Here is a 57671-nt window from a genome sequence, read left to right on the forward strand (position 1 = left end):
CAGGACGGGCCGGAGCCCCGCATCGGTGGCCGGATCATGCACCTCCACGTACAGCTGGGGGTCGGTGCCCTCCACGGTGTGCGAATGCATTTCGCCGGTGTGCCTGCCGCTCATAGTGTCAGTCCTCGTCAAGTACGGCGCGCAGGCGGACCCGGCGCTTCGGTGCGTCATTCCCGCACCACTTTACCTGCCTGCGGACCGGGCCGTTCAACAGCGGATTTACCGGTTCCGCCCTCGCCAACTGGGTAGCAGTAAGTGTCGTTTTGACGGCTCATAACGACATCAACTGCTACCTACTTGGGCTGGCGTTCGCGCGCGGCGACCCGGGCACCGAGCCAACAGGCTGCGGCGAGGCACGCGACCAGGGCGAACGTGCTCAGCAGCTGTACACGGCTGCTTTCGGCGCTGAAGCCGACGGCAAAGATCAAGGCGAGCAACACCAGTCCAAACCCCGTCAGGCCGGGGAAGCCCTTCATCCGCAGCGGCAGCCTGGTCCCGTCCCGGTCCGCCCGGCGCCGGAGAATCAGCTGCGAGACCAGGGCCGTGCCCCACACCACGAGGCACGTGGACCCGACAAGCTGGAAGAGGGCCGGCAGGATCCGGTCCGGGAACAGGAGTTCAAGGACGGTGGCGAAGAAGCCGAACGCCACCGAGACGCCCACGGCAATCATGGGCACGCTGGCGCCGCTCAGGCGCGACAGGAAGCGGGGCGCCTCGCCGCGTTCGGCGAGCGAATAAACCATGCGGGAAGCGCCGTAGAGGTTCGCGTTCAGTGCAGAAAGAAGTGCGACGACGGCCACAAGGGTGATTGCCGTACCGGCACCCGGGATCCGGGCTGCGTCGAGCACGCCCGCGAAGGGCGAGGCGAGGCCGTCGGAGTTGATCGGCAGGACGGCTGCGATCACAAAGACAGACCCGATGTAGAAGACCAGGATGCGCCACAGTACGGTGCGGACCGCCCTGCCCACACTGTGCTCGGGGTCCTCGGTTTCCGCAGCGGCTACTGCCACGATCTCGGTCCCGCCAAAGGCGAAGATCACCACGAACAGCGCCGTGGCGATGCCGCCCAGCCCGGCAGGAGCAAAATCGGACGTGATGTTAGCCAGTCCCGGTGAAGCGACGTCCGGGAGGAAGCCCAGCAGCAGCGCGGCCCCGACAGCAAGGAACAGGACAATGGCGAGGACTTTGAGGATGGCGAACCAGAATTCGAATTCGCCGAAGTTCCGGACCCCGGTCAGGTTGATGGCGGTAAACACCACCATAAAAATCAGCGCCAATGCCCACACCGGGATGACAGGCCAGACGGTAAACAGCAGCCCCGCCGCACCCAGGGCCTCGGCGGCGATGACCACCACCAGCTGGAGCCACCACAGCCAGCCGACGGTGGCGCCGGCCGTTTTGCCCAGGGCCCGCTCGGCGTACACGGAGAAGGCCCCGCTGGTGGGGTTCGCCGCCGCCATCTCGCCCAGCGCCCACATCACCAGAATGATGAGTGTGCCGGCCACCAGGTAGGACACCAGAACGGCAGGTCCGGCCGCGTGCACGCCGGCACCTGAGCCCAGGAACAGGCCGGCGCCAATGGCACTGCCGAGCCCCATCATGGTGAGCTGCCTGGGTTTCATGGTGTGGCCGAGGTGGGCTTCCGGACGCACTGTTGCGGACTTCGATGTCATGCCTGTGAACCTTCTTGGGTAGGGGGTGCCCCTCGCGAGGGACCACTTGAATTTACCGCCTCCGCGGCGACTCATTTGCCGGATGCCCTGCGAAACATTTTGAATCGCAGGAAAGTGGCCTTAGAATCAGTTCTAGTCAAAATGACTTTAACTAGGGTTCGCCGAAGAGCCGTTCGGCTAAGAGGCCCGGGTTCCATGAAACAGCAGGAGGCAGGTGAGGCGCCGTGTACACAAGTTCAGCCAACGTTTCCGAACGCGCCGTCGCAGCACCCACGCTCGCCATCTCCACCGTCATCTTTGCCCTGCGTCCGAGTGAATCCTCGGGCCGTCCCACTCTCTGGATTCCACTGGTCCGCAGGATCCGGGAGCCGTTCAAGGACCTCTGGGCTCTTCCGGGCGGACCGCTGACGCACAGTGAGTCCCTGCAGGACGCCGCCTCCCGGAACCTGAGGGAGACCACCGGGCTGGCCCCCAGCTACGTGGAGCAGCTCTATGCCTTTGGCGGCCTGCACCGTTCGCCCACCCAGCGCGTGGTGTCGATCGTCTACTGGGCCCTGGTCCAGCCCACCGAAGCAGCCCTGGCCGACGAATCGGAAAACGTGAAGTGGTTCCGGGCGGACAAGGTGGGCAGCCTGGCTTTCGACCACAACGCCATCGTGGACTACGCGCTGTGGCGGCTGCGGAACAAGCTGGCCTACGGCTCGGTGGCTTACCACTTCCTGGGGGAGTACTTCACGCTCGCCCAGGTCCGGGAAGTCTACGAAGCCGTCCTGGACACCCGGCTGGACCCGGCCAACTTCCGCCGCCAGCTCAAATCCACGCCGGAGATCGAAGAGACCGGCGAATACCTCCAAGGCGGCAAACACCGCCCGCCGCGTCTTTACCGCTTCACCGGCCGCCCCGGCCTTGACCCAGATAACAGGAGCACACCATGAGCAGCGTCAACACAGCCATCCAGCTGATCACGCGCGAGCAGGCCGGGAACGCGGTCAACGCGGCGACCCGACGCGCGGCCGCAGGAACAGCCGGCACGTGCAGCCCGGCTCTGGCGAAGGGCCCGTGGGAGTACGACCTTGCCGAGGCGCTCGCCGGTGCCCCCGCCTACGGCCCCGGCGCCTCCAACGCGGACCGCGCCCCGGCCGCAACGCCCCGCCAGGGCCAGTTGCCGGAAGAGTACAAGCTCGCCAGCGATGCTGAGCTGGACGTGCGCATCCGCGCCGCCAAGGAAAAGCTGGGCGACCGGGCAGTGGTCCTGGGCCACTTCTACCAGCGCGACGAGGTGATCCAGTACGCCGACTTCGTGGGCGACTCCTTCCAGCTCGCCAACGCCGCCCTCACCAGGCCGGACGCCGAGGCCATCATCTTCTGCGGCGTGCACTTCATGGCCGAGACCGCCGACATCCTCTCCACGCCGGACCAGGCAGTCATCCTGCCCAACCTCGCCGCCGGCTGCTCCATGGCGGACATGGCGGACACCGATTCCGTCGAGGAATGCTGGGAACAGCTTGAGGAGATCTTCGGTACGGAGAAGGACGACGCCGGGCGGGTCCCCGTCATCCCGGTCACCTACATGAACTCCTCCGCCGCCCTGAAGGCTTTCTGCGGCCGCAACGGCGGCATCGTGTGCACCTCCTCCAACGCAAAGCTGGTCCTGGAGTGGGCCTTCGAGCGGGGCCAGCGGGTCCTGTTCTTCCCTGACCAGCACCTCGGCCGCAACACGGCCAAGGCCATGGGCGTGCCGCTGGAGCAGATGCCCATGTGGAACCCGCGCAAGGAACTCGGCGGCAACGACGAACGGGCGCTGCTCGACTCCCGCGTCATCCTGTGGCACGGCTTCTGCTCCGTGCACAAGCGCTTCAACGTCGGCCAGATCGACAAGGCCCGTGCCGAGTTCCCCGGCGTCAACGTCATCGTGCACCCCGAGTGCCCCATGGAGGTGGTGGACGCCGCCGATTCGGCCGGTTCCACCGACTTCATCAAGAAGGCAATCGCCGCGGCCAGCGAGCCCACCACCTTCGCGATCGGCACCGAGATCAACATGGTCAACCGGCTCGCCGCCGAGTACCCGCAGCACACCATCTTCTGCCTGGACCCCGTGATCTGCCCGTGCTCCACGATGTACCGGATCCACCCCGGCTACCTCGCCTGGGTCCTTGAGGAACTCGTCGAGGGACGCATCGTCAACCGCATCACCGTGGACGACGCCGTCCAGGACAACGCCAAGATTGCGCTCGAGCGTATGCTCGCCGCCCGCCCGCTGTAGTACCGGAAACCGAAACGAGCCCGCCATGACAGCAGAAAGCCCAGCCACCGGGCCCCGTCCCCAGCGGCTGATCGTCGTCGGAAGCGGCATTGCCGGACTGTACGCCGCGCTGCTTACCGCCGATGCCGGTGCGGAGGTGGTGCTGCTGACGAAGGGCGCGCTCGCGGACAGCAACACCTACTACGCCCAGGGCGGCATCTCCGCCGTCCTGGACGAGCCGGCGCCCGGGGACACCGTGGCCGCGCACATCGCAGATACGCTCAAGGCCGGGTCCGGCCACTGCAATGAAGCGGCCGTCCGCGTGCTCTGCACCGAGGCCCGTTTCGACATCGGCGGGCTGCAGCGTTTCGGCGTGCGTTTTGATCTGGACGACGACGGCGATCCCGCCCTGGGCCTGGAAGCTGCCCATTCCGCGCCGCGGATCCTGCACGCGGGCGGCGACGCCACGGGCGCCCGTGTGGCCCAGGCCCTGATCAGAGCTGTCCTCGATGCCGAGGCCGCGGGCCGGATCCAGGTGATCGGCTCCGCCCAGGTGACCTCCCTGTTGCAGGGTGAAGGCCGCGTCTCCGGGGTTAACTTCCTCCTCGACGGGCGGGAACTGGGCGTCCACGGCGACGCCGTCCTCCTCGCCACCGGGGGAGCCGGGCAGCTGTTCGCCCAGACCACCAACCCCGCCGTCGCTACCGCGGACGGCCTGGCCATCGCCTGGCGTGCCGGAGCCGCCGTGGCAGACCTCGAGTTCTTCCAGTTCCACCCCACCTGCATGGTCCGGCCTGGCGGCGCCGGGGAAAACGAAGGCAACGGAGCCGGAGCCAACACAGACCCCCTGCTGATCTCCGAAGCCGTCCGCGGCGAAGGCGCCATCCTGGTGGATGCCCACGGCGAACGGTTCATGCCCGCCTACCACCCTGACGCCGAACTCGCCCCCCGGGACGTGGTCTCCCGCAGCATCGCCTTGCACCTGGCCGCGCTCGGCGACCCCAACGGCCACGTGTTCCTCGACGCTCGGGTGATCGAGGCCAGCCGGGGCAAAGGCTTCCTGGCCCGGCGGTTCCCCACCCTCAGCGCCCGCACCCGCGAGGCCGGCGTCGACTGGACCCGCGAACCCGTGCCCGTGGCCCCTGCGGCACATTACTGGATGGGCGGGGTTGTCACCGACCTCTACGGCCGGACCTCTGTGCACGGGTTGCTCGCCGCAGGGGAAGTTGCCTGCACCGGGGTCCAGGGTGCTAACCGTCTGGCCAGCAACTCACTCCTCGAAGGACTTGTTTTTGGGCGCCGGGCGGTTGAAGCTTTTCTGTCGTCTGGTCCGTCGCACGACACCGATGCTCCGCTCGCTCCCCACGATCTCCCTAACCTCGCAAGCTCGGCCAGGGAACCCGGATCGCGTGGGCCCACGGCCGCTGGCGGACTCCCCTTGACGCTCGCTTCCGGAACACCCTCAGGCGACGACAGGCAGCTGCACTTGGGGGCAACCACCGATGAGGCGCGCTCCTTGAGAACGTCTGCTGACGCGTCCGCGTCCGGTCCTTGGCGGTTTGAAACTGTTCCTGCACCCGGGCCGGTTGAGAGGGCGTCTGTCGATCCTGGGGGTTTCTCCCGGGAGGATCTTCGGCGGCTGATGACTGCCAATGCCGGGGTGATTCGGGACGGGGTTTTGTTGCGGGAGGCTTCGGTTGTGCTGGGGGAGTGGGCCGCTGGTTACAACCCCATCGATGTCCCCGACTCGCTGGATGTGCGGGAGCATGAGGATGCGAATCTTTTGTTGGCTGCCCAGCTGCTGGTGCATGCCGCGCGGGAGCGGCGGAAGTCCCTTGGCGCGCATTACCGCAGCGACAGCAGGGCGGCTGCTGCCGCCGTCGGACGTTTTGACCAGCGTTACACCATGAGCCGGAAAGCGAGCCTCGTCCAATGACCAGCCTGACCCTCCCCGCAGCACCCGTCCGGGACATCCTGGAACGGGCCTTTGCCGAGGACGCTCCCAGCGGCGACATCACTTCCCAGCTGCTGATCCCGGCCGAGGCCCGCGCCACCGCAGTGCTCAACGCCCGGGTGCCGGGGGTGTTCAGCGGGGGGACCGTGTTCCGGGATGCCATGACGCTGGTTGACCCGGACACTGAGGTGGAGTTGCTGCTCGCCGATGGTGAAGCGTTCGACGCCGGCACGCACCTTGCGCGTGTCACCGGCAGCGCCCGCTCCGTGCTGCTCGCCGAACGCGTGGCGCTGAATCTGGTCCAGCGCATGAGTGCCATCGCCACCAAAACGGCCGAATTCGTGGACCTCGTCGAAGGCACGAAGGCCAGGATCACGGACACCCGCAAGACCACCCCTGGCCTGCGGGTACTGGAGCGCTACGCCGTACGCTGCGGCGGGGGGGCGAACCACCGCTACAGCCTGTCCGACGCCGTGCTGGCCAAGGACAACCACCTCGCCGTCATGACCGGGGGAGACCCAACCAAACTCACCAGCCTGCTGGCTGCGGCGAAAGCCCAGCTGGGCCACACCACGCACTTCGAGGTGGAGGTGGACAGTGCCGAGCAGATTGAACCCGTGCTCGCCGCCGGCGTGGACACCATCATGCTGGACAACTTCACCATCGACGAGCTTCGCGCCGGCGTGAAGCAGGTCGATGGGCGGGCCATCGTGGAAGCCAGCGGCAACGTGAACCTGGGGACCGTCGCGGACATCGCCGCCGCCGGGGTGGACGTCATCTCCATCGGCGGCCTCACCCACAGCGTCGCCGCGCTGGACCTCGGCCTGGACGTCGAGCTGACCGTCTGATGGGCGCGCCATGATCTTCCTCGACGCCGCCGCCACCACACCCGTCCGCCGGGAGGTCCTGGAGGCCATGTGGCCCTACCTGAGCGGCGAGTTCGGCAACCCCTCGAGCCACCACACGTTGGGCGAGGCCGCCGCGTCCGCGCTCGCGGACGCGCGGGCAACTGTTGCGAAGGTGCTCGGCTGCCGGCCCGGTGAGGTGACCTTCACCTCCGGCGGCACGGAGGCGGACAACCTTGCCGTCAAGGGCCTCGCCCTGGCGCGGCAGGCTGCGGACCCGTCGTTCAACCGGGTGGTGATCAGCGCCGTCGAACATCCCGCCGTGGAGGAGTCCGCGCGGTATCTGGAGCGGTTCCATGGCTTTTCCGTGGATGTGGTGCCGGTGGACGGGACCGGGCTGGTGGCGCCCCGGGCGCTCGCTGCCGTGCTCCGGCCGGAGACGGCGCTGGTGAGCATCATGTACGCCAACAATGAGGTGGGCACCATCCAGCCGGTTGCGGAACTGGCGGAACTGGCGCGCGCCCAGGGCATCCCGTTCCACACCGACGCCGTCCAGGCCGCCGGTTGGCTGCCCCTGGATGTCAAGGCGCTGGGAGTGGATGCCCTGAGCATTTCCGGCCACAAACTGGGGGCGCCCAAGGGCTGCGGTGTGCTGTTCGTCCGCGGCCGGACCCGCATCGAGCCGCTGCTGCACGGCGGCGGCCAGGAGCGCGGCCGGCGGTCCGGAACCGAGAACGTGGCCGGTGCAGTGGGCCTCGCCGCCGCCCTGACATTGGCGCAGTCCGCTCAGCTGCAGACCGCAGACCACGTGACTGCCCTGCGGGACGGTTTCATCCGGGATGTCCTCCACGCCGTTCCCGGCGCTCTCCTGACCGGGCACTCCACGGAGCGGCTGCCGTCCGTGGCCTCATTCTGTTTTCCGGGGACCAGCGGGGAATCGGTGCTTCTCGAGCTGGAGCGGCAGGGGGTGGTGTGCTCGAGCGGCTCGGCGTGCGCTGCCGGTTCCGATGCGCCCTCGCCGGTCCTGACCGCCCTGGGCTATGAGCCGGAGGTCGCCCAGACGGCGGTTCGGTTCAGCTTCACCTCAGCGGTGACCGCAACGGAACTGACGGCCGCCGCCGAAGCCGTGGGCGCCGCCGTCGGGAGCGTCCGGACCCTTGGCCGCAGCTGACTCTCTCCCAACTAGGTAGCAGCAGATGTCGTTATGGACGCTCATAACGACATGTGCTGCTACCCAGTTGGGAGAGAGTCAGATGTGGCGGGCGCGCCGGAAGATCCAGTGCCGCAGCAAGGTGAAGCGCACGGCCGTGGCGACAAACCCGGACATCGTGGTGGTCCACAGCTCGTCGCTGACAGTGGCCGCCGGATGCACCGCGTGCAGGACCCCCAGGCTGCTCCCGGTGATGACCAACGCGATGGCGATGAGAATCAGCCCGTTCAGGTGATCCTGCGCCCGCTTCCGGTTGGACGTGATCTTGAAGGTCAGCCGGCGGTTCAGTGCGGTGTTCATGACGGACGTTACGATGAGCGCTGCAGCATTGGCGGGTTGGGGATCAATCCACTGCCGGAACAGCGCGTACAGTGCCAGCGAGGATGCGGTGCAGATGACGCCCACCCCGGTGAAACGGATGAGCTGCCGCACCGCCGGAAACCTGAGGATTCCGTGATAGTGCTTGGTGGCTGGCGCGCGGCGGGTGGGCTGCTGCGTCAGCTGGGCGCCGGGCGCAGCAGAGGATTCCATGGGTCCAGCCTGACAGATCAGGCGGCCGTTTCCTCCCAGGACGCAGCCTTGACGGGGTTGGTGAGTTCGCCGATGCCCTCCACCCGGCACACCACAGTGTCGCCGGGGTGGATCCGGGCGCATTCAGCCGGGAAACCCGTGAGCACCAGATCGCCTGCATGCAGGGTCATGAAGGAACTGAGATAGACCAGAATTTCGTCCACCTTCCAGCCAAGGTCGGCGCTGCTGGCGGGTTTCAGTTCGGTGCCGTTATGGACGATGCCAATGGAGAGGTCGGCGTCATCGAGTCCGGTGACAATCCAGGGCCCAACGGGGGTGAAGGTGTCCTGGCTCTTGGCGCTGATCCACAGTTCATCCGACTTTTGCAGGTCCCGCGCGGAGACGTCATTTCCGATGGTGAAGCCCAGGACCGCGCTCCGGGCGGTTTCCGGCGTCAGGCCGCGGACGGTGCGGCCGACGACAACGGTCAGTTCGGCTTCCGGGTCGACGTAGCCCACGGTGGAGCTCAGTTCAATGGCGTCGCCGGGGCCGATGACACTGGTGGCGGCCTTGTGAAACGCCTGCGGCGGGAGGTCCCGGCCGGGCTGGCCGGTGTTGTGCGCCATCCCCAGGACATTGGCGGGCACCGACGGTGCCAGGAAGGTAAACGAGCCCTCCATCACTACAGCGCCGGTCTCCCAGCCGGAGCGTGCCGGGCTGTTGGCGTTTGCAAGGGAAGCAGCGAAGGGGGACTCGATAACAGTCCAGGACCGTCCGGCGTCCGAACTGAAATCAGGGGCGTCGTTGGCCACGAAAAAATGCTCGTCGGCAGCAGCAGGTGACTCTGGGCGGACGCGGGCAAGGCGGCGGGGAGCGGTGGAAGTCATGAAGACATCCTACGTCCTCCGGGCGCCGTTCGACGGCGGTCGGACACGGGTGTCAGCGGCGGTCCGGGCAGCGGAAGCCGGCTCAGTACAGCTCGCCCACCGGGATCTCCACGGCCAGGCGGTTGGAGGGTCCGGGCAGGGGGCATGCCCAGGCGTCGTTGTAGGCGCATGACGGGTTGTAAGCGAAGTTGAAGTCGATCACAAATTCTGCGCCGGGTCCGGACCCTTGGACGCCATGGAAGGCGCCCTTGATGGTGTCCAGAAGGTACCGGCCGGCGCCGTAGGTCCCGCCGGGCTGACCTGCAGTGGCATCCCGGAACGGCACGAAAATACCGCCTCCGTAACCGTGCAGCTTCCACACGCCCAGCTGGCCCAGCTCCGGAAGATCGAACGTGCCGAGCCGGATGAAGTTCACCACACCGTCGGTGGCCGTCTCCACGCTCATTTCCCGGCCTGCCCCCTCCAGGGTGAGCGGCACGTAGAAACGGTAGATGGGATCGTAGTCGGCCGTTTTCAGGCCGGAGAACTGCGCCTTATCCTCCGGCGTGAGGGCTGACGCCGGGTGCGTCGCGAACATGCGGTCGCGTTCATGGCGCCACAGGGAGTGGGCCTCGGCTGGGTCGTCGGCGGCAATTCTCCGCACATTCTCGTACAGGGCGAACGTCCTGAGCCGCCAGTCCGCGATGTCGAGGGCAGAGATATCCGCCAGGCCCACTTCTTCCGTGCCGTAATGCTCATGCCTCATGCTCCCCAGCCTAGCCCCTTGGCTGCGGCGAATGGCCGACGGCGACACGAGGCTCCTGCCCTCTGGTCCGCCGTCGTCTGCCGATAGGCTGGTTGGATGACAAGCAGGGCGACATCCTGGGGACTTCGGACCGCGACGCTTCTGATGGCCGGAGTCCTGGCGGCCGGATGCAGTGCCCCTGGCGGCAGCGGCCCGGCATGGACTGCGGAGCCGGGGGCCTCCTCCGGCTCCGCCCCCGGCGCGACAGGCACGGGCAGCAGTCCGCCGGCGTCGGAGCCTACTCCCACGCCGAGCGGGTCGGCCACTGCGGCTCCCGGCCCGGCCGCCACAGCAGCCGCCTGGAAAACCTTTACCGACCCCGGCCGGACCGTCAGTTTTGACCTCCCCGACCAATGGATCGCCCAGTCCGTCACGCCCGAGGATGGGGCGCTGCCCGGTGCGTTGAAGATCGAGGTGAAAAAGCAGGACGGCACCTTCATGGCTGCCCTGCGGACGGGACTGCCGCCGTCGGAGCCTGCGTGCCCTGACACCGGGAAGAAACCCTACGTCGTCATCAGCAGTGTGCCGGTGGCACTTCCCGGCCTGACGGGCGAAGGCACCATCGCGCCGCACGCGGTGTACCGCGTGATCCAGGGCTACCGGTACTTCGGCTCGTACGGCATCACCAACATTGTTGGCGGGGCGGACGGGCAGGCCTGCGAACTGCGCAACGTGGTCCGCGGCCCCGCGGGCAAGGGAGACTATTCCTTTGGCGACGTCATTGCCCTGAAAGCCTTTGCCCCGGATGAAAAGGTGGCCCCTGCCAAGGCCTTTGACACCCTGGACCAGGCAGCCAAGTACGTCAATGAGGGCCCGGACTTCGCGAATGTGCAGCGGATGCTAATGTCTCTGGAGATCAAAAACTAGTCCCGCCCCCGGCGCCATCAGCGCCGGGTCAGAGCGGCTGTTCTGCCACTACCTCACACCCCGGAGATACATGGAACGCACTGTTGCCGCCCGCATGGTTTTCAAAACCGTGGCTGACACCAAGGCAGCCTTGGCCATCGCCGTAGCCAAAAACCGCGGCTACACCTCGTTCGAAGAATCCCTCACCGTCACGGCTGGCGGGGCCGCGGTACCGTTCCGCGAACTGGCCGACTATCACGGCGGCCGCCTCCACTACATGGAGTTTGCAGAGCCGGCGGAAGTGACGGTGGAGTACTCTGCGACGGTTGCTGGCAGGGCGGAGCCGGAGGAGCCAACCCTGGCCGAGCTCATCCGTTATGTCCGGCCGAGCCGCTACGCGGAGTCCGACCGGCTCCTGCCCACCGCTTACGCCGAGTTCGGCGGCCTGCACGGTGCTGGGCTGCTCCAGGCAGTCAGGAACTGGGTCCACGGCGAGTTGAGGTACGTCAGCGGCTCGTCGCGAGGCACTGACGGGGCAGTCGAAACGCTCCTGCACCGCCGCGGCGTATGCCGGGACTTCGCGCATCTGGCCATCGCGCTGCTCCGTTCGAAGGACATCCCGGCACGGCTCGCGGCCGTATATGCGCCGGGGCTGGCCCCGATGGATTTTCACGCCGTGGCGGAGGCCCATGTCGATGGCGCCTGGCATGTCATCGACCCCACGGGGCTGGCCCCGCGGGAGTCGATGCTGCGGATCACGGCAGGCCGGGACTCATCCGACACGGCATTCCTGTCCACCGTGGGCGGGCGCCTGACCCTGAACGAGCTGCGCGTCACCGCGGTGGTCAACGGCCAGCTGCCCGCCGAGGATCCGGCCAGGATGGTGGCTCTGGGCTAGCCAATCCGGGGTGTCTGGTCCGGGCTGTCTGGTTCCAGGCTGGCCGGTCCGGGCTGTCGGCTTCCGGACCGGCCTGCCAGGGGGCCGGCCGGGGCGCTGAGTCCGGCGTTTACTTGAGTGGTTTGGCACCCACGGAATTACGGAGCTTGTCCGTCAGCCGCTGAAGCTCTTTTTGCTCGGCAGCTGTCAGGGCCGGCACCACCAGGCTGGAGATGTCCCGCACGTGCTCGCGGCCGATCTCCTTCTGCAGTGCCGCCCCTTCCTCGGTCAGCTTCAACAGGACGCCCCGGCCGTCGTCCGGGGCGGGCTGCCGGACCACGAGGCCGCGCTTTTCCAGCCGCTCCACCAGCCTGCTCAGGCTCGACTGGCTCAGCAGGACATGGTCGTTGAGTTCGTTGAGCCGAAGCCAGCCGGACGGGCACCGGGAGAGTGTGAACAGGACGTCGTACTCGTTGATGGCCACGTTTTTGAAGGCCTTGCCCGCCTGGAGTTTGCGCATGACCGCCACCTGGGCCCGGAAAAGCGACTCCCAGGTCTCCGCCGCCAGCCGGCTCGGCGCTTCCTTGCCTTCGGCAGCCATCACGCCTCCGAGGATGTTTTTTCGTTGGCCTGGGATGCCATGAGGGCAGCCACGCGGCCGGCGTGGGTGGGGGGCTCCGGCACGTGGGCCGGCTTCTTGGCAGCGTACTCCTTGCGCAGGACCGGGAGGACTTCCTCACCGAAGAGGTCCAGCTGCTCCAGGACGGTTTTCAGCGGGAGCCCTGCGTGGTCAATCAGGAACAGCTGGCGCTGGTAGTCGCCGAAGTACTCACGGAACGTCAGCGTCTTCTCGATGACCTCCTGCGGGCTTCCCACGGTGAGGGGAGTCTGCGAGGTGAAGTCCTCCATCGACGGGCCGTGGCCGTAAACGGGCGCGTTATCGAAGTAGGGACGGAATTCCTTGACGGCATCCTGGGAGTTCTTGCGCATGAAGAACTGGCCACCGAGCCCCACGATTGCCTGGTCCGCCGTGCCGTGGCCGTAGTGCTCGTAGCGTTCGCGGTAGAGGCCGATCAGCTGCTGGTAGTGCTCCTTGGGCCAGAAGATGTTGTTGGCAAAGAAGCCGTCGCCGTAGTAGGCGGCCACTTCTGCGATCTGCGGCGTGCGGATGGAGCCGTGCCACACGAAGGGGGCGACGCCGTCGAGCGGGCGGGGCGTGGACGTGAAGTTCTGCAGCGGCGTGCGGAACTTGCCGGACCAGTTGACCGTGTCCTCGTCCCAGAGCCGGCGCAGCAGGCTGTAGTTCTCGATGGCCAGTTCCACGCCGTCCTGGATGTTCTTGCCGAACCAAGGGTAGACAGGGGCCGTGTTGCCGCGGCCCAGGACAAGGTCCACGCGGCCATCCGCCAGGTGCTGGAGCATCGCGAAGTCTTCGGCGATCTTGACCGGATCGTTGGTGGTGATCAGTGTTGTGGCCGTTGACAGGGTGATCCGCTCGGTCTGGGCGGCGATGTAGGCAAGCGTCGTGGTGGGGGAGGATGAGAAGAAGGGGCGGTTGTGGTGCTCGCCGATGGCGTAGACATCCATGCCGATTTCTTCGACCTTCCTGGCGATGGCAACGGACGCCTTGATGCGTTCGTTCTCGGTGGGTGTGCGGCCGGTGGTGGGGTCAGCGGTGATGTCGCTGACGCTGAATACGCCGATTTGCATGGTTGGCCTTCCGTTCCTGGACTTCTCTGGGATTGTTATCAATATACCAGATGTTCATGCATTTGCATGTATCGAGGGCTTCAACGTTTCATGGGCCCGGAAATTCCCTTCGCAACCCCACGCGGCCGGACCGCATTGCACTGCGGCAGGCGGACTCTGCGGGAAAGGGCTTGCCGAGTATGCCCCAAACCTTTGACATGTGGGCCGAATCACTCTAGATTGTGGATCAGGAAAGCGCATTCCAAGCTCCTGTCCCTTTCTATAACGCGGAGAATCCCCATGCCATCAACCGTCAGCGATGCCCGAGCGGTGAGTGTCCAGTCCGAACGGCAAAGCCCCGATATGGATCCACGTCCCCGCAAGAACAACTTCCTCGCGAAATGGGCAGCAGAGTTTTGGCGGCCCGTGGCGTTCGTCTTCGCCCTTGTGCTTTTGTGGTGGCTGGTCACCGCGCAGAAGTGGGTGGCTCCCTTCATTCTTCCCAGTCCCCAGGACACCCTCAGGGCCCTGAGCGAGAACGGAACGTATCTGGCCCAGCACACGGGCGTGACAACGCTGGAGACCGTCCTGGGCTTTGTCATTGCCATACTTCTGGGTGAACTCGTCGCGGTCCTGATGGTCTACTCGCGGTCGCTGGAGAAGACCATGTACCCCATCATCCTGTTCGCGCAGGTTATCCCAAAGATCGCCATTGCTCCCTTGTTCGTGGTCTGGCTTGGCTTTGGCCTGGAGCCGAAGATCTGGGTCGCGGTGCTGATGGCCTTTTTCCCCATCGTGGTATCCGGCATGGCCGGCCTGCGGTCAGTCGATCCGGAAATCCTGGAGCTGACCTCGACCATGGGAGCCAATCCCTTCAAAACATTCCTCAAGGTCCGGCTGCCGGCGTCGCTGCCCCAGCTGTTCTCCGGTCTTAAGGTGGCGGCAACCCTGGCGGTCACGGGCGCAGTCGTCGGGGAATTCGTCGGGGCCAATGAGGGCCTTGGCTACGTCATCCTCCAGGCCAACGGCAACATCGACACGGCCATGCTCTTCGCGGCCCTGATCATCATGTCCCTCCTGGGCATTCTGCTCTTCGCGATCATCCAGATTGCCGAATGGTTCCTCGTTCCGTGGCAGGCCTCGCGGCGCACCGGCGGCGCATCCACCAACGGCTAATTCCTTTACCCGCATTCCAACTCAATGGAGAGAACACTATGAAACTTGTCCGTACAGCCGTCCTGGCCGCCATCGCGGCGGGATCACTCGCCCTCACAGGATGCGGTGGAGCAACGCAGCCTGGAACCGCTGCCTCCGGATCCGCAGAGTCAAAACCCGCGACCCTGATGTTGAACTGGTATCCCTATGGCGAGCACGCTGCGTTTTACTACGGAGTGCAAGAGGGCATCTTCAAAAAGCACGGCATCGACCTGACCATCAAGGCGGGCCAGGGTTCCACCAAGACTGTCCAGGCAACCGGCCAGGGCCAGATGGACTTCGGCTGGGCCGATACCCCCGCGGTCCTGGCCAACGTGGACAAAGGGGTCAAGGTGAAAAGCCTCGGCGTCTACCTGCAGACCACTCCCTCTGCCGTGCAGGTCTTCACCGACTCGGGAATCAAGGAGGTAGCCGACCTCAAAGGCAAGACCATCGCCACGTCTGCCGGAGATGCTCCCAGCGTCACCTTTCCGCTCTTCCTGAAGGCAGCAGGCCTTGCGGAAACGGATGTGAAGCAGCAGAACCTCGACGCTGCAGGAAAGGTCGCGGCGGTCCTCTCAAACAAGGTCGATGGCCTGATTGGATTCGCCCACGACCAGGGGCCGACCATTGCAGCCAAGAGTGGCAAGGCCATGACGTACTTGCGCTACTCCGACCAGGGCATCAACTTCTACTCGAACGGCCTGATCTCCTCCGATGACTACCTGGCCAAGAACCCTGCCCTGGCCAAGGAGATGATGGCTGCCGTCTCGGAATCGTTCACGGCGGCCATAGCCAATCCTGAAGCTGCTGCCAAGTCGATGGAAGGCAAAGACCCCCAGGTCCCGGCACAGGCCGTGGTGCTGGAACAGTGGACAGAAACCATCAAACTGCTCAGCACGCCGGCCACCAAGGGCAAGAACCCGGGCATCAATGATCCCGCTGACTGGGCTTCAACCATCAAGACGCTTTCCGGAGCAGGCCTCATCGGAGAAGGCAGCGACGCGTCCAAATACTTCGATTCGCAGTACCAGCCAAAGTGAAAGCTGAGAACGACATGACAGCCCTTTTGCACGAGAAACGGGTGACTACGACCCAACCGGTTGTGACCATCGAAAACCTGAACATCACCTACTCCACCAAACGCAGTAGGATGACCGCCCTGGACGGCATCAACCTCAATGTTGAACAGGGCGAATTCCTTTCAATTGCCGGGCCTTCGGGTTGCGGAAAGTCCACCCTGCTCAAGGTCGTGGCCGGATTGACCGCTGCGACCAGCGGCCAGGCGCAACTGCGGGGCCAGCAGATCAAGGGGCCGCGCCGCGATATCGGCTACGTCTTCCAGCGGGCGGCACTGCTCGAGTGGCGCAACGTCAGGGGAAACATCCTGCTTCAGGCCGAAATGCGTGGCATGGATAAGGCCAAGGCAGCCCGGCGCGCGGACGAGCTGATCGAGATGACCGGCCTTGGGGGATTTGAAAAGTCCTTCCCGCATGAGCTGTCCGGGGGTATGCAGCAGCGGGTTTCCCTGTGCCGGGCTCTCCTGCACGAGCCAGACGTCCTGCTGATGGACGAACCGTTCGGCGCGCTGGACGCCCTGACCCGGGAACGCATGAACATCGAGCTGCACCGCATCTGGCGCGAAACCGGCACTACGGTGATCCTGGTGACCCACTCCGTGGCTGAGGCGGTGTTCCTGGCCAACCGCGTGGTGGTGATGAGTGCCCGGCCCGGCACGATCCTCGAAACCCTTGACGTGCCGCTCGGTTCGCATCGTGACTATGCGGCAACCATGGAGGATCCGGACTTCGTGAGGGTTTCGGCGCGCGTGCGGGAGCTGCTGGGGGCATCACACACCGCCGAGTAAGCGGCGGGCGGGCATCACGAAGGAGCGTCCGAAGCGGGGAGGGGGAGCCGAATGGCTCCCCCTCCCTTTCGCTTCTGCGACTTCTGCGACGTCTGCGATGGAGGAAGCACGTACGGTGTTGCCCCTCCGGCGCGGGGCTACTCGGGGTCGCCCGCGGCGGCGCGGCGGCCGCTGACCTTGGGCGTCATGCCGGTGGTCCAGTCGCTGAACTCTGCGTCGACGTCGTCCGCCGCCGCAAACTCAGGGCGCTCCTGCAGGGCCAGGAGCAGCGTTCTGCGTTCCCGCCGCCCCTCCACGAGGCGGTACAGCACGGGAACCAGCACCAGAGTCAGGGCAGTGGAGGACACCAGCCCGCCGATGACCACCACTGCCAGTGGCTGGGAGATGAAACCGCCGCCCCCGGTCAGACCCAGCGCCATGGGCGTCAGGGCGAAGACAGTGGCGAGGGCGGTCATCAGGATGGGGCGGAGGCGCTGCCGCGCCCCGTGCGTGATGGCGTCCGCCACGGTCATCCCGGGCAGGCCGTTCCGCGGCTGCCGGTATTGGTTGATGAGGTCGATGAGCACGATCGCGTTGGTGACCACGATTCCCACGAGCATCAGCATGCCGATCAGGGATGGCAGGCCCAGGGGAACGCCGGTCGCCAGGAGCAGCGCGACGGCTCCGGTGGCCGCAAACGGAACCGAGACCAGCAGGATCAGCGGCTGGACCAGGGACTTGAAGGTGGCCACCATGATGACGTAGACAATGGCGATGGCCGCGAGGAGCGCCAGGCCCAGCTGCCGGAAGGACTCTGCCTGCTGGGTGGTGGCGCCGCCCAGTTCCGCCGTGACCCCGGCGGGCAGGCTGACCTCCGCGAGGCGCTTCTGCACCTCGGCGTTCACCGCACCGAGGTTGGAGCCCGACGGCGTGACTGACACTTTCGCGGTCTGCTGGCCGTTGCTGGCGGTGATGGAAACCGGTACGTCCACCTTCTCGACGGAAGCGATGCTGCCCAGGGTCACCGGTCCGGCCGCGGCCGGCAAGGCGATGCCGCGCACCGCGTCGATGCTCGTGAACCGGGTGCCTTTGCCGATCTGTACGGGGAAGTCGTTGGTCTCGATCCGGACGGTGCCGGCCGGGATGGGACTGATCGTGGCGGCCAGGACGCCGGCCACCTGCTCCTCGTTGAGTCCTGCGGCGGCAGTTTTGGCCCGGTCCACCTTGACCTGGACCACCGGCTGGCTGGCCGCGAGGTTGGTGGTCACCTCGCTGGTCTCCGGGACACCGGTCATGGCTTCCACCACGGTGTCGCTGGCCGTGCGGAGGTCCTCGGAGGTCGCCGCCTTGATGGTGATGTCCACAGTCGAGGACGTGCCAAAGCCGCCCTGCTGGGAGCCGACGGTAATCTTCCCGGAATCGGCCACCCCGGCCAATTTCGTGCGGACCGTTTCCTGGAGCTTTGCCTGGTTCACCTTCTCGTCCGTCACCACGGTGAACGTGGAGTTGGAGGAGCCGGAGGAGGTGAGGGCGGCGAAGCCGGCCTGCGCGTTGCCTGAGGTGACCTGGACGTTCTTGACGCCCTCAATGCCGCGGAGGACTTCCTCGAGCCTTACCGCCGCGGAACTGGTGTCGGCAAGGCTCGTCCCCGCCGGCAGCACCTGGCGGACCGTCATGCTGTTCTGGCCGGAATCGCCGAGGAGGTTGGTGGCCAGAAGCGGCGTCATGGCACCTGTCCCGCCGAGCACCAGCAGGGCGGCAACGAGGGTCCACACCGGATGTTTCTGCGTCTTGCTCAAGATGGGCAGGTAGGCGCGCTGCAGCCGGCTTTTCTGTTCGGACTCGTGCGCCTTGGCCCGGGCAGCGGCAGCGGCTTCACGGGCGGCGGAGCCTGGTGCGGCAACGGCCGGGCTCTTAAGGAACCAGTAGGCGAGGACCGGAACGATGGTCAACGAGACCAGCAGGGATGCCAGCAGCGCCATGGTGACCGTCAGCGCGAAGGGCCGGAACAGTTCGCCCGCGAGCTCGCCGACGAAGGCGATGGGCAGGAAGACTGCCACGGTGGTCAGCGTCGAGGCGGTGATGGCCCCGGCCACTTCGCGGATCGCGGTGAGGATGGCGGCCACTTTTTCCTCGCCGTAGCTGAGGTGGCGCTTGATGTTCTCGATCACCACAATGGAGTCGTCCACCACGCGACCGATCGCGATGGTGAGCCCGCCCAAAGTCAGGATGTTCAGCGAATAGCCCGTCGCCGAAAGCCCGATGAAAGTCACCAGGAGCGAAAGCGGAATGGACACCGCTGTCACCAGGGTGGAGCGCGCGGACATCAGGAACACCAGGATGACGGCCACCGCGAAGCCCAGCCCCAACAGGCCCTCGGTGGTGAGGTCCTTGATGGACTTCTCGATGAACGGCGCCTGATCGAACACGGCGGTGAACTTGGCGTTGGATCCCAGTTCCGCCTCAAGGGCGGCCAGCGAGTCGTTGACGGCGTGGGAAATGCCCACGGTGTCGCCTTCAGGCTTCTTGGTGACGGAAACTGCCAGCGTTTCCTCGCCGTTGGTCCGGGTAATGGACGTGCGTTCGTTGTCTTTGAGGCTGACGTCCGCGACCGTGCCGATCGTTGCCCCGTTTTTGGCCCCGCCCAGCGGCAGCGACCTAATGGTGTCCAGGGAGTCCACCGGGCTGCCGATCTGCAGGGACAGGGTCTTGCCCTGTTCCTCGATGGTGCCCGCCGGGATCAGTGATCCGTTGTTCCCCAGCGCGTTCCGGATGGACTCGATGGTGGCACCGCTGGCGGCCATCGCTTCGGGCCGCGGGAGGACCTCGATGTGCTGGGTTGCCCCGCCGGTTACGTCGGCGCCGCGGACGCCGTCGATCTTCTGGAGCCGGGGGACCGAGAGCCGCTGGAGGTCCGCGTTGAGTTCGCTGAGCGGCTTGTCCGAGGACACCGCGAGGAACACGATGGGGAAGTCGCTGATGCTGCCGGCGAACGCCTGCGGCTGCACGTCCGCCGGCAGGGAACGCTTGGCGTTGGAGATGGCCCGGTCAATCTGGTTCCGGGCACGGTCAAGGTTGGTGCCATAGGTGAAGACCATGGTGATCTGCGACGTGCCGTTACGCGACGTCGAAGAGGTGGACTCCAGTCCCTCCACCCCGTTCAGGGCTGTCTCCAGCGGGGCGCTGACCTGTTTGTCCACCACTTCCGGCGAGGCTCCGGGCATTGGGGTCAGGACCGTGATCTGCGGGAACTCGATGGAGGGGATGAGTTCCTGCTTCAGCGATGACATGGTGATCACGCCGAACACCGATGCGAAGACGGTGATCAGCGCGATCAGTGCCCGGTTTGCCAGTGAAAGTTGTGCCAGCCGGAACATCGCGTGGTCTCCTGTGGGGTTGACGGACTGCTGGGACCGGACCTGCCCGCCAGGCCGGCGATGCGTCAGTGGTTGGCGGGAACGCTTTCCAGCTGGAGTGCCTTGGCGGTGGCCGCTTCGAGTTCGGCAGCCAGGTCCGGGTTCTCGTCGAGCTTCACGCCGTAGCCGGGCATCATGTCCTTCAGCTTGCCCTGCCAGCCCTTGAAGTTCTTCGGGAAGGCTTTCTGCATCAGTTCGATCATGATGGGTACCGCCGTCGACGCGCCGGGCGACGCGCCCAGGAGCGCACCGATCGAGCCGTCGCGGCCGGCGATCACTTCAGTCCCGAACTGCAGCACGCCGCCCTTCTTCGGATCCTTCTTGATGATCTGTACACGCTGGCCGGCGGTGATCAGTTCCCAATCGCCGTCCTTGGCCTCGGGGTAGTACTCGCGAAGCGCCTCCACCTTGTCGCCGTGGCGCTTGGCCACCTCTTTGATCAGGTAGGCCGTGAGGTCCATGTTGTCCTTGGCCACGGCCAGCATCGGAATGATGTTGCTGGGGCGGATGGACAGCGGCAGGTCCAGGTATGAGCCGTTCTTCAGGAAGTTGGTTGAGAAACCGGCGTACGGGCCGAACAGAAGGGAGCGCTTGCCGTTGACGTAGCGGGTGTCCAGGTGCGGGACGGACATGGGCGGGGCGCCCACGGACGCCTGGCCATAAACCTTGGCGCTGTGCTGGGCCGCGAGGGTCTCATCGGTGCAGCGGAAGAACTGGCCGGACACGGGAAATCCGCCGTAACCCTTGCTCTCCGGGATTCCCGAAGCCTGCAGGAGGTGCAGCGCACCGCCGCCCGCGCCGACGAACACAAACTTGGCGTGGATTTTCCCGTGCTCGCCGGAAGCCGGGTATTTCAGTGAAAGGTCCCAGCCGCCGTCGGACGCTTTGGTGATGCCGCTAACCTCGTGGCCGTAGTTGACCTCGACGCCGTTATTGCCCAGGTAGGTGGTCAGCTCACGGGTCAGGGCCCCGAAGTCGACGTCGGTGCCCTCAGCCGCCCGGGTGGCGGCGATGCGCTGCTTGGGGTCGCGGCCCTTGACGATCAGCGGCGCCCACTTTGCGATCTGTGCGTGGTCCTCGGAGTACTCCATGCTGCGGAACAGGGTGTGGGACTTCAGTGCCTCGTAGCGGGTCTTGAGGAAGCTGGCGTTCTTCTCGCCGATCACAAAACTCATATGCGGGACGGTGTTGATAAAGCCCTTGGGCGAGCCGATCAGCTGCTCCTGGACCAGGTGGGACCAGAACTGGCGAGAGAGCTGGAACTGTTCGTTGATCAGCAGCGCCTTGGCAGGATTCACCGAGCCGTCCTTGGCTGCGGGGGAGTAGTTGAGCTCGCACAGTGCGGCGTGGCCGGTTCCGGCATTGTTCCAGGGGTCGGAGCTTTCCAGGCCCGGCTGGTCCAGGCGTTCGAACAGGGAGATTGTCCAGTTCGGCTCTAGCTGCTTGATGAACGCCCCGAGGGTGGCGCTCATGATGCCGCCGCCAATCAGGACAACGTCGGCATGTTGGGTCTTGGATATGAAGGTCACAATCAGTCTCCGATAGCAGCGGCTCTGGCTGTCACAGAATATCCCTGCCCGGCCCGCATACTGAAATTGGGCGCGGCCGTCAAGGCTTTAGCTGCACCTTCGTGAAAACTTCACTTAGTACCGGGGACGCCGGATAGCTGCTGACGCGGTCTGACAGGGCCAGCGCCGAAATGGGGAAGGCGATGGGAACAGCCGGGACAGTGGCCGCGATCTGGGCGTTGATGGTGTGGTACTGCTCATCGCGTTCCTTGCCGGCGGGCAGGCCCCGGGCCCGGTTGATCTTGGAGAAGACCTGCGGGTCTTGGTAGCCGAACTCACCATTCTTTTCGCCGAACAGGGGGCCAACAAAGTTTTCGGCGTCCGAATAGGCGCCGTTCCAGCCGAGCAGGTGCAGCGCGTGGTCACCCGGTGACTGGACCTTCTGGAGGTAGCCGTCAGACCAGTCCACCGGGACAGGCTTGACGTTGAACCCGACGGCGGTCAGTTGCCTGCTCAGCTCCGCGTAGATTTTCTCGGGCGTGGGCAGGTAGGGACGGGTGGCGTTCAGCGGGTAGTAGAACCGGAGCTCTTCCCCGGCGTAGCCGGCTTCGGCAAGATAGGCCTTCGCCTTGGCCGGGTCGTGGCCCAATTCCGGGGCTTCGTTGTTGAAGCCGCTGATTTTGGGCGGGACGAATTGTGTGGCCTTGGCCGTGTTATCGATGAAGAACTTGCGGATCAGGGTGTCCTTGTCGATCGCCAACTCGACGGCCTGGCGGATCTTCAGGTTCTGAAGGATCGGGATTTCTTGGTTCATACCCAGGTACATCACCGAGAACGGGTCACGCTGGACGATTTGCATGCCCCGCTTGACGAGCTGGTCGAAGTTCCCCACCGTGACGGCGTCGTAACCGTCGATCTTGCCATCCAACAGGGCCTGCAGGCGTGTCTGCGGGTGGTCGTACGTGACGAAATTGATGGTGGCGATCTGGCCACGGTTTCCCCAGTACTCCTTGTGGGTGACGAGGCGGACGCTGGTTTCGTCCCAGGCGGCCAGGCTGTATGGCCCCGTGCCCACGGGGTTGGTGGCAAATGCGGACACAGGGTTGCCGTACCGCGTCTGGTTGAGCACATCGGCGGTGCCTGTGGTCAGCGCTGCGGGGGAGGCGATGGCAAAGGCCGGCAGGGTCAGTGCCTGGAGGAAGGCCGTGAAGGGCTGGGTGAGGTCGATCCGGACCGTGTCAGGGGCCTCTGCGGTGCAGCTCTTGAAGATGGAGAGGGCAGCGTCGTCGGAATGGGCCTTGAACACGCTCTTGAAAGAGATTCCCGGCGCCTGCATGCGGAGTTCCGCGGGGAACGCGAACCAGCGGTTGAAGTTGTGGCAGACGGCATCGGCGTTGAACGGCGTGCCGTCATGGAAGAAGACACCGGTGCGGAGCTTGAAGGTGTAGGTGCGGCCTTCGTTCGATTCGGTCCATTCCGTCGCCAGCAGCGGGGTGGGTTTTCCGGTGGTCTGGTCGACTCCCACCAGGCCCTCAAGGATCTGGCGGGTGATCCGGTAGCTCTCCACATCGCTTGAGAGGGCCGGGTCCAGCCCCAAAGGCTGGGATGCTGTGCCGAAGGTGAACGTTTCGGTGGGCTCGGATGCCGTGGCGGGCGTTGTGGGTGACGTGGACGACGGTGACGGCGAGGGGGTGCTGGTACAGGCTGTCAGGCCTAACGCCATAAGAACGGCGCCGGTCTTGATGACCGTTCGCCGCGATGTACTGCTGGGCACTCGTCTATCACCTCTGGGCTGTTTCTGGCCGGCGCCGCCTACTGCGGGCCAAGGACACAGTCTAATTGACGGGGCCCGGTGTTCCCGGTAACCGCATTGCCCGGCGCAAGGTAGCGGCCCGTTCCTGGTGGGAACGGGCCGCTGTGAGTCCCTGGTGCCGCCGGTGGCCGGCGCCGGTTTAGGTGTATTACTTGGGCATCAGCACCGAGTCGATCAGGTAAACGGTGGCGTTTTTGGTCTTGACGCCACCGCAGATGACGTTGGCGCCGTCGACCTGAAGCGCATCCCCGCTGCCGGTCACGGTGACCGAACCGCCCTGGACTGTGGCGTGGGTGCCGGCGATCTTGTCAGGGGTGATCTGGCCGGGAACTACGTGGTAGGTCAGGATCTTGCTCAGCAGGGCGTCGTCGGTCTTCAGCGTCTCGATGGTTGCCGCGTCGATCTTTGCGAACGCGTCATCCACCGGGGCGAAGACGGTGAACTCGGCGCCGTTAAGCGTGTCCACGAGGTCAACCTTCGGGTTCAGCTTGCCGGAGACGGCGGCCGTGAGCGTGGTCAAAATGGGGTTGTTGGAGGCGGCGACCGCTACCGGGTCAAGGGCCATGCCGGCAACCGAACCCGCGCCGGTGGGGACCTTCTCGGCGTAGCCGGCGCAGCCCTTGCCCACCAGGTTCGCTGCCGGATCCATGGCGGCGGCGCTGGCGGTCATGGACGGTGACGGCGCCATGCTGGACGTCGTCGGTGCGGCCGACGGAGCGGAGGTGCTCGGTGCCGTTGTGGTCGATCCGCCGCAAGCCGTGAGGCTCAGCAGGGCTGCAGCTGCAACGCCTGCGACGGTGAAGGATGTGCGCTTGAATGACTGCATTTCGGTTCTCCTTGTTTGTGCCGATTTCTTGCCTGCCGCAGACATGGCGCCTGCCGCGTGACCTGTTCCGACTATCGGGCACCTGCCCTTGGCTGGTGTCTCATGGGGTATTCGGGCGGAGTTCCGAAATGGATGGGTGGATCGAAAAGACTTTCTTTAATCAGTGGTTATGGGGCCATTCGGTTAAATGCAGAGATCCCGGGCCGTGGGGCCCGGGATCTCTGGGTAAATGTGCGCAAGGGGGGACTTGAACCCCCACGCCCGAAGGCACAGGAACCTAAATCCTGCGTGTCTGCCAATTTCACCACTCGCGCTTGGCAGCTGACGGTGTTTCTGCTCCGGCCAGCGGACTGGACCGGGAGCAAAACGTACGACGGCGGATGCCAGTTTCCATTGTAGCCTCGGCCGGGTGCCGTTCCTGTCAGTCCCCGGCCCCTGCCGCGTCCTTGCAGACGCGTTTCGGCTACCGGTCCAGTTTGAGGTCGCGCCGCAGTTTCGCCACGTGCCCGGTGGCCCGCACGTTGTACTGGGCCAACGCCACCTTGCCGTCAGGATCGACCACGATGGTGGAGCGGATCAGTCCTTCGTAGGTCCGTCCGTAGTTTTTCTTTTCGCCCCACGCGCCGTAGGCGTCGGCCACGGCATGGTCTTCGTCTGAAAGCAGCGGGAAGCTGAGATCTTCGTTGGCGGCAAAGGCGGCGAGTTTTTCGACTGAATCGGGGGAGACGCCCAGGACGCGGTAGCCGGCCGCGGTGAAGGAGGCCAGGTTGTCGCGGAAGTCGCACGCCTGTTTGGTGCAACCGGGGGTGGAGGCCGCCGGGTAGAAATAGACGATGGTGCCGGCGCCCCGGTCCGAAGCCAGGCTCACGTCCTGACCCGACGAATCCTTCAATGTGAAGCCGGGCGCCACGGCACCGGTCAGAAGTCTTTCAGCCAATGTTGATCTCCTTGTTGCAAGCGGGACGTATCACCCTAGTAAGCATCTGCAATCGATGCTAACCAGCCTTAGCTATACTTGCAGGTATGCCTGACATGGATCGCTGGCCCACAGGGCGCTTATTGTCCACCGCGGCGCGCCTCGTGGAACACTCTTGGAACGAGAAGCTCGGCGCCATCGGGCTGACGCATGCAGGCGTGATAGCCATTGAAGTGCTCGCAGCCCAGGGTCCCATGACCCAAGCACAGCTCGCCCAGTTTGTTCGGGTACAGGCCCAGACCATGGGGAAGACGCTTACGCGGCTGGAGGCCCACGGCCACATCGCCCGCGTGCGCAGCACCTCTGACCGGCGCAGCCAGGTGGTATCCCTCACCGACAGTGGCCGGGAAGCGGCAGCCGCCGCCGTAGAGATGGAGCGCTCGGTGCTGGCCGCGGCAACCATCGATCCTGACCTGTTGCGGCATGAGCTTCAGGCTGTCGTCAGGGAACTGGCAAGTCAGTTCTCATCACCGGCCACCCGCGCCCTGGTGGACGGCTCGCCGCTGAGCTAGGGACGCTCGCCTCGAAACGCTCGGAAAAAGATTGTCGTTGAATCGCCCTCGGCACCTGGACAGGCATCCATCACCGAGACAGTCAGCGTGGTATTGACCGCAGCGCAAAGCAGCAATATCTTGCAGAATCTGGCGTTCAGCGGGCCGGTATACCCGGAGTAAGCCATTTCTGAAATATCTTGCGAATCGGACGTTCTCTCCGGCATAGTTGTCGGTAATCGGGCCGTTTCCGCAACATATTTCAGAAAGGCAGGGATGGACGACATCGCCGCCATCGGTTCCAGCATCCGCCGGGCCCGGAAGGAAGCCGGCATCACTCAAGCCACGTTGGCCGACCTGATTGGCACGTCGTCCCGTACGGTTCACGCGATCGAAACGGGAACGGGTAATCCGTCACTTGCTACGGTTGCCGCCGCGGCCAACGCAGTGGGCCTGCATCTCAAGGCCGTCGATGACTGAGGACCTGCGCCGCCTTAAGTTTGTGCGAAGCGCCGACGTTTACAAGACCGGCCTGCTGGCGGGCCACCTGAAAAGGACGGAGCGGGGGAGTGTCGTCTTCTCCTACACGTCCGACTACCTTGGCTCGAGCGGCCGTCCCGTCAGTACCACGTTGCCCCTCGCGGCGGCGCCTGTTGAAGCGCCCAGCGGGGCGCTACCATCCTTCTTTTCGGGACTCCTGCCCGAAGGGCACCGACTCACTATGCTTAAGGATGCCGTGAAGACCAGCCTGGGCGATGAACTCAGCCTCCTCCTGGCCGTCGGCGCAGACGTACCCGGCGATGTCCAGATCGTGCCCGCCGGAGAAATCCCGGAGGAGCCTTTGCCACTGGCGGACACCTCGCGGCCGGAGGACCTTGATTTCGCTGCCCTCGCCGGCGCTGTGGATCCCTATGGCCTGCCGGGGGTCCAGGCCAAAGCCAGCGCCTCCATGCTGACCACTCCCTTTGCCCTGGCAAGCCGCCGCTACCTGCTTAAGCTGGATCCGCCGCTGCATGCCCACCTTGTCGTCAACGAAGCGGCGCACCTCACGGGGGCGAAAGCGCTGAAAATCCCTGTCGCCCGGCATAGAGTCGTCACTGACCGGAACGGCCTGCCAGGGCTGCTGGTGGAACGGTTCGACCGCCCCACGGAAAGTGGACCCTCTCGTTTGGCACTGGAGGATGCTGCCCAGGTCGTGAACCTTCCGCCTGCATCAAAATACTCCGTGAGCTCTGAGGACGTAGTGCTGGCATTGGCCGGGCTGTGCAAAGCCAGGGCCGTCGCCTCAAGAAACCTCTACCTGCAGTTCGTCTTCGCCTGGCTGACCGGCAACGGTGACCTGCACGCCAAGAACGCCTCGGTGCTGGAAGGCCGGCACGGTGGCTGGGTGGTGGCCCCCGTCTATGACATCCCGTGCACACTGGTCTATGGCGACGACACCATGGCGCTGACCCTTTCCGGCAAGGTGAAGAACCTCAACGCCAAGCACTGGCAGGAGTTCGCCGACAGCATCGGGCTCCCCGAACGGGCGGCCACGGCCGCAAATAAAATCGCGTTGGCCGCTGCTCTGGCCGTCAATCTGGAGGCCCTGCCCTTCACCGGGTCGCCCCTGAACGGTGCAGTCCGGGAGTTGCGGCACCGCCGGATGCAGATTGGCGGCTGATAAGGCTCTATTTCTCGCGCACCGCCAGCTGAAGTAAATAGCCCGCAGGTATCCCTCTAGTGTTTTCCGGGCAAAGCGAAACCCCGCCTTCAGGCTTCTGGCCTATGAAGACGGGGTTTCCGTGGTGCACCCCCCGGGACTTGAACCCGGAACCCATTGATTAAGAGTCAATTGCTCTGCCAATTGAGCTAGAGGTGCATCTCTTCGCGGTGATCTTCGTGGCTTTTTCTTTCCCCGTTGATCTCCGCAACGACATGAAACTCTACACGAACTTCCGGTGCATGTGAAATCGAACGGGCAGGGGATGAGGATACTCAGGTCGGCGGGGCCAGAACCAGCACAAAATCAGGGTTTTGGTTGTTGCTGAGCAGCCAAAACCCGCCCTCGGGGGTCCGGATAACGTCCCGAATCCTGCCGTACTCGCCTGTGAAATAGGCCACAGGGGTGCCGGCGTCCTCGCCGCGGAGGGCAACGGTCCAGAGACGCTGGCCGCGCAGGGCTCCGAGGTAAGCCGTGGAGCCGGCAATCTCCAGGCCACTGGGTGAGGAATCCGCCGTCGAAGGCCACACGGCTTTGGCATCCAGGTACTCTTTGCGGTGTGGCGCACCGGTTACCGCAGGCCACCCATAATTGCCGCCCGGCACGATGAGGTTGAGTTCGTCATCCACGTCCGGACCGAATTCGCTGGCCCACAGCCGCGCCTCACTGTCCCAGGCCAGTCCCTGGACGTTGCGGTGCCCGAGGCTATAGACGGCGTTGCCGAAAGGGTTACCAGGGGCGGGTTGGCCGTCAGGGGTGATCCTTAGGATCTTTCCGCCCAGCGCGTTGGGGTCCTGCGGCTGCTCCCTGCGCTGGGAGTCACCCGTGCCGGCATAGAGGAAACCGTCCGGGCCAAACCGGATTCTGCCGCCGTTGTGGGTTGATGCTTTGGGGATGCCGGTGAAAAGCACTTGCGGGGCATTGAAAGTCAAGGACCCGCCGGGTGCTTCTGCCAGCTTGACCCTGGCGATGCGATTGTCCTGAGGCGATGTGTAGTACAGGTAGAGGTAGCTGTCGCTGGCAAAATCGGGGGAGAGGGCGAGGCCAAGCAGGCCGCCTTCCCCTGCGGGGCTGACCCCGGGGATCTGGCCTATCGTGGTGGCGCGGCCGTCCTTTACGACCTTGAGAAGCGCAGATTCACGCTCGGAGATGATGGCCGTGCCGTTCGGCAGAAATACGGCTGCCCACGGGATGTTGAGCTGCAGGTCAAGGCGCTTCAGGATTTTTGGGGCGGCAGCCGGTACAGCGCCGCTGCCGGTCCCGCTGCCCGCCCCGGTGGGGGCGGCGCCCGTCTCCGGGATACTGCCTGTTGGGGCATCGTTTCCGCTCCCCGTGCACCCTGACAGAAACAACGCGAGGCACAGCGCCATGGCCCCGGCAGGGAGTCCGGCGGCCCGGACGGGCCGTGTAGACATCACGGTGTGGTCAGAGGCGGGTCCTCCGGGGAGCCCGGAATCCTGCGGCCTCCGCGTGGGCTGCCGACTCGAACCAGACTTCTGCCGTGGTTTGCTCATAGTCGGGGTGCCCCTCCTCGTAGTAGACCATCGCGCCGGCATCACCCTTGACCACATATTCGGCCGGGCCGCTGCCGTCAGGGCCCGGTGAGGCTGAGCCGGCACCGTAGGGGTGCTCCGCCGCGAGGTGGCCGGTCGGTTCAGGCGCAGCCCCGTGGCCGGCGGGCGACGCCGTTCGTGCCGCCGGCCCGTCATCTGTCCGGACCGATTCCTGGCCTGCTACTGCAGAGTCATCGCCCGGGAGGCCGTCCGACAGGTCGCCGGCGAGGTCGTCCGCCGCGGCTGTTTCGGCTCCAGGGAGCGTGGGGGCATGCGGGTCGGTGTACTCGGTGTGATGGACGTAGCGGGCACTCTCGGTTGCCTCGACCGGCCCCGGCGCTGGCGCCGATTCGGTCAGCGGTGTGGCTGCAGCGCCCGTGGCTGAAATGCCGCTGGCTGCAGCGCCGGCAAGCCCGTGGCCGGTCGAGTGGGCCGAGTGGGCCGCCCCGCCAGCTTCTGACCACTGCGTCTCCCACTCGCCCTCCGCTTGCCGGGCCGTGGATCCCTCGCTGCTGGGGGCATCCCTGCGTGCCGCCGCCTCGTCCGGCGTGGTGGGCTCGGGGCCCGCCTGCGGTTCCCGCGCCGCCAGGGGTTCCTGACGCGCCAAGGGTTCCTGGGCACCGGGTTCCGCAGTAACTGCGGTTTCCGCAGGAAGTCCGGCCTTCCGGAGCTCCAGGGGCTCGGCCACCCGGAAATCCTGGGCGGCGGCTTCCTGTCCTGCTACTGCGTCCTTTTCGGTGACTGCATTCTTTTCGTCGACGGACTCCGGTGCGCCAACACCTTGCTGGTGTCCTGGAGCGGCAGTCCGCTCCAGGTCGTCGTCGGCCGTGGTCGGGGGAGTGGGTTCCGCTGCGCTGCCGAAACCTGCCGCACTGGGGAGCCCGGCAGTGCCGGCCGCTTCCGCTGAGGCTGCCGCGCTTCCGCCGGACAGGCCGCCGTCAGTCCGGCGGGCCGTCGCGCTGCGCTTATTCGTGGAGTTGCTTCGGTTTAGCCGCCACCACACAATGCCGACAATCAGCACGATCACAATGATCCAGAGGACAAAATCCATAGCGGGGCCTTTCAGTCCGGATGGCATGGTTGCCGTTTCATGACGGTACGTCGGCGCGAACGGCACTGTCTAGGTCGCCGGCGGCGGGGCGGACGGTTCGACGCCGGGGTTGGGCTCGCGGGATCACGTGGGGGTGCCCGCGCGGCGGCCGCCGTCCCCGTAAATTTGAGGCACGAGTCCACTTTCTGAACCAAATATTCCCGAAAGGGGCCAAAAGCGGCGCTGCCTGGTCGTCCTTATCAGCATCGGAGTCATAGACTTTGAGCCATGAGCGCCGACGCCCCAGCAACGACCGAGAACAAGCCCGACATCAAGCCCCGCAGCCGGGTTGTTACCGACGGGATCCATGCCGCCCCTGCGCGTGGCATGTTCCGTGCCGTGGGCATGGGCGATGACGACTTCGCGAAGCCCCAGATCGGCGTCGCGAGTTCCTGGAACGAAATCACTCCCTGCAACCTGTCCCTGAACAGGCTGGCCCAGGGCGCCAAGGAAGGCGTCCACGCCGGCGGCGGTTTCCCCATGCAGTTCGGCACCATCTCCGTTTCGGACGGCATCTCGATGGGCCACGAAGGCATGCACTTCTCCCTGGTGTCCCGCGAAGTCATCGCGGACTCCGTGGAAACCGTGATGCAGGCCGAGCGCATCGACGGCTCGGTGCTGCTGGCCGGCTGCGACAAGTCATTGCCGGGCATGCTGATGGCAGCAGCCCGCCTGGACCTGGCCAGCGTGTTCCTCTACGCCGGTTCCATCATGCCGGGCTGGGTCAAGCTGGAGGACGGTTCCGAAAAGGAAGTTACCCTCATTGACGCCTTCGAGGCTGTCGGCGCGTGCGCCGCAGGCAAGATGAGCATGGAAGACCTGACCCGTATTGAAAAGGCCATCTGCCCGGGCGAAGGCGCCTGCGGCGGCATGTACACGGCCAACACCATGGCCTGCATCGGCGAGGCGCTGGGCATGTCACTGCCCGGTTCCGCGGCCCCGCCCTCGGCAGACCGCCGTCGTGATGAGTTCGCCCGCAAGTCCGGCGAGGCTGTGGTGAACCTGCTGCGCCTGGGCATCACGGCGCGCGACATCATGACCAAGAAAGCCTTCGAGAATGCCATCGCCGTGACCATGGCCTTCGGCGGCTCCACCAACGCCGTCCTGCACCTGCTTGCCATTGCCCGTGAGGCCGAGGTTGAGCTGACCCTCGACGACTTCAACCGCATCGGCGACAAGATCCCGCACCTGGGTGACCTCAAGCCCTTCGGACGCTACGTCATGACCGACGTCGACAGGATCGGCGGCGTGCCCGTTATCATGCGTGCACTGCTCGACGCGGGTCTGCTGCACGGTGACTGCCTCACAGTTACGGGCAAGACCGTTGCCGAAAACCTGGCCGCGATCAACCCGCCGGACCTGGACGGCAAGATCCTGCGCGCCCTGGACAACCCGATCCACAAGACCGGTGGCATCACCATCCTGCACGGCTCGATGGCCCCGGAAGGCGCCGTGGTCAAGAGTGCAGGCTTCGACGCCGACGTCTTCGAAGGCACTGCCCGCGTGTTCGAACGTGAGCAGGGCGCCCTGGACGCGCTGGACAACGGCAAGATCAAGGCCGGCGACGTCGTCGTCATCCGCTACGAAGGCCCCAAGGGCGGCCCGGGCATGCGCGAAATGCTCGCCATCACCGGCGCCATCAAGGGCGCCGGTCTGGGCAAGGACGTCCTGCTCCTGACCGACGGCCGCTTCTCGGGCGGCACCACCGGCCTGTGCATCGGCCACGTCGCACCCGAAGCAGCCGACGGCGGCCCCATCGCCTTCGTCAAGGACGGCGACCGGATCCGCGTGGACATCGCCGCCCGCAGCTTCGACCTCCTGGTCGACGAAGCCGAGCTCGAGTCCCGCAAGGTCGGTTGGGAGCCGCTGCCGGCCAGGTACACCAAGGGTGTGCTGGCCAAGTACGCCAAGCTCGTCCACAGCGCCTCTACCGGCGCGTACTGCGGGTGATACTCAATTACCCCAAGCCTCCGGCGGCGAAGCGACTGCCGGAGGATCAAACCCCAAGTAAGTAGCAGCAAGTGTCGTTATGAGCGCTCAAAACGACACTTACTGCTACTTAGTTGGGGACGGGGCCCAACTGGTGGACAATGGAGTCCATATGGTGAGATGAGCACTACCCTCGTTGACAGGCATCTCACCCAGAGGGAAAACTGAACGCATGATCGCATACGTTACTGTCGGCGCCGTTTTGGGTGTATCCGTCGTCCTTACCAAGCGCGTGGCAGCATAGCCCGACTGGTAACGTACCGTCACGCGCAACCCCTCGAAGAGCCGCCAGGCTGAGGGGTTTTTTTATTTTCCGCAGTTCCAAGAGACACCAATGATCCACAAGGAAGAGTCCGATGAGCAAAGGATCGCCGATCAGCCCCTCGCTGATGGCTACCAAGTCCGCTGGAGCCCCCAAGGCTCCGGAACGTGCCGACCGAACGGCTGACCACGCCGCTGTCGTCACTGATCTTGCCGCTGTCTCTCCTGTCCTTGGGCCGAACAACGTTGTACCCCCAACGGTGATGACCGGCTCAGAAGCTATTGTCCGCTCGCTCGAAGAACTCGGCGTCGACGATATTTTTGGTTTGCCTGGTGGCGCGATCCTGCCTACCTATGACCCCTTGATGGCCTCCAGCATGAATCACGTCCTGGTCCGTCACGAACAGGGAGCCGGCCACGCCGCGCAAGGCTACGCCATGGTTACCGGCCGGGTGGGCGTCTGTATCGCCACCTCCGGCCCCGGTGCCACCAACCTCGTTACCGCCATCATGGATGCCCACATGGACTCCGTGCCGCTGGTGGCCATCACCGGCCAGGTATCCAGCGGTGTGATCGGCACCGATGCATTCCAGGAAGCCGACATTGTTGGCATCACCATGCCGATCACCAAGCACTCCTTCCTGGTGACGGACCCCAACGACATCCCGCATGTCATGGCTGAAGCTTTCCACCTCGCTTCCACGGGCCGTCCCGGTCCGGTGCTGGTGGACGTGGCCAAGGATGCCCAGCAGGGCCAGATGACGTTCTCCTGGCCGCCGAAGATCGACCTGCCCGGCTACCGGCCGGTGACGCGGGGCCACAACAAGCAGGTCCGCGAAGCGGCCAAGCTGATCGCTGCCGCCAGCAAGCCTGTCCTGTACGTGGGCGGCGGTGTGGTCAAAGCCCACGCCTCTGCGGAACTCCGGGAGCTGGCCGAACTGACCGGCGCCCCGGTTGTCACCACGCTCATGGCACGGGGCGTGTTCCCGGATTCCCACCCGCAGCACGTGGGCATGCCGGGCATGCACGGCACCGTTTCGGCTGTGACAGCGTTGCAGCAGTCTGACCTGCTCATCACCCTCGGCGCCCGCTTTGATGACCGGGTGACGGGAATCCTCAAGTCCTTCGCACCGAACGCCAAGGTGATCCACGCGGACATTGATCCCGCCGAAATCTCCAAGAACCGAACCGCCGACGTGCCGATCGTGGGATCCGTCAAGGAAATCATCCCCGAGCTCACCGAGGCTGTCCGCTCGCAGTTCGAAGCGTCCGGCACCCCGGACCTCACCACGTGGTGGGCCTTCCTGAACAACCTGAAGGAAACCTACCCGCTGGGCTGGACCGAGCCGGAGGATGGGCTCACCGCCCCGCAGCGCGTGATCTCACGAATCGGCGCACTGACCGGTCCCGAAGGCATCTACGTCGCAGGCGTGGGCCAGCACCAGATGTGGGCCGCGCAGTTCATCAAGTACGAGCGTCCGCACGCCTGGCTGAACTCAGGCGGCGCCGGCACCATGGGCTATGCCGTCCCCGCGGCCATGGGTGCCAAGGTGGGGGAACCGGACCGTGTGGTCTGGGCCATCGACGGTGACGGCTGCTTCCAGATGACCAACCAGGAGCTGGCCACCTGCGCCATCAACAAGATCCCCATCAAGGTTGCCATCATCAACAACTCTTCGCTGGGCATGGTCCGCCAGTGGCAGACACTGTTCTATGAGGGCCGCTACTCGAACACCGACCTCAACACCGGCCACGAGACCGTCCGGATCCCGGACTTCGTCAAACTGGCCGACGCATACGGCTGCGCCTCGTTCCGCTGCGAACGGGACGAGGACATCGATGCAACCATCCAGAAGGCCCTCGAAATCAATGACCGCCCCGTGGTCATCGACTTTGTGGTGAGCCCCGACTCCATGGTGTGGCCGATGGTGCCCGCCGGCGTGAGCAACGACCAGATCCAGGTTGCCCGCAACATGACCCCGGAATGGGAAGAGGAGGACTGAACATGACCCGCCACACACTGTCCGTTCTGGTTGAAGATAAGCCCGGTGTTTTGACGCGCGTCGCGAGCCTGTTCGCCCGCCGTGCCTTTAACATCAACTCCCTGGCCGTTGGCCCAACGGAAGTCCCGGGCATGTCCCGGATGACCGTCGTCGTCGACGCCGATGGTGAACTGATTGAACAGGTCACCAAGCAGCTCAATAAACTCGTCAACGTGATCAAGATTGTTGAGCTCACCCCCGAATCTTCCGTACAGCGCGACCACATCCTGGTCAAGGTACGTGCGGATGCCGCAACTCGTCTGCAGGTCACCCAGGCTGCAGACCTGTTCCGTGCTTCAGTGGTTGACGTCTCCACAGACTCCGTGGTCATTGAAGCAACAGGCCACCCCGAAAAGCTCACAGCACTGCTTTCAGTGCTTGAGCCCTTCGGCATCCGCGAAATTGTGCAGTCCGGCACCCTGGCCGTTGGACGGGGATCCCGCTCCATGAGTGACAGGGCCTTGCGCAGCGCATAACAAGGGGCCTGGCCCCACCTGCGGCGCAACGCCCGTGCAGTACCGCAGCACCACATTTACACCAGAGAAACCACTCAAAAGGAGTTACGCAAGTGACTGAAATGTTTTACGACGACGACGCCGACCTGTCCCTTATCCAGGGCCGCAAAGTCGCAATCGTCGGCTATGGCTCACAGGGCCACGCCCACGCGCTGAACCTGCGCGACTCCGGCGTTGAGGTTGTCATCGCCCTGAAGGAAGGCTCTTCCTCGATCGCCAAGGCACAGGATGCAGGCTTCACGGTCAAGACCGTTGCCGACGCCGCCGAATGGGCCGACGTCATCATGATCCTGGCTCCGGACCAGCACCAGCGTGCCATCTACAACGACTCCATCAAGGACAAGCTGACCGCAGGCAAGGCCCTGGCCTTCGCCCACGGCTTCAACATCCGCTTCGGCTACATCGAGGCGCCTGAAGGCGTTGACGTCATCCTGATCGCTCCTAAGGCTCCGGGCCACACCGTCCGCCGCGAATTCGAAGCCGGCCGTGGCATCCCGGACATCATCGCCGTGGAGCAGGACGCCACCGGTTCCGCGTGGGACCTGGCGAAGTCCTATGCCAAGGCCATCGGCGGCACCCGTGCAGGCGTCATCAAGACCACCTTCACCGAAGAGACCGAAACCGACCTCTTCGGCGAGCAGTCCGTCCTGTGCGGCGGCGTGTCCCAGCTCGTCCAGTACGGCTTCGAGACCCTGACCGAGGCCGGCTACCAGCCGCAGATCGCCTACTTCGAGGTGCTTCACGAGCTCAAGCTCATCGTTGACCTCATGTGGGAAGGCGGCATCGCCAAGCAGCGCTGGAGCGTTTCCGACACCGCAGAGTACGGCGACTACGTCTCCGGCCCGCGCGTCATCACCCCCGAGGTGAAGGAAAACATGAAGGCTGTCCTCGCCGACATCCAGAGCGGTGCCTTCGCCAAGCGCTTCATCGAGGACCAGGACAACGGCGGCGTCGAGTTCAAGGCGCTGCGTGCCAAGGCTGAGAAGCACCCCATCGAGGAAGTCGGCCGCGAGCTGCGCTCCCTCTTCGCCTGGCAGCAGCAGGACGCTGACTACGTAGAGGGCTCGGCAGCCCGCTAAGGCTGCTGTGCCGGCGCCCTCCCGGGTGCCGTAGTGAGGCCGGGTTCACTTAACAATGTGAGCCCGGCCTTTCTGTCCGCCTAGACTTGTTCCATCCCAAGGACTGCAACGCAGAGGATCAGACGTGTCAAAACCCGTAGTACTGCTCGCCGAAGAACTTTCGCCCGCCACCGTTGAGGCCCTGGGCCCGGACTTCGAAATCCGCCAGACTGACGGCTCAGACCGCTCCCAGCTGCTTTCCGCGATCGTGGACGTGGACGCCATCCTGGTCCGTTCCGCCACGCAGGTGGATGCCGAAGCCATCGCCGCAGCCAAGAACCTCAAGGTGATCGCCCGTGCAGGCGTAGGCCTGGACAACGTGGACATCAAGGCCGCCACCCAGGCCGGTGTGATGGTGGTCAACGCCCCCACCTCGAACATTGTTTCCGCTGCGGAACTGACGGTGGGCCACATCCTGAGCCTTGCCCGCCACATCCCGCAGGCCAGCGCTGCCCTCAAGGAGGGCGAATGGAAGCGGTCCAAATACACCGGCATTGAACTTTACGAGAAGAAGATCGGCATCATCGGCCTGGGCCGCATCGGCGCCCTCGTGGCGGCCCGCCTGAAGGGTTTTGATACCAAGATCCTCGCCTACGATCCCTACATCACGTCCGCCCGCGCCGCGCAGCTGGGCGTGCAGCTGGTCACCCTGGACGAGCTGCTGGCGCAGTCCGACTTCATCACCATCCACATGCCCAAGACGCCGGAAACGGTGGGCATGCTGGGCGCCGAGGCGTTCAAGAAGATGAAGAAGACCGCCTACGTGATCAATGTCGCCCGCGGCGGCCTGGTGGATGAGGAAGCACTTCACGCTGCCCTGAAGGACGGCCAGATCGCCGGCGCCGGCGTGGACGTCTTCGTCAAGGAACCCAGCACCGACCTGCCGTTCTTCGAAATGGACAACGTGGTGGTCACACCCCATTTGGGTGCCTCCACCGACGAAGCCCAGGAGAAGGCCGGCGTCTCGGTCGCCAAGTCCGTGCGTTTGGCTCTGGCCGGCGAACTGGTGCCTGACGCCGTGAACGTGGCCGGCGGCGTCATCGCCCCGGACGTGCGGCCCGGCATCCCGCTGATCGAGAAGCTGGGCCGGATCTTCACCGCACTGACCCACGCGTCCCTGACCCAGTTCGATGTCGAGGTGGCGGGCGAAATCTCGTCCCTGGACGTCAAGGTCCTGGAACTTGCCGCCCTGAAGGGCATCTTCGCGGACATCGTGACCGAACAGGTGTCCTACGTCAACGCCCCCGTCATCGCCGAGCAGCGGGGCATCAACGTCCGGCTGATCACCACGCCGGACACGGAGTCCTACCGGAACGTCCTCACCCTGCGCGGAGCCCTCAGCGACGGTACGCAGATTTCCGTGGCAGGTACACTGACCGGCCCCAAGCAGGTCCAGAAACTGGTAGGCGTAAACGGCTACGACCTCGAAATCCCCATCAGCGAGCACCTCGTGGTGGTCTCCTACTCCGACCGCCCCGGTGTGATCGGAACCATCGGCCACATCCTGGGCATGAATAACATCAACATCGCCGGCATGCAGGTGGCCCGCCAGGCCGAGGGCGGCCAGGTTCTCGCCCTGCTGACCATCGACTCGTCCGTGCCGCAGCAGGTGCTTGACGCCATCAAGGCAGGCATCGGCGCCGAGATGGTCCGCGAAGTCGATCTCGAAGACTAAGGAAACGCCGTGCGGCACGGCCCGCTTGGGCGCGTCCGCATCCAGCCACGTATGATTGGCCGGTCTGCTTAAAGTGGTTGGGTCCCGATCGGGACGCAGCCGGCAGGCCGGCCAATACCTTTCGCACACCAACGGGTTAATCGCCCATGTCCGTCTCCGGGCGGACTTATGTGTGCACACGCAATCCAGGTTTCAGGGAGCTTAATGAACGCCGTCCAGAGGTTCATCAGAAGCAAAGTGCTGCTGTTGACCGCGGCCATCTTGATCGCAGCCATGTGCTTGTCGGTCCTCGTCCAAGGCCAGTCGCAGGCCGCGCTTAAGAGGACGGTGGATGAGAACTCCCGGGGGCTTTACGACGTCCTTGTCCAGGCCAAGGCAGGATCCTCGGCGCTCATGCAGCCGGAGATCGCCAACGGCGGGGGAGGCGTCAGCTTCGACCAGCTCGAAAAGATCCGGAAGCTCTCCGGAACCTCGGTTGCGGCTCCGATCAGCCTGGTCTCCCGTGTCACGCAGAACCTGGAGGCTCCCCGGCTCGATGCCATGGACTTCCTGGGCTACAACTCAGGGCTTGCCGGCACAGCCACCACGGACCAGGCGGCCGGCGCCACCGACCCCGCCAAATGGCCCGCGGCCGAATCTGTCCTGAGCGACACACCAAAGAAGTACCGTCTCACCGCCAGTGCAGTCAGCTCCGACGGCGTCTCCGAACAGGTACTGTTCAAGTCCTCGGCCGAAGGGTCGCTGGGCAAGGCCAAGCTCGTCGAGGAACAGACGGCCGGCGGCAAGAGCATCCGGATCGCACCTCCGACGGGCGAGACGGGCCTCAAATTCCCCGCCCCTGCCGGCGGTTCCGAACACAACCTCTTCAACCTGTCGGTGTCCCTGCCCCTGTCACCGGAGGTGACCGAATCCGTAGTCGCCGTCGACCCTGTGGCCGAGCGCGCACTGCTTGGCTCCGCCGGCGACTTCCTCGCGCCGCTGGAGAAGGCCCCGCCCGCTGACGCCCGCAACGCCGGAGCGATCGGCCGGCACTTCGAAAGCCTCTTCACCAACGGCATCAGCATGGAAGAGCTCGAAGAAGGACCTGACTTCCTGGGCGTCAAGCTCAAATACTGGGCGCCGCTGATGACCCAGTACCAGCAGGCCAAGCGCACCGGCCAGCTCACCGCCGACTCCCAGGGCATCCCGCTGATTGTGCGCTCCGGAACCTCCCTTGACCTTAAGTACAACGTCAAGATCGAGGAGATAGACGCCGCCGGCAAGGTAGTCAAGGACGTGGGCACGGCATCGCGTTCACTGGGCAAGGATTACCTGCCCTTCGTTTCCAAGGACCCGTTCGCCCTGTCCTGGCCAGGTTCCACCGACCATTCGTCGCTTTTGGGCGCCCAGGGCAACTTCAACCAGGGCCTCTACACTCCCGCGACATGGAGCACTGACTTTGCTGCCGCGCCGAAGTACACCGACGGCGAGAAAGCTGCCAACGGGGCGGTCGGGAAGACGGCCACGCCGGGGGACTGGGTCACTGTGAACCGCCTGCCGGAGAAGGGCGCAAACGGTGCCCCGGTGGACCAGACCCAGCGTGAACCGGTTGACGAACGCTCCTACCGCGAGGACCTTGCCACGGGCGAGAAGCTCGCCGCTCCGCTGGCCATGGTTTACGGGACGTTCGACCCCGCGGCCGTTGAGGCAGCGGCCGGCGACGTCAACCGGCTGCCCCTGGGCGGCTACGATCCGACGCCCCTGACCCTCACCAAGGATGCCGACGGCAAGGCCGTGGCAGCCACGGACCTCAAACCATCGCTCAGCGCGACGGGACTGGCCAGCCAGTCAGCCGGTGCCATCACGGACTACTACGGCCTTGCGGCCGCCCGCGGCTACAAGGACAACGCCGCGGTGATCGACGCTGTCCGCGTCCGCGCCAAGGCCCCCGGCAGCTGGAAAGAAGCCCAGCCCGACGTCGAAAAACTCGCCGGTGAAATCCGTGGCATGGGCCTGGAAGCCACCGTGGTGGCCGGTTCAGCGCGCGAAGACGCCAGCATCTTTGTGCCCGGATACTCCAAGGACGACGCGGGCAAGGAGTCAGCGCTGGGCACCGTCAAGCAGTCCTGGGTCCGGCAGAACGCGGCAGACGCCGTCACCGGCTCTCTGACGGGGACCAACGTCACGCTGCTGTTCCTCACCCTGTGCGGAGCCGCCCTGCTGACCGGTGCCTCCACTGTCAGCTACATCCGGAAACGCAAACGCGAAGCCGGGACCCTGCGCGCCATGGGCTGGACACAGCGGCGGATCCGTACTTGGGTACTGGAGGAATTCGCCGTCGGCGCGGCATTGCTCGCAGTGGCCGGCATCGTGCTGAGCCTGGTGAGCTGGAGCCTGACCACGGCGCTGGTGTCCGCCGCCGTCCTGGCCCTTTATGCGGCAGCGGCTTTCTTCGCGGCACAGCAACTGCGCCACCGCGACGAGGTGGATCAGGAACCGCAGCACGATGAGCGGCTGATCCCGGTGGATTCACCGCTGACGTTCGCCAACCGCCAACTGAGCACCAACAAGTTCAACACCTTGTCACTGGCAGTGGCAGTTGGCGTGTTCGGAGCCGCAGCGGGTGGTCTCGTGGCTTTGCTGATCGACATTCCACGCGCTGCCGGTGCGAGTGCCCTCAGCGGCCTGGCTGCGGCCAGCGTGGCCCTGCCGAGCATGCTGCTGGCCCTTGCCGGCCTCGCGGTCGGCCTGATATTGACCCTGGTGACCGGCCGGTTTGAGCTTAACGCCAAACGCCAGTACCTGGGGATCCTCGAAGCGATGGGCTGGAATCCGGACATGCTCCGCCAGGTCCGCCTCTTCGAAAATGCGCTGGTGGGGACCGTGGCGCTGCCGCTGGGCGTCCTCGGCGCGCTGGGCATCGGGCTCCTCCTTGCCCCGTATGCCGCACTGTGGGCCGGCGTCGCCGGCCTCGTGGCTGTACTTTGCTGGATACCGATTGCAACGAAAGTGGTCCAATGACAAACCAGATGAATGTTCACCGGAGCCGGAGGTCCGGCGCTGCTGACGCGCCCCTGCAGACCCGTGCCAACACCATCGTCAAGGCCGCGGACCACGGGACCCCGCTGGAACTGAGCGATATCACCATCCGCTATGGCGGCGGCAAGGGCGGCGCGGAAGCCGTCAGTGTCGTCGAGGGCTTCGACCTCACCCTGCATGCCGGTGAGATGCACTGCGTCGCCGGCCGAAGCGGCTCGGGCAAGACCAGCATCCTGACTGTCGGCGCCGGACTGACGCTGCCGACGTCGGGCCGCGTCTTCTGGGAAGGCGATTCGCTCGAAAGCATGGGCGACGACGAAATCGCGGACCGCCGTCGTGCCCTGATCGGCTATGTGGACCAGGGCGGCGCCCTGATTGACGGCATGAGCGCTTTGGAGAACGTCCTATTGCCCGCGGTGCCCGACGGCGAGGTGGACCAGCGGCGCGACATGGCCAAGGACCTCCTGGACCTGGTAGGCCTCGGGCGCCGGATGCGCCACCGCCCCGCGCAGCTGTCCGGCGGTGAACGCCAGCGCGTGGCCATTGCCCGTGCGTTGATCCTGGGCACCCGCGTGCTGGTGGTGGACGAGCCCACCGCCAGCCTCGACAGGGCGTCCGCCAACCGCATCATCAGCATCCTCAAGGACACCACCTCGGACGGAATCGCGGTGCTGGTCGCCTCACACGACCACGAACTGGTCCGCCTGAGCGATACGCTGACTGAACTCATCTAGCCCGCCCCTCCGCACCAAAGGTACCGTCCGCACGTGACTGCTTCAGAGAAATCCCCGTTCTACATCACCACGGCCATCACTTACCCGAACGGCGTGCCCCACATCGGGCATGCCTACGAGTACATTGCCACCGACGCCATGGCCCGCTTCAAGCGGCTGGACGGGCATGAAGTGATGTTCCTGACGGGCACCGATGAGCACGGCATGAAGATTGCGCAGGCGGCCGAGAAAGAGGGCATCACGCCCAAGGAGCTGGTGGACCGCAACGCCGAGGTATACAAAGCCGCGCACGCCGCCCTGGGCATCACGTACGACCGCTTCATCCGGACCACGGACACCGACCACTACGCCGCGTCGCAGGCCATCTGGAAGAAGATGGAAGCCAACGGGGATATTTACCTGTCCAAGTACGAGGGCTGGTATTCCGTCCGGGACGAGGCGTTCTACGTGGAAGACGACACCGTGGTGAAGGACGACGGCGTGCGCTACTCCAAGGAGACGGACACCGAAGTGACGTGGACAGCGGAGGAGAGCTACTTCTTCCGGCTGGCCGCCTACCAGGACCGCCTGCTGGCGCTTTACGAAGCCCAGCCCGAATTCGGAGCTCCGCAGTCCCGGTTCAACGAGGTCATCAGCTTCGTCAGGCGCGGCCTGGAGGACCTTTCCATCAGCCGCACCACCTTTGACTGGGGAGTTCCGGTACCCGGCAACGACAAGCACGTGATGTACGTGTGGGTGGACGCGCTTACCAACTACCTGACCGGTGTGGGCTACCCGGACGTTGAGTCGGAGTCCTTCCGCAAGTTCTGGCCGGCTGACGTGCACATCATCGGCAAGGACATCTCCCGCTTCCACGCCATCTACTGGCCCGCGTTCCTGATGAGCGCAGGCATTGAGCTGCCCAAGCGGGTCATGATCCATGGCTTCCTCCACAACAACGGGGTGAAGATGTCCAAGTCCCTGGGCAATGTTGTGGCCCCGGCGGACTTCGTGGCACAGTACGGCCTCGACCAGGTGCGGTTCTTCTTCCTCCGCGAAGTCCCGTTCGGTGCCGATGGCAGCTACAATCACGAGGCGATTGTGGGCAGGATGAACTCGGACCTGGCCAACAACTTCGGCAACCTCGCGCAGCGCTCACTTTCCATGGTGGCGAAGAACTGCGACGGCAAGGTTCCGGTGCCGGGGGCCTTCACAGCTGAAGACACGGCGATCCTTGAGCAGGCCAACGGGCTTCTTCAGACCGCCAGGGCCGCTTTCGAAAAGCAGGAGTTCAGCCGCGCTTTGGAGGCCATCTGGGGCGTACTGGGGGACACCAATGCCTACTTCGCCGAGCAGGCCCCGTGGGTGCTGCGGAAGACCGACGTCGGCCGCATGAACACCGTCCTCTACGTCACGCTCGAAGTGCTGCGGATCGTGTCCATCCTTGCGCAGCCGGTGATGCCGAATGCCACGGCGGCCCTGCTGGATACCCTTGGCCAGCCCGAGGGCGAAGCGCGCCAGTTCGCCGCGCTCACCACGCCGATCGTCGCCGGAACGCCGCTGCCCGCGCCCTCGCCGGTCTTCCCCAAGTATGAGGAACCCGCCGAAGCCTAGGTAGGTCCGGGCAGGCTTGTTTGTACCCGAACTGAGTACGGTTCGGGCAAAGGCAGTAATTGGCCTCCCGGAAAGCGGGTAACGAGTACTGGAGACACAGGGATTGCCGCTGCATAGCCTAATCGGGTTAGCAAGCTGATGATTCGCATCTGGGAGAACCGTCGCACCGATGCAGCTGTTTGCCATTTTCGCCCTTGCGTCGGGGCGCCGTTTTCCCCACGTCTGATCAGTTTGGACCAGACTATGGATGGAGACGGAAATGAAACGGATCCTTGCCACCTTGGGTGTCACCGGCCTCGCATTACTCGGTGCCACGGCTCCGGCTACAGCAGGGGGTGACGATGGAGAAGACGACCACCGAACTATTACTATCTGCCACGCCACCGGCTCGGAAAGCTATGAGCAGCTCACGGTTGACTGGCATGCCTTGAAGGGGCACGCCTGGCATGATGATGACATCATTCCTCGGGGCGAAAAGTGGGACGGTAAGAACTGGGACGCCGATGGGCGAGCCATTTATTACAACGGTTGCGAGCCTTGCCCCGAAGAGGAGGTTGTTCCGGAGGAACCGGTGGTTGTTGTTCCGCCGGTTGTTGTTCCGCCGGAGGAACCGGTGGTTGTTGTGCCGCCGGTAGTTCCGCCGGTTGTGCCGCCGGTAGTTCCGCCGGTTGTACCGCCGGTAGTGCCGCCGGTAGTGACTCCCATCGGGGCCGTGGTTGCACCGCCGGCCGCTCCCGCCGTGGTGGTCAATAACCCCGGTTTGAACGTCCAGACCGCCGTGGCACCCACCGGCTCGGTGCTTGCTCCCTGGGCCGCTGGCCTGATTGTGATGTTGCTCGCGGCCGCGGGAGTGGCTGCCCGCAAGGTGCTGATGGCAGGCGGCCTGCCCGGGGACCGCAAGGACTAATCCCGGTAACTGACGCCTGCAAGGGCGTCCGGTAACACAGTGGCAGGCGCCGTGGCCGAAAGGGCACGGCGCCTGCCGCCAGCCACGCAGATTCCCACAAATATGCGAGGGAACCATGGACACCGAACCCCAGCAGCTCTCCTCCGATCCGCCCGTAAGTCCAGATCCGGCCGGGCCGGGACCGGACGCCCGGCCTCGGAGGATTTTCAGCGTCAGAAGCACCCTGTTCGTGGTGCTGTGCGGGCTCCTCGCCTATTTAGCTGTTGCATTTCTTCCCCAGATCACAGGGCCTGGCCCTGCTCCGGCAACGGTGATTGCCCAGCCAACGCCCACAGCCCTGGCCACGCCGACACCGACGCCGGCACCCACTGGCGTGCAGACGGAGGCAGTTCCCCCGGTTCCGGCCGGTCCCGCCGCGGCCCCGCCGCAACGGCTGGTTTACCCAGCGGCGGACATTGATGTGGTGATCCATCCGCTGGAACCCAGCGGCGAGGACGAGGCCACCCAGACCATTGTGCCGCCACCTACGATGGACGGCTACTGGCTCACCCCCTATGGGGCTCCCGGCGCGGGCTCGAATAACACCACGTACGTGGCCGGCCACAGCTGGCTGGACAGGGATGCACCCTTTAACCACCTGAGCGCGAAGGCCGCTGTGGGCGACCAGCTCACCGTCGCCACCGCCACCGGCGGACTGGCCTACCGCGTGGATTCTGTGACGACCTACAGCAAGTCAGGCCTGAAGGACAGTCCCATCTGGCAGGTGGTGCCCAATAGGCTGGTCCTTATTTCCTGCTACACGGATGATCCCTGGGGAACAAACGTTGTGGTGGTTGCTTCTCCGGACCCGGCCGTTCCTCTTCGGTGACTCTCGTCATCTCAGTAAGTGAGACTGATTGTCCGGCATGCGGATTCAGTTAATATTCTTGAACCATGAGCGCATCCACCATCAATCTCGCAGTTATTCCCGGTGACGGCATTGGCCCCGAGGTCATTGCCGAGGCACTGAAGGTTCTCGAAAAGGCAGTCGCAGCCGAAGGCGTCGCCCTGGAGCAGACCCACTACGAGCTTGGTGCCGAGCACTGGCTGGCTACAGGGGAAACCCTGCCGGATGACGTCCTGGCAGACCTGCGCACCCGGGATGCGATCCTGTTCGGTGCGGTGGGCGCTGCACCCGGCGACACCAGGATTCCGTCGGGCATCATCGAGCGGGAGATGCTCCTGAAGCTCCGCTTCAGCCTGGACCACTACGTCAACCTGCGGCCCTCACGTTTGTACGGCTCGGTGGGCAGCCCGCTGGCCAACCCCGGTGTCATCGACTTCATCGTCGTCCGGGAGGGCACCGAAGGTCCGTACGTGGGCAACGGCGGCACTCTGCGCGCTGGTACGCCGCACGAGGTGGCCACCGAAGTCTCACTGAACACGGCACACGGTGTGGAGCGCGTAGTCCGCGATGCCTTCCGCCGCGCCAGCGCCCGTGAACGCAAGCACGTGACCCTCGTGCACAAGCACAACGTCCTCGTTTACGCCGGCCACCTGTGGAAGCGCACGGTCGAAGCTGTCGCCCAGGAATTCCCCGAGGTCACGCACGATTACCTGCACGTTGATGCGGCCACCATCTTCATGGTCACCGACCCCTCCCGCTTTGACGTGATTGTCACGGACAACCTCTTCGGAGACATCCTCACCGACCTGGCCGCGGCCATCACGGGCGGCATCGGGTTGGCCGCTTCCGGCAACATCAACATGGACCGCACCGCGCCGTCCATGTTCGAACCGGTCCACGGCTCCGCCCCGGACATTGCGGGCCAGCAGAAGGCTGATCCCACCGCGGCCATCCTGTCTGCGGCGCTCCTGCTGGACCACCTCGGCTATGCCGGCGCGGCACGGAAGATCGAGGCGGCCGTGATCGCCGACGTCGAAAACCGCGACGGCGGTGCCCGCAGCACCAGCGTCGTCGGAGACGCCATCGTCGCAGCGCTCTAGGCACGCACCGGGGGCACTGCCAACGGGCGTAAGCTTGTTTCGAATTACCAACTGCTGCCCGGCGGTTCAATGCTGAATTTTCGTCCCAAGGCAGCCGATCGTGGAGGAACCATGACTCAGACTGCCCATGGCGTCGAATTCACCCAGCAGCCTTCGGCAACCCCGAAGTCAGCTGAAGAGCGTGCAGCCATCCTGGCCAACCCGGGATTCGGCAACTACTTCACCGACCACACGGCTGTGGTGGACTACTCGGTTGACGAACACGGCACCGGTGGCTGGCACAACCCCCGCATCGAGGCGTACGGACCCATTTCCCTGGACCCGTCTGCGGCGGTGCTTCACTACGGCCAGGAGATCTTCGAGGGCCTGAAGGCCTACCGGCATGCAGACGGCTCGGTCTGGACGTTCCGGCCGGAGGCGAATGCGGCACGCCTGAACAAGTCGGCCCGCCGGCTGGCGCTCCCCGAACTGCCCGTTGAGTACTTCCTGGGCGCAATACGGGAACTGGTGGCGGCGGACAAGGAATGGGTTCCTGCCGGCGACGGGGAAGCACTGTACCTTCGCCCTTTCATGATCGCCACCGAGGCGTTCCTGGGTGTCCGGGCCGCCCGTGAAGTCTCCTTCCGTGTGATCGCCTCGCCCGCAGGCAACTACTTCGGCGGCGAGCTGAAGCCGGTGTCCATCTGGATCTCGCGCGAATACGCCCGCGCCGGCCGCGGCGGCACCGGCGCAGCGAAGTGCGGCGGCAACTACGCCGCATCCCTGATCGCCCAGCAGGAAGCAGAGGCCAACGGCTGCAAGCAGGTCCTCTTCCTGGACCACTTCAACGATGACGCCGTGGAAGAACTCGGCGGCATGAACGTGTTCTTCGTTATGAAGGACGGCTCGCTCGTTACCCCCGCACTGACCGGAACCATCCTGGAAGGCGTCACGCGTTCGTCGGTGATGCAGGTGGCCGAGGACATGGGCCGTGAAGTCGCCGAGCGCAAAATTACGCTGTCGGAGTGGCGCGACGGCGTCGCGTCCGGCGAGATCGCCGAGGTCTTCGCGTGCGGAACCGCCGCCGTGATCACTCCCATTGGAGTTTTGAAGGACACCACGGAGTTCATCGGCTCGGAGGACGCGAAGGCGGGGGAGACAACCATGGCCATCCGCGAGCAACTCCTCGGCATCCAGACCGGAACCGTGCCGGACAGGCACGGTTGGCTGACCCGGCTCGCCTGAGCCGCCCAAGCCACCGCACCACAACGCGGGGTCACCTAACGCCCGATATCCCCATCGGGACGGGCGTTAAGTGACCCCGCGTTGCTGTTTGAGGCGGCTCAGCGGCGTGCGGCCTTCCGGGCAGCATTCTTGAGTGCCTTACGGGAGACGGGCTTCAGGGCCTTGCGGGCGGCTTCATCAGCGAGGGCCTGGTTGCGGCGGGCATCGATGATGTCGTTCCACAGCGTCGTCGCAAAAACACCGCCCTCGCGGGCGTACACGTCGTAGGGGTAGCCAGCAAAGATGGACGGCGTGGTGCTGCCCGTTGGCAGGTCCTTCCCTGTTACCTCCGCCACGGCGTCGGCAATGGCCCAGGTCCGGGTCAGGTGACGGGTCAGGTTTTCCTCAACAAAGATATTCGCATCAGTTGCTGCAGCGGCGCGCTTCATGAGTGACTCCAGCTCTCCGGCCACGGAACGGGCGGCCACTTTTTCCACCAGCTGTGAACCCGACTTGAGGTCCCCGGCGAAAGCATCCACTTCCTCACGCCAGTCGGTGGTTTCGCGGAACTTCTTCCACGTGGGGAACCAGATAATGCTGCCCGTTGCGTGGTTGTGGATGTGCTGGAGTCCGCTGTTCTTCTCCGTCGCAGCATGGTCATGGCCGGCAGTGTCCGCCTCGGCGAGGAGGTCTGCGAGGGTGGTGGATGTGGCGCTCATGGTGTCTGGCTTCGGCTTCCTGCTGGAGATTATTTGGTCTTCACTGGTGGTCAACCCCGGCCGTGCTCTGTTCTATTCCGGCAGTGAACGGCGGCAACGCAGCCGAGAATGCGAAGAGACGATGCAAAGATGGGACGGTGACTCCAGCTTCCAACCCCATCCTGCAGCGCAGCTCCGCCCTGACGCAGTTCATCCTGGCGCCCAACCCCGGGCCGATGAGCCTCGACGGCACCAACTCCTACGTGATCTCGGCCGCCGAAGCCGACGCTTCGGTGGTGGTGGATCCGGGCCCCGCGGATGAAGGGCACCTCCGACGGCTCGCGGACCTCGGCCGCGTGGAACTGATCCTGGTGACGCACCGCCACGCAGACCACACTGCGGGCTCGGTGCGGCTGCAGGAACTTACCGGCGCCCCGGTGCGGGCGGCGGACCCCCGGCACTGCCACGGCGGCGAACCGCTGCGGGACGGTGAAACCATCAGGGCGGCCGGGGTCTCCATCCAGGTATTGGCCACGCCGGGACACACCTCGGATTCGGTGTGCTTTCACCTGCCCGACGACGGTGCGCACGGCTCCGTGCTGACCGGCGACACCATCCTGGGCCGCGGGACCACCATGCTCGACTACCCGGATGGCGCACTGGGCGATTATCTTGAGTCTTTGGACCTGCTTGAAGCCATCGGGCAGGCCGCTGTCCTGCCCGCGCACGGGCCCGTGCTTCCTTCCCTTGAAGCCATTGCCCGTGCCTACCGCGGGCACCGCCTCGAAAGACTGGGGCAGATCCGGGAAGCGCTGCAACGGCTTGGCCGCGACGCCACCGTAGCCGCGGTGGCAGACGCAGTTTACGCCGACGTCGAACCTTCCGTCAGGCGGGCCGCCGAGATGTCGGTGGCCGCCCAGCTGGATTACCTCCGTGGACGGGCCGGAGGCTGACCGGAACGAAGGCCAACGGGTCAAGACTGTAGGCTGTTCACCATGCGTATTGCCCGGTTTGTAGTCGATTCTGATCCCCTCTATGGCGTTGTTGAAGGCGAGTCCGGCAGTGAGGAGATCACTGTCATCAATGGCGACCCTTTCTTCAACGGTGTGGAGCGCACCCACGTCAAGCACAAGCTCGAGGATGTCCGGCTCCTGGCCCCCATCATTCCGCGCAGCAAGGTCATCGGCGTCGGCCGCAACTTCGTGGAGCACGCTGCCGAACTGGGCAACGAAGTCCCCGCCCAGCCCCTGCTGTTCCTGAAGCCCAACACTGCCGTCGTGGGCCCGAACGATCCCATTGTGCTGCCGGACTTCTCGGAGGAAGTTTCCTTCGAGGCTGAGCTGTGCGTAGTCATCGGGCGGATCTGCAAGGACGTCCCGGAAGAGCGCGTTGATGACGTGATCTTCGGCTACACCTGCGGCAATGACCTCACCGCGCGCGACGTCCAGAAAACGGACCTGCAGTGGGCGCGCGCCAAAGGCTTCGACACCTCAGCGCCGCTGGGCCCGTGGATCGAAACCGAACTGGACACCGAAGACCTGCAGATCCAGGGCCGGCTCAACGGAGACCTGCGGCAGGACGGCAGCACCAGCCAGATGATCCGCGGCGTCCGGGAGCTGGTCTCCATCGTCTCGCAGGCGTTCACGCTGCTGCCCGGCGACGTCATCATGACCGGCACCCCCGCGGGTGTGGGGCTGGTGCAGGCCGGCGACCGGTACGAAGTCGAGATCGAAGGCATCGGACGCCTCTCCAACCCGGTGGTCCGCCGCTGACCGGTCGCGCCTTCACCCGGGCCCGGCTACTCCGCGGCAAGCGGTAAAGTTGGAGCCACTATGACTACTGCTTCTGCGTCGACTGCTGCCTCCGTCCCGTCCGTCACTGCCGAAACTCCGGTGCGTGTCCGGTTTTGCCCTTCGCCTACCGGAACACCGCACGTAGGGCTTATCCGGACAGCTCTGTTCAACTGGGCCCACGCCAAGCACACCAAGGGCACGTTCGTGTTCCGGATCGAGGATACGGACGCAGCACGCGACTCCGAAGAGAGCTACCAGCAGCTGCTGGAGGCCCTGAAGTGGCTGGGGATCACCTGGGAAGAGGGCGTGGAGGTCGGGGGCCCGCATGAGCCGTACCGCCAGTCACAGCGGCTGGACCTGTACAAGGACGTCGTCGCGAAGCTCCTTGAGGCCGGTTACGCCTACGAATGCTATTCCTCGCCCGAAGAGGTGGAAGCGCGCCACCGTGCCGCGGGCCGCGACCCCAAGCTCGGCTACGACAATTTCGACCGCGAACTTACCGAAGAGCAGATGGCCGCCTTCAAGGCCGAGGGCCGCAAGCCCGTCCTTCGCGTCCGGATGCCTGACGAGGACGTTGTCTTCACCGACCTGGTCCGGGGCGACATCACGTTCAAAGCCGGCAGCATCCCGGACTACGTCATTGTCCGCGCCGACGGCTCGCCGCTGTACACGCTGGTAAACCCGGTTGACGACGCCCTGATGGGCATCACCCACGTCCTGCGCGGTGAGGACCTCCTGTCCTCCACGCCCCGCCAGGTGGTGCTGATCCGCTACCTCATCGAAATCGGCGTCGCCAGCTACCTGCCCCTCTTTGGCCACCTCCCGTACGTCATGGGGGAGGGCAACAAGAAACTCTCCAAGCGTGACCCGCAGTCCAACCTGTTCCTGCTGCGCGACCGCGGGTTCATTCCGGAGGGCCTGCTGAACTACCTCTCGCTGCTGGGCTGGAGCCTGTCCGCCGATGAGGACATCTTCACTGTGGACCAGTTGATTGAATACTTTGATGTCAAGGACGTGCTCGCAAACCCGGCACGTTTCGACATCAAAAAGGCGGAGGCCATCAACGGCACCCACATCCGCATGCTCAACCCCGAAGACTTCCGTGCCCGGCTTGTCCCGTACCTGCGGACCGCCGGTTTCGTGGGGGAGGAGCTCACGGCACGCCAGGAGGAAATCCTCACGGAAGCCGCACCCCTGATCCAGGAACGCGTAACCCTGCTGGGCGAAGCGCCGGAGATGCTCGGGTTCCTGTTCAAGCCCGACGACGCCATCGACATCGCCGATGATGCCCGCAAGGGCCTGCCGGCCAACCTGGCTGAAGTCCTGGACGCCGCCCTGGCGGCCCTGGAACCTGTCCAGGACTGGACCCCGGAGAACATCCAGGCAGCCTTGAAGCAGGCGCTCGTGGAGGACCTCGGCATCAAACCCCGGCTGGCCTTTGGACCGGTGCGCACTGCCATGTCCGGACGCCGCATCTCGCCGCCGCTGTTTGAGTCCATGGTGATCCTGGGCAAGGACTCATCCCTGAGCCGGCTCCGTACCTTCCGCGGCTGATGACCATGGCAGGCACGGCAGTGGGCAGCGTCCTAAGGACACGCTTCGGGACCATCCGGGGTGTCCTCTTCGACATCGATGACACCCTGGTTGATCTCGAATACGCCATGACCACCGCCCTGCGCGAGGTCAGCGAACACCTTTTGCCCGGTCTGGACCAGACCGGCTGGGAGCGTTTCGGCAGGATTTTCACGCACGAGACGACGCACTACTACGACAGGTACCTGACGGGCGAGCTGACCTTCAATGACCAGCGCCTGCTGCGGGGCCGGGCCGCCCTGGGGCACTTCGGGGTGGAGCTTGCCGACGGCGAAGAGGCTCACCGGTGGCTGACCGCTTACAGCGAGCTGCAGCCGGCGTATGTCCGTGCTTTTGAGGACGTCCTTCCGCTCCTTGACGTGCTGGACGCAGCCGGCATCCCCTATGGCGCCGTCAGCAACAACGTGCACGACTACCAGCGCGCAAAGCTCGACGCCGCGGGGCTGGAGCGCGTGGGCCGGCTGGTCGGCACGGACACCGTAGGGGTGGCCAAGCCGGAGCCCGCCATCTACCTTGAAGGCGTCCGACTCCTGGGGACCGCCCCGAAGGAGACGCTCTACGTGGGTGACAACAGGCTGCTGGACGCCCAGGGTTCGACGGCGGCAGGGCTGGTGGGCGTCTGGCTTAACAGGGCGGGGGAGACCGCGCCCGGGTTTGAGGGCCATGAGGTCGCCTCGCTGGCTCAGCTGCTGGCCTAGCTGACGGGCCGGAGCGGGCCCCGACAGTCCGCTCCGGCCGCCGATTTGTGCCAACGAAAAGTCTCGGGTAGAGTAATTTCTCGTGCTGAGGCGCACGGAGCGCAGGTTGAAGCCTGAAACTCCGGCCCGAAAGTATCATTGGGATATGGTGTAATTGGCAACACTACGGTTTCTGGTACCGTCATTCTAGGTTCGAGTCCTGGTATCCCAGCTCTGGTTCAGGCGCTGAAAATGCGCTGATGATCAGGGGTTTCAGGCCGGTTCGCCGATTTGAAACACTCGCTCAGTATATGAAATACTCACTGAGCAAACCGGCCAAAAACCGGTTGGAAGTGAAAGCTTCCTGGAAGTACGCGGCCCCATCGTATAGCGGCCTAGTACGCTGCCCTCTCACGGCGGTAACGCGGGTTCGAATCCCGCTGGGGTCACAATATGACGGTCCCGGGCATCAGCCCGGGGCCGTTTTTCTTTGGCTGAACACGTGATGCACGGACGGGATGGACACCTGGACTGGCATGATGATGCTGTGACCCCTTCCGACGGTTCGCCACCACAGCCACCTCCGCCGCCGCGACGCGCACCACGCAGCCAGCCTGCCCGCCCGGCAGACCACGTTGCACTGGCCGCCGTGGGCCTGCTGGAGGCAGTGCGTGAGGATCTTTCCGCAGTCTCACTGCCCCTGGCACTGGCTGATGCAGGGCAGGCCCGGACGGAGGTCCGGAATACGGTGGCCCAGCTGGATGACTACATTCTGCCGCGGTACCGCAGCCTGGACGCCCCGCTGCTCGCCGTCGTCGGGGGTTCCACCGGTGCCGGCAAGTCAACACTGGTCAACGCCCTCGTGGGGCACCCCGTCACTCGTTCCGGTGCCATCAGGCCCACCACGCGGCAACCCATCCTGTTGCACCATCCCGCCGATGCCGGCTGGTTCGAAGGCCAACGCGTGCTGCCTGGCCTCAGCCGGATCCGGGGCACCATCTCGTCGGAACCACTCCCGGCCAGCCAGGCTGGGGCAACTCCGGATGCCGAGGCCATTTCCTCACTCGTCCTCGTGGCGGACCAGGCCGTCCCGCAGGGGATCGCGCTGCTGGACGCCCCCGACGTCGACTCCATTTCCGATGACAACCGCAGGCTGGCCGGACAACTCCTGGCCGCCGCGGACCTCTGGGTCTTCGTCACCACGGCCAACCGCTACGCGGACGCGGTTCCGTGGAAGCTGCTCCTGGACGCGTCCTCGAGGGACATCATGGTTGCCGTCGTGCTGGACCGCGTGCCTGCCGAGGCCGAAGCCGAAGTCAGCGCCGATCTTCGCGGGTTGCTGCAGAAGGAAGGCCTGGGAGCGGCCAGGGTGTTCGTGGTGCCGGAGACCGTCCTGGATGGCCTGGGCATGCTGCCGCCTCATTCCGTGGAGCAGCTGCAGGTCTGGCTGAGGAATCTTGCCGCTGATGCGGCGGGACGTTCCGAGATTGCCCGCCGGACGCTGAACGGGACGGTAAAGGCCTTGGCCGGGAGGGTCAGCGCTGTGGCTGAGGCGGTCCATGGTCAGGAGCGCGTCGCCGCATCGCTCCGGGCCGACGCGGAGGCCGCCTACCGCGACGCCGTTGCCAGGATCCTGAATGCCACCAAGGACGGCTCGCTGCTTCGCGGCGAAGTGCTGGCGCGCTGGCAGGACTTTGTGGGGACGGGTGAGTTTTTCCGGACGCTGGAGCAGAACGTTGGACGGCTGCGGGACAGGTTGGGTGCGTTCTTCCGGGGCGAGCCCACGCCGGCGGTCCGGGTTGAAGTGGCCATCGAAACAGGACTGCAGGCCGTCATCCTGGATGAAGCCGCCAACGCCGGCGAAGATACGGACCAGCGCTGGCGCTCGGACCCGGCCGGCCGCGCGTTGTTGGGTACCGATGACCTGTCCGGAACCAGCCCGGGGTTCGCCGACGCGACCGCGGCCGAGATCAGGGCCTGGCAGGCCGGCCTGATGGAGCTGATCCGCACGGAGGGGCAGGGGAAACGTACCCAGGCGCGGTGGCTCTCGTTCGGGATCAACGGGCTGGGCGCCGCTCTCATGATCGTGGTGTTTTCCATGACGGCCGGCCTCACCGGGCTGGAGATCGGCGTGGCAGGCGGCACCGCCATCGTGGGCCAGAGACTGCTCGAGGCAATATTCGGTGAGGACGCCGTCCGCAGGCTTGCCCAGACGGCCAGGGATGACCTCCATGCCCGCTGCCAGCGGTTGCTGGAGGCGGAGCAGCAGAAGTTCCTCGGGCGCCTCCCGGCAGGCGGCACGGCTGCCTCCCATACCCTCGCGGACCATGCCGCAAACCTCGCCCGGCTGGCGGAGCGCACATGAGCCGCCACGGCGCTGCCCGTGACGCATCCCAGCTGGACCGCAGGTTGGCGGCCCTGAACGACGCCCGTGAACTGGCAGAGGGCGTATTGCCCGATGCCACCCTGGAGGACGTGTTCCGGCTCCTCGAACGGGCAAGCTCCCGCCGCTCCCTGTCCGCCGATCACACCGTGGTGGGCTTCTTCGGTGCCACCGGCAGCGGCAAATCGTCACTGTTCAACGCGGTAAGCGGCGCGGAAATAGCGACGGCGGCGGCCCGCCGGCCCACCACGTCGGAACCTTTGGCGGGTGTCTGGGGAGCGGACGGCAGCGAGCCGTTGCTCGACTGGCTGGAGGTGCGTAACCGCCACCACGCCGTTCCTGTTGCGGGCTTCGCGGACGAGGGCACGGGGCTGATCCTGCTGGACCTGCCGGACTTCGATTCCACCCGGGCGGCCAACCGCGCGATTGTGGAGCGCATGGTGGGCCTGGTTGACGTGCTGGTGTGGGTGCTGGATCCGCAGAAATACGCCGATGCCGCTGTGCATAACGACTTCCTCGCCCCCATGGCAGCCCATGGAGCCGTGACACTCGTGGTGCTGAACCAGGTCGACCGGCTGCCCGAACGGGACGTCGAGCCTGTGCTGGAGTCCCTCCGGGGGATCCTTGCCCGCGACGGACTGGGCAAAGTGCAGATCCTGGGCGCCTCCGCGCTTACAGGCATAGGCGTGGACAGGGTCCGGGGCGCCATCCGTGGGGTGGTTACACAGCGCCAGGCACTTTCGCAAAGGCTCGGTGCCGACGTCACGCGCGCCTCCCGGAAGCTCAGCGAGGTCTCGGGTGTGGGTGAGGCAGCCGGCGTCAGGCCGTCGTCCACTTCACGGCTCACGGATGAGCTCGCCACAGCAGCCAACGTGCCGCTGGTGGTCGACGCCGTGGCCACGTCCTACCGCCTGGAATCGACACGCCGCACCGGGTGGCCGGTCACCAGGTGGCTGCTGCGCTTCAGATCCGATCCGCTGCGCCGACTCAACCTGAAGAGTTCCTCGCCATCCCAGCTCAACCGCACCTCGCTCCCGCCCGCCGGGGCCCCCGAACGCGCACGGACGGATGCGGCAGTCCGCGCGTTCGCGGACGCTGCCAGTGAGGGCGCGCCGGGGCCGTGGCGGGCGGCCATCCGCGGCGCTGCCCGTGAAGGGCGGGATGCGCTGCCGGACGCCCTGGACCAGGCCATCGCCGGGACGGACCTGATGACCTTCCGGAAGTCCTGGTGGTGGGGCATGTTCAATGTGGTCCAGTGGCTGGCGCTGGCCATCGTGGCCGGCGGGTTGGGCTGGCTCGGCGTGCTGGCCGGACTCGCGTACCTTCAGCTGCCCGTGCCGGAAGTGCCGCGGGTCGAGGGGTGGCCCCTTCCTACCCTGATGATCGCCGGCGGCGTGGTTCTGGGTATCTTCCTGGCTCTCACCGGGAAGGTCATCGGTGCGGGAGCGGCCCGGGCGCGGGCGGCCAAGGCAAGGAAACGACTCCGGGCGGCCGTCCGTGAGGTTGCCGGGGACCTGGTGGTGGAGCCGGTGGAAATCGAGGTGAGCAGGCTCAGTTCCTTCAATACCGCGCTCAAGGCCGCAGGCGGAACGTAGGGCCTATTGCGCCAAGGCTGCCGCGGCATCGCGGACCTTGATCAGGGTCCGTAGGTTCCGGGTTGTGGTGCTTGCCTTGAACTTCGCCTTGGCGGAGATCTTGCTGAAGGGGCTGTCGAGCGTTCCGCCGGCCGGAGCGAGCCAGGCCAGGGCCTCGGGGCCGAGCCGCCTCTGTTCGGTGCCGTCCAGTGCCGCCCCGGCTGCGTCCAGCTCGTCGAGCTTGGTGGTGTCCGAGGACAGCGTGATGTACGTGTGTGTCGCCTTGTCGTCTTCCGGGTAGGGGCAGGCGTCCACCAGCTCACCCACGCGTTGTGCGGTGAGGACAACCACCCAGGCGTCATAGCCGAAGGTGCCGCGCAGGCATGTCTCAATCGTCTGCTTGACAGCCGCCGGTTCGTCCGGGCTGGCAAGCACCACGTTGCCGCTGGCCAGGAGGGTCTTGACGCCCGTGAACCCCGCGGACGCGAGTGCATCCTTGAGCTCCGCCATTTTGATGTTGATTCCGCCAACATTGATGCCGCGGAGGAAGACTGCGTAGCTGTTCATGCGGACAGCTTAGCCATGGCGGGCCACGATGACGCCCCTGACGCTAACGCTGACGTTGCGCCAGCGTGTCAGTCGTTAGTCTTGCGCAGCGCCTCGGTGAGGAGCCGGCCGGCGTTGCAGACCACCTCGGCGTGGAGCCGGCCCGGCTGGCGGGTCAGGCGTTCGATCGGCCCGGAGATCGAGACAGCGGCGATGACCCGCCCGGACGGCCCCCGGACGGGGGCCGAGACTGACGCAACCCCCGGCTCACGTTCGCCGAGGCTCTGCCCCCAGCCCCGCCGTCGTACGCCTGCCAAAACGGTGGGCGTAAAGCGGGCGGCCTGCAGGCCCTCAAGGAGCCGGTCGTGGTCCTCCCAGGCGAGCAGCACCTGGGCGGCGGAGCCGGCCTTCATGGACAGCTGCGTGCCCACGGGAATGGTGTCGCGCAGGCCGATGGGCCGCTCAGCGGAAGCGACGCAGACGCGCCACTCGCCCTGGCGTCGGAAGATCTGCGAGCTCTCGCCGGTGGCGTCGCGCAGCTGCATCAGGATGGGCCCGGCCGAGGCAATGAGCCGGTCCTCGCCGGCGGCGGATGCCAGCTCCACGAGGCGGCTGCCCAGGACGAACCTGCCCTGGATGTCCCGGCTGACCAGGCGGTGGTGGATCAGCGCCAGGGCAAGCCTGTGGACCGTGGGCCGGGCGAGCCCTGTGGCGGCCACCAGCTGCGCCAGGGTGGTGGGCCCGGCCTCCAATGCGTCCAGCACATGGGCCGCTTTATCAATGACGCCGACTCCACTAGAATTGTCCATGTAATGATATTGCCGTCTCATTATCTGAGATGCAAATCTTTTGAGTGGCATATTCCACAGCCCTGCTGGTTCAGTGGAGCGTAACAGCCAAAACATGCAGTGAAGGGAGCTGGCCGTGGCAAAAACACTGGCCGAGAAAGTCTGGGACGCACATGTGGTGCGCAAAGGCGACGGCGAGGGAGCCAATGCCCAGCCCGACCTTCTCTTCATCGATCTCCACCTCGTCCATGAGGTGACCTCCCCGCAGGCATTCGAGGGCCTCCGCCTCGCCGGCCGCAAGCTGCGCCGCCCTGATCTCACCATCGCCACGGAGGACCACAACACTCCCACGCTGGACATCGACAAGCCCATCGCCGATCTCACCAGCCGCACCCAGATCCAGACGCTGCGCAACAACTGCGCGGAGTTCGGTGTCCGGCTGCACTCGCTCGGCGACGCAGAGCAGGGCATTGTGCACGTTGTAGGCCCGCAGCTCGGCCTCACCCAGCCCGGCATGACGGTTGTCTGCGGCGACTCCCACACTTCCACGCACGGCGCTTTCGGTGCGTTGGCCATGGGCATCGGCACGTCCGAGGTGGAGCACGTCATGGCCACCCAGACGCTGTCCCTGAAGCCGTTCAAGACC

General features: G+C 65.3%; 49 protein-coding genes and 4 tRNA genes (2 of these 53 cut by a window edge). 34 read left to right on the forward strand and 19 right to left on the reverse strand.

Going from position 1 to position 57671, the window contains the following annotated elements:
- Positions 1–114 carry the start of an alpha/beta fold hydrolase gene (locus IAQ70_RS13110; RefSeq protein ID WP_190989753.1) on the reverse strand. 714 nt of this gene lie to the left of the window's left edge, so 114 of the gene's 828 nt are visible here — the first part of the coding sequence; its start codon is at positions 112–114; the stop codon falls past the left edge of the window.
- Positions 115–293: 179 nt separating this feature from the next.
- Entirely contained in the window at positions 294–1673 is a 1380-nt protein-coding gene (locus IAQ70_RS13115) for an amino acid permease (RefSeq protein ID WP_190989754.1), read from the reverse strand.
- A gap of 224 nt (positions 1674–1897) precedes the next feature.
- On the opposite strand from IAQ70_RS13115, the gene IAQ70_RS13120 reads away from it, so the two are divergent.
- Genes IAQ70_RS13120 through IAQ70_RS13140 form a run of 5 tightly spaced genes read left to right on the forward strand, consistent with a single transcriptional unit; the run spans position 1898 to position 7885 of the window.
- Positions 1898–2608, forward strand: coding sequence for an NUDIX hydrolase (locus IAQ70_RS13120; RefSeq protein ID WP_190989755.1), 711 nt, complete (start codon positions 1898–1900; stop codon positions 2606–2608).
- The gene (nadA, locus tag IAQ70_RS13125; RefSeq protein ID WP_190989756.1) at positions 2605–3936 is read left to right on the forward strand and encodes a quinolinate synthase NadA; all 1332 of its coding nucleotides are present in this window, start codon (positions 2605–2607) and stop codon (positions 3934–3936) included. The genes IAQ70_RS13120 and nadA overlap by 4 nt, the downstream gene beginning before the upstream one ends.
- A 25-nt stretch (positions 3937–3961) precedes the next feature.
- Entirely contained in the window at positions 3962–5851 is a 1890-nt protein-coding gene (locus IAQ70_RS13130) for an L-aspartate oxidase (protein WP_190989757.1), read from the forward strand.
- Complete coding sequence (gene nadC / locus IAQ70_RS13135; RefSeq protein WP_190989758.1) at positions 5848–6717, forward strand: carboxylating nicotinate-nucleotide diphosphorylase; 870 nt, start codon at positions 5848–5850, stop codon at positions 6715–6717. Before IAQ70_RS13130 ends, nadC begins: the two co-directional genes overlap by 4 nt.
- 10 nt (positions 6718–6727) lie before the next feature.
- A complete protein-coding gene (locus IAQ70_RS13140) occupies positions 6728–7885 on the forward strand; it encodes a cysteine desulfurase family protein (protein ID WP_190989759.1) in 1158 nt (385 codons plus the stop codon).
- 78 nt (positions 7886–7963) lie between these two features.
- On the opposite strand, the gene IAQ70_RS13145 is transcribed toward IAQ70_RS13140, so the two are convergent.
- From IAQ70_RS13145 to IAQ70_RS13155, 3 genes are all read right to left on the reverse strand, one after another.
- Positions 7964–8455, reverse strand: a complete 492-nt coding sequence (locus tag IAQ70_RS13145) for a GtrA family protein (protein WP_190989760.1) — start codon at positions 8453–8455, stop codon at positions 7964–7966.
- A gap of 17 nt (positions 8456–8472) precedes the next feature.
- Positions 8473–9321, reverse strand: coding sequence for a fumarylacetoacetate hydrolase family protein (locus tag IAQ70_RS13150; RefSeq protein WP_190989761.1), 849 nt, complete (start codon positions 9319–9321; stop codon positions 8473–8475).
- Positions 9322–9403: 82 nt separating this feature from the next.
- Complete coding sequence (locus IAQ70_RS13155; RefSeq protein WP_190989762.1) at positions 9404–10066, reverse strand: DUF1684 domain-containing protein; 663 nt, start codon at positions 10064–10066, stop codon at positions 9404–9406.
- A gap of 96 nt (positions 10067–10162) precedes the next feature.
- Between IAQ70_RS13155 and IAQ70_RS13160 the strand changes: the two genes are divergently transcribed.
- Both IAQ70_RS13160 and IAQ70_RS13165 read left to right on the forward strand, forming a co-directional pair.
- Positions 10163–10972: a hypothetical protein gene (locus IAQ70_RS13160; RefSeq protein WP_223860017.1), complete on the forward strand. Its 810-nt coding sequence runs from the start codon at positions 10163–10165 to the stop codon at positions 10970–10972.
- Positions 10973–11042: 70 nt separating this feature from the next.
- A complete protein-coding gene (locus IAQ70_RS13165) occupies positions 11043–11849 on the forward strand; it encodes a transglutaminase-like domain-containing protein (protein ID WP_190989763.1) in 807 nt (268 codons plus the stop codon).
- Between the two features lie 109 nt (positions 11850–11958).
- On the opposite strand, the gene IAQ70_RS13170 is transcribed toward IAQ70_RS13165, so the two are convergent.
- Positions 11959–12429, reverse strand: a complete 471-nt coding sequence (locus tag IAQ70_RS13170) for a MarR family winged helix-turn-helix transcriptional regulator (RefSeq protein ID WP_190989764.1) — start codon at positions 12427–12429, stop codon at positions 11959–11961.
- On the reverse strand, positions 12429–13538 hold the full coding sequence (locus IAQ70_RS13175; protein WP_190989765.1) for an LLM class flavin-dependent oxidoreductase: 1110 nt from the start codon (positions 13536–13538) through the stop codon (positions 12429–12431). Before IAQ70_RS13175 ends, IAQ70_RS13170 begins: the two co-directional genes overlap by 1 nt.
- Positions 13539–13880: 342 nt before the next feature.
- On the opposite strand from IAQ70_RS13175, the gene IAQ70_RS13180 reads away from it, so the two are divergent.
- From IAQ70_RS13180 to IAQ70_RS13190, 3 genes are read left to right on the forward strand one after another with little or no spacing between them, the layout of a single operon-like run.
- Complete coding sequence (locus IAQ70_RS13180; RefSeq protein WP_223860018.1) at positions 13881–14693, forward strand: ABC transporter permease; 813 nt, start codon at positions 13881–13883, stop codon at positions 14691–14693.
- Positions 14694–14731: 38 nt separating this feature from the next.
- Complete coding sequence (locus tag IAQ70_RS13185) at positions 14732–15754, forward strand: ABC transporter substrate-binding protein (protein WP_190989767.1); 1023 nt, start codon at positions 14732–14734, stop codon at positions 15752–15754.
- Positions 15755–15795: 41 nt separating this feature from the next.
- On the forward strand, positions 15796–16578 hold the full coding sequence (locus tag IAQ70_RS13190; RefSeq protein WP_317983655.1) for an ABC transporter ATP-binding protein: 783 nt from the start codon (positions 15796–15798) through the stop codon (positions 16576–16578).
- Between the two features lie 137 nt (positions 16579–16715).
- On the opposite strand, the gene IAQ70_RS13195 is transcribed toward IAQ70_RS13190, so the two are convergent.
- From IAQ70_RS13195 to bcp, 6 genes are all read right to left on the reverse strand, one after another.
- A complete protein-coding gene (locus tag IAQ70_RS13195; RefSeq protein ID WP_190989769.1) occupies positions 16716–19934 on the reverse strand; it encodes an efflux RND transporter permease subunit in 3219 nt (1072 codons plus the stop codon).
- A gap of 65 nt (positions 19935–19999) precedes the next feature.
- Positions 20000–21502, reverse strand: coding sequence for a malate:quinone oxidoreductase (locus IAQ70_RS13200; protein ID WP_190989770.1), 1503 nt, complete (start codon positions 21500–21502; stop codon positions 20000–20002).
- 79 nt (positions 21503–21581) lie between these two features.
- Positions 21582–23255, reverse strand: coding sequence for an ABC transporter substrate-binding protein (locus IAQ70_RS13205; protein ID WP_407682586.1), 1674 nt, complete (start codon positions 23253–23255; stop codon positions 21582–21584).
- A 187-nt stretch (positions 23256–23442) separates the two neighbouring features.
- A complete protein-coding gene (locus IAQ70_RS13210) occupies positions 23443–24120 on the reverse strand; it encodes a fasciclin domain-containing protein (protein ID WP_190989771.1) in 678 nt (225 codons plus the stop codon).
- Positions 24121–24352: 232 nt separating this feature from the next.
- A tRNA-Leu gene (locus IAQ70_RS13215) sits at positions 24353–24434 on the reverse strand.
- 149 nt (positions 24435–24583) lie between these two features.
- Positions 24584–25057 carry a thioredoxin-dependent thiol peroxidase gene (gene bcp, locus IAQ70_RS13220; protein ID WP_190989772.1) on the reverse strand — a complete coding sequence of 158 codons (474 nt, stop codon included), beginning with the start codon at positions 25055–25057 and terminating at the stop codon, positions 24584–24586.
- A gap of 95 nt (positions 25058–25152) precedes the next feature.
- On the opposite strand from bcp, the gene IAQ70_RS13225 reads away from it, so the two are divergent.
- The 3 genes from IAQ70_RS13225 to IAQ70_RS13235 all read left to right on the forward strand — a co-directional run bounded on the left by IAQ70_RS13225 (position 25153) and on the right by IAQ70_RS13235 (position 27250).
- Positions 25153–25608, forward strand: coding sequence for a MarR family winged helix-turn-helix transcriptional regulator (locus IAQ70_RS13225; RefSeq protein ID WP_190989853.1), 456 nt, complete (start codon positions 25153–25155; stop codon positions 25606–25608).
- A gap of 255 nt (positions 25609–25863) precedes the next feature.
- A complete protein-coding gene (locus IAQ70_RS13230) occupies positions 25864–26067 on the forward strand; it encodes a helix-turn-helix transcriptional regulator (RefSeq protein ID WP_190989773.1) in 204 nt (67 codons plus the stop codon).
- Positions 26060–27250 (forward strand): type II toxin-antitoxin system HipA family toxin, encoded by a 1191-nt coding sequence (locus IAQ70_RS13235; protein ID WP_190989774.1) that lies wholly within the window; start codon positions 26060–26062, stop codon positions 27248–27250. The genes IAQ70_RS13230 and IAQ70_RS13235 overlap by 8 nt, the downstream gene beginning before the upstream one ends.
- 122 nt (positions 27251–27372) lie before the next feature.
- On the opposite strand, the gene IAQ70_RS13240 is transcribed toward IAQ70_RS13235, so the two are convergent.
- The 3 genes from IAQ70_RS13240 to IAQ70_RS13250 form a co-directional block, all read right to left on the reverse strand.
- A tRNA-Lys gene (locus IAQ70_RS13240) sits at positions 27373–27448 on the reverse strand.
- A 116-nt stretch (positions 27449–27564) separates the two neighbouring features.
- Positions 27565–28704: a PQQ-dependent sugar dehydrogenase gene (locus IAQ70_RS13245; protein ID WP_190989775.1), complete on the reverse strand. Its 1140-nt coding sequence runs from the start codon at positions 28702–28704 to the stop codon at positions 27565–27567.
- A gap of 10 nt (positions 28705–28714) precedes the next feature.
- Positions 28715–29893, reverse strand: coding sequence for a sunset domain-containing protein (locus IAQ70_RS13250; RefSeq protein ID WP_190989776.1), 1179 nt, complete (start codon positions 29891–29893; stop codon positions 28715–28717).
- 267 nt (positions 29894–30160) lie between these two features.
- Here IAQ70_RS13250 and ilvD point away from each other — a divergent pair, with 267 nt between their 5' ends.
- The 12 genes from ilvD to IAQ70_RS13310 all read left to right on the forward strand — a co-directional run bounded on the left by ilvD (position 30161) and on the right by IAQ70_RS13310 (position 46994).
- Complete coding sequence (ilvD, locus tag IAQ70_RS13255) at positions 30161–31882, forward strand: dihydroxy-acid dehydratase (protein ID WP_190989777.1); 1722 nt, start codon at positions 30161–30163, stop codon at positions 31880–31882.
- A gap of 395 nt (positions 31883–32277) precedes the next feature.
- On the forward strand, positions 32278–34185 hold the full coding sequence (locus IAQ70_RS13260) for an acetolactate synthase large subunit (RefSeq protein ID WP_190989778.1): 1908 nt from the start codon (positions 32278–32280) through the stop codon (positions 34183–34185).
- A 2-nt stretch (positions 34186–34187) separates the two neighbouring features.
- The gene (gene ilvN / locus IAQ70_RS13265; protein WP_190989779.1) at positions 34188–34700 is read left to right on the forward strand and encodes an acetolactate synthase small subunit; all 513 of its coding nucleotides are present in this window, start codon (positions 34188–34190) and stop codon (positions 34698–34700) included.
- Positions 34701–34708: 8 nt separating this feature from the next.
- Positions 34709–35818, forward strand: a complete 1110-nt coding sequence (gene ilvC, locus IAQ70_RS13270; RefSeq protein WP_190989854.1) for a ketol-acid reductoisomerase — start codon at positions 34709–34711, stop codon at positions 35816–35818.
- Positions 35819–35942: 124 nt separating this feature from the next.
- Positions 35943–37532, forward strand: a complete 1590-nt coding sequence (serA, locus tag IAQ70_RS13275; RefSeq protein ID WP_190989780.1) for a phosphoglycerate dehydrogenase — start codon at positions 35943–35945, stop codon at positions 37530–37532.
- A 204-nt stretch (positions 37533–37736) separates the two neighbouring features.
- Positions 37737–40532, forward strand: a complete 2796-nt coding sequence (locus tag IAQ70_RS13280) for an ABC transporter permease (RefSeq protein ID WP_190989781.1) — start codon at positions 37737–37739, stop codon at positions 40530–40532.
- Positions 40529–41284 carry an ABC transporter ATP-binding protein gene (locus tag IAQ70_RS13285; protein WP_190989782.1) on the forward strand — a complete coding sequence of 252 codons (756 nt, stop codon included), beginning with the start codon at positions 40529–40531 and terminating at the stop codon, positions 41282–41284. The genes IAQ70_RS13280 and IAQ70_RS13285 overlap by 4 nt, the downstream gene beginning before the upstream one ends.
- Before the next feature lie 33 nt (positions 41285–41317).
- Complete coding sequence (gene metG / locus IAQ70_RS13290; RefSeq protein ID WP_190989783.1) at positions 41318–42877, forward strand: methionine--tRNA ligase; 1560 nt, start codon at positions 41318–41320, stop codon at positions 42875–42877.
- A 259-nt stretch (positions 42878–43136) separates the two neighbouring features.
- Positions 43137–43784, forward strand: coding sequence for a hypothetical protein (locus IAQ70_RS13295; RefSeq protein WP_190989784.1), 648 nt, complete (start codon positions 43137–43139; stop codon positions 43782–43784).
- 115 nt (positions 43785–43899) lie between these two features.
- The gene (locus tag IAQ70_RS13300; RefSeq protein WP_190989785.1) at positions 43900–44652 is read left to right on the forward strand and encodes a class F sortase; all 753 of its coding nucleotides are present in this window, start codon (positions 43900–43902) and stop codon (positions 44650–44652) included.
- Between the two features lie 65 nt (positions 44653–44717).
- Complete coding sequence (locus IAQ70_RS13305) at positions 44718–45770, forward strand: 3-isopropylmalate dehydrogenase (RefSeq protein WP_190989786.1); 1053 nt, start codon at positions 44718–44720, stop codon at positions 45768–45770.
- Positions 45771–45881: 111 nt separating this feature from the next.
- Entirely contained in the window at positions 45882–46994 is a 1113-nt protein-coding gene (locus tag IAQ70_RS13310) for a branched-chain amino acid aminotransferase (RefSeq protein ID WP_190989787.1), read from the forward strand.
- A gap of 98 nt (positions 46995–47092) precedes the next feature.
- Here the strand turns inward: IAQ70_RS13310 and IAQ70_RS13315 are convergent, their stop codons facing one another.
- Positions 47093–47692 (reverse strand): hypothetical protein, encoded by a 600-nt coding sequence (locus tag IAQ70_RS13315; RefSeq protein ID WP_190989788.1) that lies wholly within the window; start codon positions 47690–47692, stop codon positions 47093–47095.
- A 137-nt stretch (positions 47693–47829) separates the two neighbouring features.
- Between IAQ70_RS13315 and IAQ70_RS13320 the strand changes: the two genes are divergently transcribed.
- The 8 genes from IAQ70_RS13320 (at position 47830) to IAQ70_RS13355 (ending at position 55712) form a co-directional block, all read left to right on the forward strand.
- Positions 47830–48624 carry an MBL fold metallo-hydrolase gene (locus IAQ70_RS13320; protein ID WP_317983656.1) on the forward strand — a complete coding sequence of 265 codons (795 nt, stop codon included), beginning with the start codon at positions 47830–47832 and terminating at the stop codon, positions 48622–48624.
- Between the two features lie 42 nt (positions 48625–48666).
- Positions 48667–49443 carry a fumarylacetoacetate hydrolase family protein gene (locus tag IAQ70_RS13325; RefSeq protein ID WP_190989790.1) on the forward strand — a complete coding sequence of 259 codons (777 nt, stop codon included), beginning with the start codon at positions 48667–48669 and terminating at the stop codon, positions 49441–49443.
- Between the two features lie 60 nt (positions 49444–49503).
- Positions 49504–51018, forward strand: coding sequence for a glutamate--tRNA ligase (gltX, locus tag IAQ70_RS13330; RefSeq protein ID WP_190989791.1), 1515 nt, complete (start codon positions 49504–49506; stop codon positions 51016–51018).
- Positions 51018–51755, forward strand: coding sequence for an HAD family hydrolase (locus IAQ70_RS13335; protein WP_190989792.1), 738 nt, complete (start codon positions 51018–51020; stop codon positions 51753–51755). Before gltX ends, IAQ70_RS13335 begins: the two co-directional genes overlap by 1 nt.
- 139 nt (positions 51756–51894) lie before the next feature.
- Positions 51895–51966: transfer RNA gene (locus tag IAQ70_RS13340), tRNA-Gln, on the forward strand.
- Positions 51967–52110: 144 nt separating this feature from the next.
- Positions 52111–52183: transfer RNA gene (locus tag IAQ70_RS13345), tRNA-Glu, on the forward strand.
- 200 nt (positions 52184–52383) lie between these two features.
- Positions 52384–54099: a dynamin family protein gene (locus tag IAQ70_RS13350; protein ID WP_317983660.1), complete on the forward strand. Its 1716-nt coding sequence runs from the start codon at positions 52384–52386 to the stop codon at positions 54097–54099.
- Positions 54096–55712 carry a GTPase gene (locus tag IAQ70_RS13355; protein WP_190989793.1) on the forward strand — a complete coding sequence of 539 codons (1617 nt, stop codon included), beginning with the start codon at positions 54096–54098 and terminating at the stop codon, positions 55710–55712. The genes IAQ70_RS13350 and IAQ70_RS13355 overlap by 4 nt, the downstream gene beginning before the upstream one ends.
- 3 nt (positions 55713–55715) lie before the next feature.
- On the opposite strand, the gene IAQ70_RS13360 is transcribed toward IAQ70_RS13355, so the two are convergent.
- Both IAQ70_RS13360 and IAQ70_RS13365 read right to left on the reverse strand, forming a co-directional pair.
- Positions 55716–56258, reverse strand: coding sequence for a DUF1697 domain-containing protein (locus tag IAQ70_RS13360; protein WP_190989794.1), 543 nt, complete (start codon positions 56256–56258; stop codon positions 55716–55718).
- 68 nt (positions 56259–56326) lie between these two features.
- Positions 56327–57046, reverse strand: a complete 720-nt coding sequence (locus IAQ70_RS13365) for an IclR family transcriptional regulator (RefSeq protein WP_190989795.1) — start codon at positions 57044–57046, stop codon at positions 56327–56329.
- Between the two features lie 115 nt (positions 57047–57161).
- Between IAQ70_RS13365 and leuC the strand changes: the two genes are divergently transcribed.
- Positions 57162–57671: the 5' portion of a 3-isopropylmalate dehydratase large subunit gene (leuC, locus tag IAQ70_RS13370; protein ID WP_190989796.1), read on the forward strand. It continues 945 nt past the right edge of the window; only the first 510 of its 1455 coding nucleotides appear in the window; its start codon is at positions 57162–57164; the stop codon falls past the right edge of the window.

The sequence above is a fragment of the Pseudarthrobacter sulfonivorans genome (genome assembly GCF_014712225.1).
Classification (GTDB): Bacteria; Actinomycetota; Actinomycetes; order Actinomycetales; family Micrococcaceae; genus Arthrobacter; species Arthrobacter sulfonivorans.

Coding starts and splice junctions, on each gene's coding strand:
- IAQ70_RS13280 (WP_190989781.1), top strand. CDS start 37,737: ATGAACGCCGTCCAGAGGTTCATCAGAAGCAAAGTGCTGCTGTTGACC.
- gltX (WP_190989791.1), top strand. CDS start 49,504: ATGACTACTGCTTCTGCGTCGACTGCTGCCTCCGTCCCGTCCGTCACT.
- IAQ70_RS13195 (WP_190989769.1), bottom strand. CDS start 19,934: ATGTTCCGGCTGGCACAACTTTCACTGGCAAACCGGGCACTGATCGCG.
- IAQ70_RS13245 (WP_190989775.1), bottom strand. CDS start 28,704: ATGTCTACACGGCCCGTCCGGGCCGCCGGACTCCCTGCCGGGGCCATG.
- IAQ70_RS13365 (WP_190989795.1), bottom strand. CDS start 57,046: ATGGACAATTCTAGTGGAGTCGGCGTCATTGATAAAGCGGCCCATGTG.
- IAQ70_RS13165 (WP_190989763.1), top strand. CDS start 11,043: ATGGAACGCACTGTTGCCGCCCGCATGGTTTTCAAAACCGTGGCTGAC.
- IAQ70_RS13295 (WP_190989784.1), top strand. CDS start 43,137: ATGAAACGGATCCTTGCCACCTTGGGTGTCACCGGCCTCGCATTACTC.
- IAQ70_RS13185 (WP_190989767.1), top strand. CDS start 14,732: ATGAAACTTGTCCGTACAGCCGTCCTGGCCGCCATCGCGGCGGGATCA.
- IAQ70_RS13300 (WP_190989785.1), top strand. CDS start 43,900: ATGGACACCGAACCCCAGCAGCTCTCCTCCGATCCGCCCGTAAGTCCA.
- IAQ70_RS13260 (WP_190989778.1), top strand. CDS start 32,278: ATGAGCAAAGGATCGCCGATCAGCCCCTCGCTGATGGCTACCAAGTCC.
- IAQ70_RS13310 (WP_190989787.1), top strand. CDS start 45,882: ATGACTCAGACTGCCCATGGCGTCGAATTCACCCAGCAGCCTTCGGCA.
- IAQ70_RS13325 (WP_190989790.1), top strand. CDS start 48,667: ATGCGTATTGCCCGGTTTGTAGTCGATTCTGATCCCCTCTATGGCGTT.
- IAQ70_RS13230 (WP_190989773.1), top strand. CDS start 25,864: ATGGACGACATCGCCGCCATCGGTTCCAGCATCCGCCGGGCCCGGAAG.
- IAQ70_RS13360 (WP_190989794.1), bottom strand. CDS start 56,258: ATGAACAGCTACGCAGTCTTCCTCCGCGGCATCAATGTTGGCGGAATC.
- IAQ70_RS13115 (WP_190989754.1), bottom strand. CDS start 1,673: ATGACATCGAAGTCCGCAACAGTGCGTCCGGAAGCCCACCTCGGCCAC.
- IAQ70_RS13335 (WP_190989792.1), top strand. CDS start 51,018: ATGACCATGGCAGGCACGGCAGTGGGCAGCGTCCTAAGGACACGCTTC.
- IAQ70_RS13170 (WP_190989764.1), bottom strand. CDS start 12,429: ATGGCTGCCGAAGGCAAGGAAGCGCCGAGCCGGCTGGCGGCGGAGACC.
- IAQ70_RS13210 (WP_190989771.1), bottom strand. CDS start 24,120: ATGCAGTCATTCAAGCGCACATCCTTCACCGTCGCAGGCGTTGCAGCT.
- IAQ70_RS13225 (WP_190989853.1), top strand. CDS start 25,153: ATGGATCGCTGGCCCACAGGGCGCTTATTGTCCACCGCGGCGCGCCTC.
- IAQ70_RS13145 (WP_190989760.1), bottom strand. CDS start 8,455: ATGGAATCCTCTGCTGCGCCCGGCGCCCAGCTGACGCAGCAGCCCACC.
- ilvN (WP_190989779.1), top strand. CDS start 34,188: ATGACCCGCCACACACTGTCCGTTCTGGTTGAAGATAAGCCCGGTGTT.
- IAQ70_RS13315 (WP_190989788.1), bottom strand. CDS start 47,692: ATGAGCGCCACATCCACCACCCTCGCAGACCTCCTCGCCGAGGCGGAC.
- IAQ70_RS13130 (WP_190989757.1), top strand. CDS start 3,962: ATGACAGCAGAAAGCCCAGCCACCGGGCCCCGTCCCCAGCGGCTGATC.
- nadA (WP_190989756.1), top strand. CDS start 2,605: ATGAGCAGCGTCAACACAGCCATCCAGCTGATCACGCGCGAGCAGGCC.
- IAQ70_RS13235 (WP_190989774.1), top strand. CDS start 26,060: ATGACTGAGGACCTGCGCCGCCTTAAGTTTGTGCGAAGCGCCGACGTT.
- IAQ70_RS13150 (WP_190989761.1), bottom strand. CDS start 9,321: ATGACTTCCACCGCTCCCCGCCGCCTTGCCCGCGTCCGCCCAGAGTCA.
- nadC (WP_190989758.1), top strand. CDS start 5,848: ATGACCAGCCTGACCCTCCCCGCAGCACCCGTCCGGGACATCCTGGAA.
- IAQ70_RS13155 (WP_190989762.1), bottom strand. CDS start 10,066: ATGAGGCATGAGCATTACGGCACGGAAGAAGTGGGCCTGGCGGATATC.
- IAQ70_RS13250 (WP_190989776.1), bottom strand. CDS start 29,893: ATGGATTTTGTCCTCTGGATCATTGTGATCGTGCTGATTGTCGGCATT.
- IAQ70_RS13140 (WP_190989759.1), top strand. CDS start 6,728: ATGATCTTCCTCGACGCCGCCGCCACCACACCCGTCCGCCGGGAGGTC.
- IAQ70_RS13305 (WP_190989786.1), top strand. CDS start 44,718: ATGAGCGCATCCACCATCAATCTCGCAGTTATTCCCGGTGACGGCATT.
- ilvD (WP_190989777.1), top strand. CDS start 30,161: ATGAGCGCCGACGCCCCAGCAACGACCGAGAACAAGCCCGACATCAAG.
- IAQ70_RS13180 (WP_223860018.1), top strand. CDS start 13,881: ATGGATCCACGTCCCCGCAAGAACAACTTCCTCGCGAAATGGGCAGCA.
- IAQ70_RS13160 (WP_223860017.1), top strand. CDS start 10,163: ATGACAAGCAGGGCGACATCCTGGGGACTTCGGACCGCGACGCTTCTG.
- IAQ70_RS13175 (WP_190989765.1), bottom strand. CDS start 13,538: ATGCAAATCGGCGTATTCAGCGTCAGCGACATCACCGCTGACCCCACC.
- IAQ70_RS13285 (WP_190989782.1), top strand. CDS start 40,529: ATGACAAACCAGATGAATGTTCACCGGAGCCGGAGGTCCGGCGCTGCT.
- IAQ70_RS13355 (WP_190989793.1), top strand. CDS start 54,096: ATGAGCCGCCACGGCGCTGCCCGTGACGCATCCCAGCTGGACCGCAGG.